General features: G+C 73.1%; 52 protein-coding genes and 1 tRNA gene (1 of these 53 only partly in view). 22 read left to right on the top strand and 31 right to left on the bottom strand.

Annotated features, from left to right (window positions below):
• Window positions 1-329: the 3' portion of a hypothetical protein gene (locus tag ACIP9D_RS31485; protein WP_350874496.1), read on the top strand. Its footprint begins 148 nt before the window's first position; 329 of the gene's 477 nt are visible here — the last part of the coding sequence; the start codon falls outside the window, past its left edge; the stop codon is at window positions 327-329.
• Here ACIP9D_RS31485 and ACIP9D_RS31480 read toward each other — a convergent pair.
• Window positions 326-532 carry a hypothetical protein gene (locus tag ACIP9D_RS31480; RefSeq protein WP_350874497.1) on the bottom strand — a complete coding sequence of 69 codons (207 nt, stop codon included), beginning with the start codon at window positions 530-532 and terminating at the stop codon, window positions 326-328. The two genes, ACIP9D_RS31485 and ACIP9D_RS31480, sit on opposite strands and share 4 nt — an antisense overlap.
• A gap of 126 nt (window positions 533-658) precedes the next feature.
• Between ACIP9D_RS31480 and ACIP9D_RS31475 the strand changes: the two genes are divergently transcribed.
• On the top strand, window positions 659-1312 hold the full coding sequence (locus ACIP9D_RS31475) for a hypothetical protein (RefSeq protein WP_350874498.1): 654 nt from the start codon (window positions 659-661) through the stop codon (window positions 1310-1312).
• Window positions 1313-1316: 4 nt separating this feature from the next.
• Here the strand turns inward: ACIP9D_RS31475 and ACIP9D_RS31470 are convergent, their stop codons facing one another.
• From ACIP9D_RS31470 to ACIP9D_RS31430, 9 genes are all read right to left on the bottom strand, one after another.
• The gene (locus ACIP9D_RS31470; RefSeq protein WP_350874521.1) at window positions 1317-1499 is read right to left on the bottom strand and encodes a hypothetical protein; all 183 of its coding nucleotides are present in this window, start codon (window positions 1497-1499) and stop codon (window positions 1317-1319) included.
• Between the two features lie 83 nt (window positions 1500-1582).
• Window positions 1583-1780: a hypothetical protein gene (locus tag ACIP9D_RS31465; protein ID WP_046570210.1), complete on the bottom strand. Its 198-nt coding sequence runs from the start codon at window positions 1778-1780 to the stop codon at window positions 1583-1585.
• Between the two features lie 90 nt (window positions 1781-1870).
• Complete coding sequence (gene selB, locus ACIP9D_RS31460; RefSeq protein ID WP_350874499.1) at window positions 1871-3634, bottom strand: selenocysteine-specific translation elongation factor; 1764 nt, start codon at window positions 3632-3634, stop codon at window positions 1871-1873.
• Window position 3635: 1 nt separating this feature from the next.
• Window positions 3636-4940 (bottom strand): L-seryl-tRNA(Sec) selenium transferase, encoded by a 1305-nt coding sequence (gene selA / locus ACIP9D_RS31455; RefSeq protein WP_350874500.1) that lies wholly within the window; start codon window positions 4938-4940, stop codon window positions 3636-3638.
• Between the two features lie 21 nt (window positions 4941-4961).
• A tRNA-Sec gene (locus tag ACIP9D_RS31450) sits at window positions 4962-5057 on the bottom strand.
• Between the two features lie 67 nt (window positions 5058-5124).
• Window positions 5125-6312, bottom strand: coding sequence for an NrfD/PsrC family molybdoenzyme membrane anchor subunit (gene nrfD / locus ACIP9D_RS31445; RefSeq protein WP_350874501.1), 1188 nt, complete (start codon window positions 6310-6312; stop codon window positions 5125-5127).
• On the bottom strand, window positions 6309-7436 hold the full coding sequence (locus ACIP9D_RS31440) for a 4Fe-4S dicluster domain-containing protein (RefSeq protein ID WP_350874519.1): 1128 nt from the start codon (window positions 7434-7436) through the stop codon (window positions 6309-6311). The genes nrfD and ACIP9D_RS31440 overlap by 4 nt, the downstream gene beginning before the upstream one ends.
• Window positions 7429-10701, bottom strand: coding sequence for a formate dehydrogenase (gene fdh, locus ACIP9D_RS31435; RefSeq protein ID WP_350874502.1), 3273 nt, complete (start codon window positions 10699-10701; stop codon window positions 7429-7431). Before fdh ends, ACIP9D_RS31440 begins: the two co-directional genes overlap by 8 nt.
• A 923-nt stretch (window positions 10702-11624) precedes the next feature.
• Entirely contained in the window at window positions 11625-12224 is a 600-nt protein-coding gene (locus ACIP9D_RS31430) for a hypothetical protein (RefSeq protein WP_400451368.1), read from the bottom strand.
• A 1082-nt stretch (window positions 12225-13306) separates the two neighbouring features.
• Between ACIP9D_RS31430 and ACIP9D_RS31425 the strand changes: the two genes are divergently transcribed.
• The gene (locus ACIP9D_RS31425) at window positions 13307-13648 is read left to right on the top strand and encodes a hypothetical protein (protein WP_350877201.1); all 342 of its coding nucleotides are present in this window, start codon (window positions 13307-13309) and stop codon (window positions 13646-13648) included.
• Window positions 13645-14304, top strand: coding sequence for a nucleotidyl transferase AbiEii/AbiGii toxin family protein (locus ACIP9D_RS31420; RefSeq protein ID WP_350877203.1), 660 nt, complete (start codon window positions 13645-13647; stop codon window positions 14302-14304). The genes ACIP9D_RS31425 and ACIP9D_RS31420 overlap by 4 nt, the downstream gene beginning before the upstream one ends.
• A gap of 234 nt (window positions 14305-14538) precedes the next feature.
• On the opposite strand, the gene ACIP9D_RS31415 is transcribed toward ACIP9D_RS31420, so the two are convergent.
• Window positions 14539-15441, bottom strand: coding sequence for an SDR family oxidoreductase (locus ACIP9D_RS31415; RefSeq protein ID WP_350877204.1), 903 nt, complete (start codon window positions 15439-15441; stop codon window positions 14539-14541).
• A 208-nt stretch (window positions 15442-15649) separates the two neighbouring features.
• On the opposite strand from ACIP9D_RS31415, the gene ACIP9D_RS31410 reads away from it, so the two are divergent.
• Window positions 15650-17440, top strand: coding sequence for a 5'-nucleotidase C-terminal domain-containing protein (locus ACIP9D_RS31410; protein WP_350877206.1), 1791 nt, complete (start codon window positions 15650-15652; stop codon window positions 17438-17440).
• A gap of 73 nt (window positions 17441-17513) precedes the next feature.
• On the opposite strand, the gene ACIP9D_RS31405 is transcribed toward ACIP9D_RS31410, so the two are convergent.
• Together ACIP9D_RS31405 and ACIP9D_RS31400 are read right to left on the bottom strand one after the other, a co-directional pair.
• On the bottom strand, window positions 17514-17702 hold the full coding sequence (locus tag ACIP9D_RS31405; RefSeq protein WP_350877208.1) for a hypothetical protein: 189 nt from the start codon (window positions 17700-17702) through the stop codon (window positions 17514-17516).
• Window positions 17703-18121: 419 nt separating this feature from the next.
• A complete protein-coding gene (locus ACIP9D_RS31400) occupies window positions 18122-19282 on the bottom strand; it encodes a geranylgeranyl reductase family protein (protein ID WP_350877210.1) in 1161 nt (386 codons plus the stop codon).
• Between the two features lie 145 nt (window positions 19283-19427).
• Here ACIP9D_RS31400 and ACIP9D_RS31395 point away from each other — a divergent pair, with 145 nt between their 5' ends.
• Together ACIP9D_RS31395 and ACIP9D_RS31390 are read left to right on the top strand one after the other, a co-directional pair.
• The gene (locus tag ACIP9D_RS31395; RefSeq protein ID WP_350877212.1) at window positions 19428-19664 is read left to right on the top strand and encodes a hypothetical protein; all 237 of its coding nucleotides are present in this window, start codon (window positions 19428-19430) and stop codon (window positions 19662-19664) included.
• An 85-nt stretch (window positions 19665-19749) separates the two neighbouring features.
• Window positions 19750-21195, top strand: a complete 1446-nt coding sequence (locus ACIP9D_RS31390; RefSeq protein WP_350877214.1) for an MFS transporter — start codon at window positions 19750-19752, stop codon at window positions 21193-21195.
• 634 nt (window positions 21196-21829) lie between these two features.
• Here ACIP9D_RS31390 and ACIP9D_RS31385 read toward each other — a convergent pair.
• The 3 genes from ACIP9D_RS31385 to ACIP9D_RS31375 form a co-directional block, all read right to left on the bottom strand.
• Window positions 21830-22429, bottom strand: coding sequence for a hypothetical protein (locus ACIP9D_RS31385; RefSeq protein ID WP_350877216.1), 600 nt, complete (start codon window positions 22427-22429; stop codon window positions 21830-21832).
• Between the two features lie 1228 nt (window positions 22430-23657).
• The gene (locus ACIP9D_RS31380) at window positions 23658-24365 is read right to left on the bottom strand and encodes a hypothetical protein (protein WP_350877218.1); all 708 of its coding nucleotides are present in this window, start codon (window positions 24363-24365) and stop codon (window positions 23658-23660) included.
• A 424-nt stretch (window positions 24366-24789) separates the two neighbouring features.
• Window positions 24790-25269: a VOC family protein gene (locus ACIP9D_RS31375; RefSeq protein ID WP_350877219.1), complete on the bottom strand. Its 480-nt coding sequence runs from the start codon at window positions 25267-25269 to the stop codon at window positions 24790-24792.
• 117 nt (window positions 25270-25386) lie between these two features.
• Here ACIP9D_RS31375 and ACIP9D_RS31370 point away from each other — a divergent pair, with 117 nt between their 5' ends.
• The 3 genes from ACIP9D_RS31370 to tsaA are packed head-to-tail and all read left to right on the top strand — an operon-like array spanning window position 25387 to window position 27625.
• On the top strand, window positions 25387-26259 hold the full coding sequence (locus ACIP9D_RS31370; protein ID WP_350877221.1) for an MEDS domain-containing protein: 873 nt from the start codon (window positions 25387-25389) through the stop codon (window positions 26257-26259).
• Window positions 26256-27212 carry a sensor histidine kinase gene (locus ACIP9D_RS31365; RefSeq protein WP_350877223.1) on the top strand — a complete coding sequence of 319 codons (957 nt, stop codon included), beginning with the start codon at window positions 26256-26258 and terminating at the stop codon, window positions 27210-27212. Before ACIP9D_RS31370 ends, ACIP9D_RS31365 begins: the two co-directional genes overlap by 4 nt.
• Window positions 27209-27625, top strand: coding sequence for a tRNA (N6-threonylcarbamoyladenosine(37)-N6)-methyltransferase TrmO (gene tsaA, locus ACIP9D_RS31360; RefSeq protein WP_350877225.1), 417 nt, complete (start codon window positions 27209-27211; stop codon window positions 27623-27625). The genes ACIP9D_RS31365 and tsaA overlap by 4 nt, the downstream gene beginning before the upstream one ends.
• A 99-nt stretch (window positions 27626-27724) precedes the next feature.
• On the opposite strand, the gene ACIP9D_RS31355 is transcribed toward tsaA, so the two are convergent.
• The 4 genes from ACIP9D_RS31355 to ACIP9D_RS31340 all read right to left on the bottom strand — a co-directional run bounded on the left by ACIP9D_RS31355 (window position 27725) and on the right by ACIP9D_RS31340 (window position 31998).
• Window positions 27725-28354 carry an MBL fold metallo-hydrolase gene (locus ACIP9D_RS31355; RefSeq protein ID WP_350877227.1) on the bottom strand — a complete coding sequence of 210 codons (630 nt, stop codon included), beginning with the start codon at window positions 28352-28354 and terminating at the stop codon, window positions 27725-27727.
• Window positions 28351-29439 (bottom strand): S-(hydroxymethyl)mycothiol dehydrogenase, encoded by a 1089-nt coding sequence (locus tag ACIP9D_RS31350; RefSeq protein WP_350877229.1) that lies wholly within the window; start codon window positions 29437-29439, stop codon window positions 28351-28353. The genes ACIP9D_RS31355 and ACIP9D_RS31350 overlap by 4 nt, the downstream gene beginning before the upstream one ends.
• Before the next feature lie 421 nt (window positions 29440-29860).
• Window positions 29861-31444: an MFS transporter gene (locus ACIP9D_RS31345; protein ID WP_350877231.1), complete on the bottom strand. Its 1584-nt coding sequence runs from the start codon at window positions 31442-31444 to the stop codon at window positions 29861-29863.
• On the bottom strand, window positions 31441-31998 hold the full coding sequence (locus ACIP9D_RS31340; protein ID WP_400451370.1) for a GntR family transcriptional regulator: 558 nt from the start codon (window positions 31996-31998) through the stop codon (window positions 31441-31443). The genes ACIP9D_RS31345 and ACIP9D_RS31340 overlap by 4 nt, the downstream gene beginning before the upstream one ends.
• A gap of 295 nt (window positions 31999-32293) precedes the next feature.
• On the opposite strand from ACIP9D_RS31340, the gene ACIP9D_RS31335 reads away from it, so the two are divergent.
• On the top strand, window positions 32294-33481 hold the full coding sequence (locus ACIP9D_RS31335) for a low temperature requirement protein A (RefSeq protein WP_350877233.1): 1188 nt from the start codon (window positions 32294-32296) through the stop codon (window positions 33479-33481).
• Window positions 33482-33545: 64 nt separating this feature from the next.
• The gene (locus ACIP9D_RS31330; protein WP_350877235.1) at window positions 33546-34997 is read left to right on the top strand and encodes a cryptochrome/photolyase family protein; all 1452 of its coding nucleotides are present in this window, start codon (window positions 33546-33548) and stop codon (window positions 34995-34997) included.
• 4 nt (window positions 34998-35001) lie between these two features.
• On the opposite strand, the gene ACIP9D_RS31325 is transcribed toward ACIP9D_RS31330, so the two are convergent.
• From ACIP9D_RS31325 to ACIP9D_RS31315, 3 genes are read right to left on the bottom strand one after another with little or no spacing between them, the layout of a single operon-like run.
• Window positions 35002-35934 (bottom strand): alpha/beta fold hydrolase, encoded by a 933-nt coding sequence (locus ACIP9D_RS31325; RefSeq protein ID WP_350877237.1) that lies wholly within the window; start codon window positions 35932-35934, stop codon window positions 35002-35004.
• A complete protein-coding gene (locus ACIP9D_RS31320; RefSeq protein WP_350877239.1) occupies window positions 35931-36965 on the bottom strand; it encodes an SDR family oxidoreductase in 1035 nt (344 codons plus the stop codon). The genes ACIP9D_RS31325 and ACIP9D_RS31320 overlap by 4 nt, the downstream gene beginning before the upstream one ends.
• A gap of 56 nt (window positions 36966-37021) precedes the next feature.
• On the bottom strand, window positions 37022-38530 hold the full coding sequence (locus ACIP9D_RS31315) for an NAD(P)/FAD-dependent oxidoreductase (RefSeq protein WP_350877241.1): 1509 nt from the start codon (window positions 38528-38530) through the stop codon (window positions 37022-37024).
• Window positions 38531-38642: 112 nt separating this feature from the next.
• Between ACIP9D_RS31315 and ACIP9D_RS31310 the strand changes: the two genes are divergently transcribed.
• Entirely contained in the window at window positions 38643-39314 is a 672-nt protein-coding gene (locus ACIP9D_RS31310; protein ID WP_350877243.1) for a TetR/AcrR family transcriptional regulator, read from the top strand.
• On the opposite strand, the gene ACIP9D_RS31305 is transcribed toward ACIP9D_RS31310, so the two are convergent.
• Window positions 39275-39772: a hypothetical protein gene (locus ACIP9D_RS31305; RefSeq protein ID WP_350877245.1), complete on the bottom strand. Its 498-nt coding sequence runs from the start codon at window positions 39770-39772 to the stop codon at window positions 39275-39277. The genes ACIP9D_RS31310 and ACIP9D_RS31305 overlap by 40 nt on opposite strands.
• Window positions 39772-40245, bottom strand: a complete 474-nt coding sequence (locus ACIP9D_RS31300) for a hypothetical protein (RefSeq protein WP_350877246.1) — start codon at window positions 40243-40245, stop codon at window positions 39772-39774. The genes ACIP9D_RS31305 and ACIP9D_RS31300 overlap by 1 nt, the downstream gene beginning before the upstream one ends.
• A 44-nt stretch (window positions 40246-40289) precedes the next feature.
• Between ACIP9D_RS31300 and ACIP9D_RS31295 the strand changes: the two genes are divergently transcribed.
• The 5 genes from ACIP9D_RS31295 to ACIP9D_RS31275 all read left to right on the top strand — a co-directional run bounded on the left by ACIP9D_RS31295 (window position 40290) and on the right by ACIP9D_RS31275 (window position 47405).
• On the top strand, window positions 40290-41267 hold the full coding sequence (locus ACIP9D_RS31295) for a WYL domain-containing protein (RefSeq protein WP_350877248.1): 978 nt from the start codon (window positions 40290-40292) through the stop codon (window positions 41265-41267).
• Window positions 41268-41354: 87 nt separating this feature from the next.
• Window positions 41355-41981, top strand: a complete 627-nt coding sequence (locus ACIP9D_RS31290; protein ID WP_350877250.1) for an ATP-binding cassette domain-containing protein — start codon at window positions 41355-41357, stop codon at window positions 41979-41981.
• Window positions 41978-43249 (top strand): extracellular solute-binding protein, encoded by a 1272-nt coding sequence (locus ACIP9D_RS31285; protein WP_350877252.1) that lies wholly within the window; start codon window positions 41978-41980, stop codon window positions 43247-43249. Before ACIP9D_RS31290 ends, ACIP9D_RS31285 begins: the two co-directional genes overlap by 4 nt.
• Entirely contained in the window at window positions 43246-45021 is a 1776-nt protein-coding gene (locus tag ACIP9D_RS31280) for a hypothetical protein (RefSeq protein WP_350877254.1), read from the top strand. Before ACIP9D_RS31285 ends, ACIP9D_RS31280 begins: the two co-directional genes overlap by 4 nt.
• The gene (locus ACIP9D_RS31275) at window positions 45018-47405 is read left to right on the top strand and encodes a tetratricopeptide repeat protein (protein ID WP_350877256.1); all 2388 of its coding nucleotides are present in this window, start codon (window positions 45018-45020) and stop codon (window positions 47403-47405) included. The genes ACIP9D_RS31280 and ACIP9D_RS31275 overlap by 4 nt, the downstream gene beginning before the upstream one ends.
• Before the next feature lie 41 nt (window positions 47406-47446).
• Here the strand turns inward: ACIP9D_RS31275 and ACIP9D_RS31270 are convergent, their stop codons facing one another.
• The 3 genes from ACIP9D_RS31270 to ACIP9D_RS31260 are packed head-to-tail and all read right to left on the bottom strand — an operon-like array spanning window position 47447 to window position 49073.
• Window positions 47447-48244: an alpha/beta hydrolase gene (locus ACIP9D_RS31270; protein WP_350877258.1), complete on the bottom strand. Its 798-nt coding sequence runs from the start codon at window positions 48242-48244 to the stop codon at window positions 47447-47449.
• A gap of 11 nt (window positions 48245-48255) precedes the next feature.
• Window positions 48256-48717 (bottom strand): SRPBCC family protein, encoded by a 462-nt coding sequence (locus ACIP9D_RS31265; protein ID WP_350877260.1) that lies wholly within the window; start codon window positions 48715-48717, stop codon window positions 48256-48258.
• Window positions 48714-49073, bottom strand: coding sequence for a metalloregulator ArsR/SmtB family transcription factor (locus tag ACIP9D_RS31260; protein WP_350877262.1), 360 nt, complete (start codon window positions 49071-49073; stop codon window positions 48714-48716). The genes ACIP9D_RS31265 and ACIP9D_RS31260 overlap by 4 nt, the downstream gene beginning before the upstream one ends.
• Before the next feature lie 98 nt (window positions 49074-49171).
• Here ACIP9D_RS31260 and ACIP9D_RS31255 point away from each other — a divergent pair, with 98 nt between their 5' ends.
• Together ACIP9D_RS31255 and ACIP9D_RS31250 are read left to right on the top strand one after the other, a co-directional pair.
• A complete protein-coding gene (locus ACIP9D_RS31255; protein WP_350877264.1) occupies window positions 49172-49669 on the top strand; it encodes a GNAT family N-acetyltransferase in 498 nt (165 codons plus the stop codon).
• A 75-nt stretch (window positions 49670-49744) separates the two neighbouring features.
• On the top strand, window positions 49745-51166 hold the full coding sequence (locus ACIP9D_RS31250) for a hypothetical protein (RefSeq protein WP_350877266.1): 1422 nt from the start codon (window positions 49745-49747) through the stop codon (window positions 51164-51166).
• A 48-nt stretch (window positions 51167-51214) separates the two neighbouring features.
• Here the strand turns inward: ACIP9D_RS31250 and ACIP9D_RS31245 are convergent, their stop codons facing one another.
• From ACIP9D_RS31245 to ACIP9D_RS31235, 3 genes are read right to left on the bottom strand one after another with little or no spacing between them, the layout of a single operon-like run.
• The gene (locus tag ACIP9D_RS31245; protein WP_350877268.1) at window positions 51215-51967 is read right to left on the bottom strand and encodes an NAD(P)-binding domain-containing protein; all 753 of its coding nucleotides are present in this window, start codon (window positions 51965-51967) and stop codon (window positions 51215-51217) included.
• A gap of 15 nt (window positions 51968-51982) precedes the next feature.
• A complete protein-coding gene (locus tag ACIP9D_RS31240) occupies window positions 51983-53014 on the bottom strand; it encodes an LLM class flavin-dependent oxidoreductase (protein WP_350877270.1) in 1032 nt (343 codons plus the stop codon).
• On the bottom strand, window positions 53007-54056 hold the full coding sequence (locus ACIP9D_RS31235) for an LLM class flavin-dependent oxidoreductase (RefSeq protein WP_350877272.1): 1050 nt from the start codon (window positions 54054-54056) through the stop codon (window positions 53007-53009). The genes ACIP9D_RS31240 and ACIP9D_RS31235 overlap by 8 nt, the downstream gene beginning before the upstream one ends.
• A gap of 107 nt (window positions 54057-54163) precedes the next feature.
• Here ACIP9D_RS31235 and ACIP9D_RS31230 point away from each other — a divergent pair, with 107 nt between their 5' ends.
• Both ACIP9D_RS31230 and ACIP9D_RS31225 read left to right on the top strand, forming a co-directional pair.
• Window positions 54164-54655, top strand: a complete 492-nt coding sequence (locus tag ACIP9D_RS31230) for a MarR family transcriptional regulator (protein WP_350877274.1) — start codon at window positions 54164-54166, stop codon at window positions 54653-54655.
• 529 nt (window positions 54656-55184) lie between these two features.
• Window positions 55185-56328, top strand: a 1144-nt coding sequence (locus ACIP9D_RS31225) for a hypothetical protein (protein WP_400451367.1), incomplete at its 3' end; no start/stop codon positions are given.

Below are 56328 nucleotides of genomic sequence, written 5' to 3'. Positions count from 1 at the left end.
CGCACCTCGACCTGGGGCCCCCGGCGAAGGCGGCGAACCGCCGCTCCGGGCTGGGCGCCCTGCTGGGCTACGCCACCGGGATCGGCGTCGGTATCGGATTCGCGCTGCTCGCGCGCGGACGCCGGCAGCCGCTGGCGGCGGCCGGCGGTCTGTTGGGAGCCGGTGCGATGACGATGACCGACGGCTCACTGACGGTGCTGCGGGTCAGTGACCCGCGCACCTGGCGGCGTTCCGACTGGCTTGCTGACATCGTGCCGCACCTGGTGTACGGCGTGACGACCGCAGCCACCTGGAACCGGCTGCGGTCGCCCGTGAAGCGCCGGGGCTAGCCCGGGTCGCCGCTCTCGTCGTCGGCCAGCGGCTCGCCCGTGGGGCCGTACGGCGACGCCTGTCCCTTCGGCACCGGCCGGCCCGCGTCCCCCTTCGAGGAGCCACGGTTGAGTGGATGGCCGGTCGGCTTCGGGCCCTTGCTGTCCTGGCTCGTCGCGCCCTTGGCGTTGCGGCGCAACTCCTGCTGCTGCGGATTCACCATCGGTGTCTCCTTCCGGCTGGGCTGATCACGGGATCGACCGCCTCCGCAGTCGGTTACCCGCCGCCGTCGGCGGCATTCCGCCGGGCCGGCGGGGCTAGCCGAGCACCGGGCGGGTACACCCCGAGGATGGGTGACCAACGAGCGGTGGCGCGGGCCCTGCTGGACCGGCGGGGACGGACCTACGCCGAGGAGGCCGGCATCCAGCTCGCCGACCGGCCGGCTCCGCTGTACCAGCTACTCGTGCTGGCCACGCTGCTGAGCACGCGGATCCGGGCCTCGGTGGCGGTGGCCGCCGCGCGGGAGCTTTTCGCGGCCGGCTACAAGACCGCGCAGGCGATGGAGAAGGCGAGCTGGCAGCAACGCATCGACGCGCTCGGCCGCGGCCACTACCGCCGCTACGACGAGCGGACCTCCACCATGCTCGGCACCGGCGCCCGGCTCTGCCTGGACCGCTGGCACGGCGACCTGCGCCGGCTGCACCTCGAGGCGGGCGGCGAGCCGGCCGGGCTGCGCAAGCGGCTCACCGAGTTTCCCGGCATCGGCCCGACTGGCGCGGACATCTTCCTGCGCGAGGCGCAGTCGGTCTGGACGGACCTGCGCCCGTTCGCGGACCGGCGGGCCCTGGCCGGCGCGAAGCGGCTCGGCCTGCCCGGTTCGCCGGACCGGCTGGCGGGCCTGGTCGGTGGCGCCGAGTTCGGGCGGCTCGCCTCGGCCCTGGTCCGGGTGGCCCTCGGTGAGGAGTCCGCCGGCGAGGTCACCCGCGTCGCGGCCGCCCGCTGACCCGCTACTTCGCCGGCTGGCCGGGCTTGGTCAGGTGCCACACCAGCAGCGACGCGAGCAGGGCCAGCAGCACCAGCCCGCCGGTGAGCCCACGACCCTCGTCGGGGTCCCGGCCGGTGGTCCCGAAATAGATCACCGCGAGCCCGGCGAGCACCGTCAGAAACGTCCGAAGACCTCGGTCCTTCACGTACCGGACGGTACGAGCGGGCAGCGGCGACGGTGGTGGTTTTCGGGCAGATTCCCCCGTCCGGGGTGACCCGGGGCGTCGCGTCAGTCGGTCTCCAGGTCGTCCAGCGAGATGGCGTGTGTCATCAGCCAACGAGCCAGCGCCGACATCCCGAACAGCCAGAGCGGGGCCGACTCGGTGGTGCCGTTGGTGGCGAAGATGGCGAAGCGCAGGTCGGGCGCCCGGTACGCCTCGATCCGCCACCGGTGCTGCCGGTCGCGCCAGACCGCAGAAGGGTCCATGCCGTCACGGTAGGTGACGGCAGCGTGGCGACGGCGCCCTTCGGCAGCGCGGGCCGCCATCCACCGGCACACCAGCCGGCCCTGGTCGGCTCAGGGGGCGGCGGTGACCACGACCCGGGCGTCGTCGGGCAAGCGCCGGGTGAGGCCGCGCCGGTCCAGCAGCTCCAGCAGCGGCACCGCCACCCGGCGGGTGGTGTCCAACGCCTGCCGGGCCGCGGAGAGGGTGAACGGCTGGGGCAGCCCGGCCAACACCCGGACCGCGTCATTCGCGGCGTCCGGCAGCAACACCACGTTCTCCGCCAACCGCAGCAACGCCCCCGCCCGGACCGCCGCGCCGATCTCCCGGGGTCCCAGCCCCAGATCGGCCAGGTGGTCGGCCTCGGGCGCCCGGAACGGGCGGTCGCCGTACTCCTCGCGGATGCGCTGCACGGCTCGAGCCACCGGTGCGGGCAGCGCGTCGCCGCTCGTCGCGGTGACCCGGCCGCCGTGCACCCGCAGCGGCGGCCGGACCAGCGCCTCGACCAGCGCCCGGTCCGGCAGGGCGAGGCGCTGCCGCAGCGTCTCCACGGGCGCGCCGGGCTCCAGCGGGTGCTCCCGGGCGTGCCGGGCGACCTCGTCGACCAGCCGGGCGGCGAGCTGCCGCCAGTGCTCCGGATCGGCCAGCCAGTCACCGGCCACCGGGCGGGCGTCGACCGGGACGCCCATCCGGGTCAGCTCGACGGCACGGGCCAGCTGTCGGCGGCGCAGCTCCCCCGCCAGGTCGGGACGACCGTCCAGCCCGGCCAGCACCGTCGCGCGGGCCGCCGCCGCGCCCCGGCGGGCCAGCGGCGGTGGCGCCACGTCGAGCACGGTCACGCCGCCGGCGACGTGGTGGCGACCGGGGTCGCGCAGCAGCGCCCGGTCGCCGACGAGCAGCGGCAACGCCCGGGCCAGCCGCAGCCGGACGGTGTCCGGCCCGAGCGGGCGGACCCGCGCCGGCACCGCGGCCGAGCCGACGTGCAGGGTGAGAGTGGCCGGCAGGTCCGCCGCCGGGTCACCGGCGACCCGGACGTCCACCAGGTCGGTGCGGTGGAACCGGTCCGGGCTGAGCAGCGCGTCACCGCGGGTCAACCGGTCCCGTGCGGTGCCGCGCAGGTTCACCGCGACCCGGGCCACCGCGGTCACCTCGGACCGGGCCACGCCGAGCGACTGCAGGCCGCGTACCCGCACGGTTTCGCCGGTGCCGGCCAGCTCCAACTCGTCGCCGACCCGCAGCCGGCCCGCGCCGAGCGTGCCGGTGACCACGGTGCCGCTGCCCCGGATGGTGAAGCTGCGGTCCACCCAGAGCCGCACCGGGGCGACCGGGGCCGGCGCCGGCTGCCGCGCGGCGAGCCGGTCCAGCGCCGCGCGCAGCTCCGGTAGCCCTGCGCCGGTCACCGCGCTGACCGCGACCGCCTCCACCGCGCCGAGGGAGGTGGCGGCGATCTCCTTGCGGGCCCGCGCGGTCGCCGGACCGGGATCGGCCAGGTCCGCGCGGGTCACCGCTAGCAGGCCGTACGAGACGCCGAGCGCGTCCAGGGCGGCCAGGTGCTCGGCGGACTGCGGCATCCAGCCCTCGTCGGCGGCGACCACGACCAGTGCCGCCGGCACCGGGCCCACCCCGGCGAGCATGTTCGGCACGAACCGCTCGTGCCCGGGGACGTCGACGAAGGCGACCGTGCCGCCGGAGGGCAGCGAGGTCCAGGCGAAACCGAGGTCGATGGTCATGCCCCGGCGGCGCTCCTCGGCCCACCGGTCGGGTTCCATCCCGGTCAACGCCCGGACCAGGGTGGACTTGCCGTGGTCGACGTGCCCCGCGGTCGCGACGACCCACACGTCAGTCGTCCCCTGGCACGGCCAGCACCGCCGCGCGTACCGTCTCGTCGGCCTCCGGTGGCACGCACCGCAGGTCCAACAGCAGCCGCCCGCGCACCACCCGGCCGAGCACCGGCGTCTCGCCGGTGCGCAGCGGCGCCGCGTACCGCTCGGGCAGACTCAACGCCCACGAGTCCAGTTCCAGCCCGGGGGCGCCACCACCGCCGACCACCGCCACCGCCGGCACCACCTCGGCCTTGCGGCCGTCGGCGCCGAGCCGGTCGCGCAGCCGTTCGGTACGCGCCCGCAGCGCGCCGGCGTCGGCGTGCAGGGCCACCCACGTCGGGTTCTCCGGCCGATGCAGGGTGGCGGCGAGCGCGGCGAGGGTGAGCTTGTCCACCCGCAACGCCCGGGCCAGGGGGTGCCGGCGCAGCCGCTCGACCAGCTCGGCGCTGCCGAGCAGCAGTCCGGCCTGCGGACCGCCGAGTAGCTTGTCACCGCTCGCGGTGACCAGGTGCGCGCCGGCGCGCAGGGTGCTGGCGGCGTCGGGCTCGTCGGGTAGCAGCGGATCGGCGGTCAGCAGCCCGGATCCGATGTCGACGACGACCGGCACGTCGAGGGTGGCCAGTTCCCGTACCGCCACGGCGGAGGTGAAGCCGGTGACTCGGAAGTTCGACGGGTGCACCTTGAGCAGGAAGGCGGTGTCCGGGCCGACCGCCGCGGCGTAGTCGGCCAGCGTGGTCCGGTTGGTGGCGCCCACCTCACGCAGCCGCGCGCCGGTGCTCTCCAGCAGGTCCGGCAGGCGGAAGCCGTCGCCGATCTCGACCAGTTCGCCGCGGCTGACCACGATCTCCCGGCCGGCGGCGAGCGCGGTCGCGGCGAGTACCAGCGCCGCGGCGCCGTTGTTGACCACGTGCACGGCGGCGGCGTCGGGAACGGCGGCGGCCAACGCGTCGATGGTGTCCCGGCCCCGACGGGCCCGGCGCCCGGTGGCCAGGTCCAGCTCGACGTCGGTGTGCCCGGCGGCGGCGAGCAGCGCGCTGACCGCGGGGCCGGACAGCGCCGCGCGGCCCAGATTGGTGTGCAGCACGACGCCGGTGGCGTTGAGCACCGGCCTGGGGGCCGGCGCCGGCAGGGTCGCCATGGCGGCGTCCGGTACCTCGTCGGGCGCTATCTCACCGCGCCGGGCGCGGTCCTGGGCGTACGCCACGGCGGCCTTGACCCGGCTCCGGCCGAGGGTGTGCACGGCAGCGGCCAGCCTGGGGTCGGCGAGCAGCACATCGGTGCGGGGTACGCGGCGACGCGGGTCGACCTGCCCGTCACGCATCGCGTCATCTCCCACTGCGGTTGGCGGAGACGGACGGGAATCGAACCCGCCTGGCCCGGGTCCCGGACCACACCGGTTTTGAAGACCGGGAGGGGCACCAGCCGCCTGAACGCCTCCATCGAGCATTTGACCACAGCGCCGCGGCGTGCGCGCGGGGAGGTCGAAAACCTCTCGGACCCTGCGGTCAGTCGGTGGTCGCGTCCCGGCGGTTCGCCCGCTCCCGCTGCGGCACCACCGTGTACTTCGGATCGCGGGCCGAGGCGACACCGGCGTAGAAGACGCCGAACCGGGTGGCCACCGAGGCGGCGAGCAGAGCGGCGCCGGAGAGCCCGGAGAGCACCCGGCTGCGCCGGCCGATCAGCGCGCCGGCCACCCCGGCCGCGGTGAGCGTGCGGCCCAGCCGCAGCATCCGGCCCGGCCGGCCGGTGCGGTAGGGCTCGCTGAGCAGACCGAGTCGGGTCTCCACCCGATGCGCGCCGGTGAGCTCCAGGGCCGCGCCGGCCACCGCCATCCGCCGGGCCGGGCCCGCCTGGGCGGGCGGCGCGGCGATCAGCCCGACGCCGGCGCCGCTGGCCAGCGCGCTGCCCGCGAAGATGATCGGCAGTTCGGGGTACGCCTCATGCCAGGACGGCACGGCGGTGTCCGCGAGCAGCACGCCGGTGTACGTGGCCAGCGCCGGCGCGGTCACCGCGGCGGCCAGCCCGGCCGCGTGCCCCAACGGCGGCAGCAGTCGGCGTGCGACGCCGGGCAGTCCGCGCTCGGGCAGCCAGGGCGCGGCCTCGGTGATCGCGGCCAGGCCGGCGACCGGCCCGTACGCGGTGAGGATCCAGGTGCCCACCGACATCGGCGAGGTCGGCTTCGCCACCCGCAGCATGTGGTGGAACCGCGCCGGCCGGCCCAGGTCCTTGATCAGGAAGACGGCGCTGGCGCTGACCGCGGCGAGCGCGGTGACCCGGCCGGCCTTGCGCAGCGCCGGCCGGCCGGTGAGCTGCCCGCCGGCGGCGAGCAGCGACGAACCGGCCGCGAGCCCGCCGGTGAAGAGGTACGCGGCGATGTCCCACTTCCACACCGGCGCCTTGAGGATCGGCCGGCCGTAGTAGGAGGTGAACTCGGCCTCGGGAACCTTCAGCTCCTCGCCGCCTCCGCGACGTCTGCGGCGCCGTTCGCCGCGCCCCGTCCGATCCGGCCTGGACGCCGTACCGGCTGCGTCACGGCCGGGGCCGACGCTGAGCGCGTTGGCCGGCGCACCGGCCGGCGGCTCAGCGGGGTGGTCACTCGACGCGCGATCGCCACCGGCGGCGGTCAGGTCGGCGTCGAGGCGTTCGCGGAACCGGCGGAAGCGGTCGCCGACCGGCGAGGAGTCGGCACTCACGAGGAACCTCCGACGAACGCGGCGACGGCGGCCGCCGCCATGGCGAGCGCGGCGAGGCCGGCGCGTTTCCACATTTTCGGCAGGTCACGGGTGGTCACGACCGGATCCGGGGGCAGACCGTACACCTCCGGCTCGTCCAACAGCAGGAAGAACGCCCCGTCACCACCCACACCATCGTTCGGATCATGACCGTACAGACGTGCCTCCGACACCCCCCGCCCATGCAACGTCGCCACCCGCGCCGCCGCCCGACCCCGCAGCTCCTCCAACGGCCCGTACTGAATCGACTCCGTCGGACACGCCTGCGCACACGCCGGCGTCATGCCCGCGCCGAGCCGGTCGTAGCAGAGTGTGCACTTCCACGCCCGACCGTCATCCTTACGCTGGTCGATCACCCCGTACGGGCAGGCGGAGATGCAGTAGCCACAGCCGTTGCAGATGTCCTCCTGCACCACGACCGTCCCGAACTCGGTACGGAACAGCGAGCCGGTCGGGCAGACGTCCAGACACGCCGCGTGGGTGCAGTGCTTACACACGTCCGACATCATCAACCAGCGGAAATCGGTGCGTTGCTCCGCGCCGGTGCCCCGGCCCGGCGGCTGCGCCCCCGGCATCCCCAGGAACTGCGGCGCCTGGCCACCGTCGCCCGCCACCGCTCCAGCCTGGTCCGGCCGCTCTCCGGCGGCGACCGGGGCGCCGAGCACGTCGGCACGGCCGCCGGTCATCCGGGCGGCGGCCCACGGTGCGCCCGTCGGCAACGCCGGGTCCGTGCCGGTTTCGTTGCCGGTGCCGGCCGCGACGGCGGCCGACACCGCGCTGACCGGCTCTCCGGTCGGCGTACCCGCGAACGGCGGGCTGCGGTGCCCGGCCGGGCGAGGCTGCTCGATGAACGCCACATGCCGCCACGAGTTCGCGGTCAACGCGCCGGTGTTGTCGTACGACATGCCGAGCAGGTCCAGCCCGGAGCCGGGTACCCCGTTCCACTCCTTGCAGGCCACCTCGCACGCCTTGCAGCCGATGCAGACGCTGGTGTCGGTGAAGAACCCCATCCGGGGTGGCGCGGACGTCCAACCGGCATCCGGCGCCGGGTCCAACGGCCCGTACAGGCTGTTCGGGTCAGGAATCATCGCGCCCCTCCCCGTCGAGGTCGCTGGTGACCACCGGGACGTTCCGGCCCGGCGTGATGCCGGCCCGTCGCTGATACTCGGCCACCAGGTCGAGCAGGGCCGGCCCGGTGGGACGGCGGCCCGGCCGGATGTCGCAGGTGCCGACCTTGCTCTCCTGGATCAGCACGTTCGGGTCCAGGGTGATCCCGAACAGATCATTGGCGGAGTCGCCGGTGACCAGACCCTCGAAGCCGAAGTGGTAGGGCAGCCAGATCTGGTGGATGATCCGGCCCTCCACCCGCAGCGGGGTGAGCCGGTCGGTGACCAGCACCTTCGCCTCGATCACCGCCCGGCCGCTGACCAGGTGCGCCCAACCCAGGTGGTCCAACCCCACCTCGACGGCCAGCTCCGGCGAGACCTCCACGAACATCTCCGGCTGCAACTCCGCCAGCGGCCGCACGGTACGGCTCATCCCGCCGGCCGTGTGGTGTTCGGTGAGCCGGCTGACCGTGAAGACGTACGGGAAGACCTGATTGTGCTCCTCCGGCGGGCTCGGGTTCACCGAGTTCGCCGGGTGCGGATACACCTTGCGGGTCGGGTTGGCCTGCTGCCGGTAGAGCGGGTTGCGCACCGGCGACTCGGCCGGCTCGTAGTGCGTCGGCAGCGGCCCGTCCAGGACCCCGCTCGGCGCGTAGAGCCAGCCCTTCCCGTCGCCCTGCATGATGAACGGATCATCACCGGCGATGCCCTCCGTGCCGGACGCGCCCGCCGGGGGCCGATACGACGGTGGCTTGGTCTTTTCGAAGTCCGGCACGTCGTAGCCGGTCCACTCGCCCTTCTCCGGATCCCACCAGACGTACTTCTTGCGCTCGCTCCACGGCCTGCCGTCCGGGTCGGCGGAGGCGCGGTTGTAGAGGATCCGCCGGTTCGCCGGCCAGGCCCAACCCCACTCGGCAGCCACCCAGTCCTGCTCGTGGCGCGACTTGCGCCGGGCGGCCTGGTTCACGCCGTCGGCGTACACCCCGGTGTAGATCCAGCAGCCGATCGCGGTGGAGCCGTCCGCGCGGGCCTCGGCGAACGTGGACAGTGGACGGCCGGTCGCCACGTCGTACCCGTTGATCTCGCGCAGCACCGACTCGGCGCTCGGCTCGGCGTGCGGGCCGTGCGTGGGGTAGTCCCAGGTGAGGTCGAGCAGCGCCCGGTCCCGGGGCAGCTCCGAGCCGGCCAGCTTCTCCCGAAGCTTCCGGCCCAGGTGATAGAAGAACCACAGCTCGGAGCGGGCTTCGCCCGGTGGCTCGACGGCCTTCTCCCGCCACTGCAACAGCCGCTGGGTCTGGGTGAAGGTGCCCTCCTTCTCCACGTGCGAGGCCGCCGGCAGGAAGAACACCTCGGTGCGGCACTGCTCGGGCACGATCTCGCCGGTCTCGGTCTCCGGGCCGTTCTGCCAGAACGTGGCGCTCTCGATCATGAACAGGTCGCGGACGACCAACCAGTCCAGGTTCGCCATGCCCAGCCGCTGCGCGCGGCCGTGCGCGGAGCCGACGGCCGGGTTCTGACCGAGCAGGAAGTAGCCCTTGACCTTTCCGTCGATCATGTTGAGCACCTGCTGGTAGGTGCCGTGGTCGCCGGTCATCCGGGGCATGTAGCCGTAGCAGTAGTCGTTCTCGGCGGTGGCCGCGTCGCCCCAGTACGCCTTGAGCAGGTTCACCCCGTAGGCGCGGGCGTTGCCCCAGAAGCCCTTCTGGCCCGGATGCCGGATGCTGTCCACCCACTCGTCGAAGGTCGGGTGGTCGGCGTGGTGCGGCATCGGCAGATAACCCGGCAACAGATTGAACAGCGTCGGGATGTCCGTGGAGCCCTGGATGCTCGCGTGCCCCCGCAGCGCCATGACCCCGCCGCCCGGGCGGCCCATGTTGCCCAGCAGCAGCTGGATGATCGCGCCGGTACGGATGTACTGCACACCGACGCTGTGCTGCGTCCAGCCCACCGAGTAGATCAGCATGCCGGTGCGCTCCCGGCCCGAATTTCGCGTCCAGGCCTCGGCCAGCTCGAGGAACTTCTCCTGCGGAATGCCGCAGACCCGCTCCACCATCTCCGGCGTGTAGCGGGCGAAGTGTCGCTTCAGGATCTGGTAGACGCAGCGCGGATGCTGCAACGTCTCGTCCCGCCGGGTCTGCCCGCCCACCTCCGCGCCATGCGACTCGTGCCGCAGGCCGGCGGCGGTGTCCCGCTCCTTGGCGGTGTGCCCGCTGCCGGAAGAGCCCTCATGCCCCTCGTACTGCCAGCTGTCCTGCACGTAGCTGCCGGTCGCCGGGTCGAAGCCGGAGAAGAAGCCGTCGCCGTCCTCGGTGTCGGTGAACTGCTCGCTGACGATCGTGGCGGCGTTCGTGTAGGAGAGCACGTACTCCCGGAAGTCCAGCTCGTTCTCCAGGATGTAGCGGACCACCCCACCCAGCAGGGCGATGTCGCTGCCCGCCCGGATCGGCAGGTACGCATCGGCCACCGCGCTAGTGCGAGTGAAGCGTGGGTCGACATGGAACACCTTCGCGCCGCGCCGCTTGGCCTCCATCACCCACTGGAAGCCCACCGGATGCGCCTCGGCCATGTTCGAACCCTGGATGACGATGACGTCAGCGTTGGCGATGTCCTGCTGGAAGTCCGTCGCACCGCCACGACCGAAGCTGGCCCCCAGACCGGGGACGGTGGCGGAGTGTCAAATACGCGCCTGGTTCTCGATCTGCAACGCCCCCATCGCGGTGAACAACTTCTTGATGAGGTAGTTCTCCTCGTTGTCCAGCGTCGCCCCACCCAGACTGGAGATCCCCAGCGTCCGGTTGAGTGGCCGTCCCTCGCTGTCGACGTCCTCCCAGGTCTGCTCGCGGGCGGCGAGGATCCGGTCGGCGATCATGTCGACCGCGGTGTCGAGCTCGAGGTCCTCCCACTGCGTCGAGAACGGCCGCCGGTAGCGGACCTTCGTCTGGCGCAACGGGCTGGTCACCAGACTCTTGCTCGCGGCGCCCTTCGGACAGAGCCGACCACGGGAGATCGGACTGTCCGGATCCCCCTCGATCTGACTGACCTGCCCGTCCTTGACGAACACCCGCTGACCACAACCCACGGCGCAGTAGGGGCACACCGACCGCGCCATCGAATCCGCGGTCTCGGTACGCGCCGTCAACTCCGCCGACCGAGCCGACTGGGCGGCGGCACCCCGACCCAACGGGTCGGTGCCGGTGAGCTGCCGGTAGACCGGCCAGCCCTCGATGAAGGTACGCAGACCCATCCGCGAACCTCCCTCCCCAGGGTCGACGTCGACCCCAAGAACATAAGCCAGCCGGCACGGTCCCGCGACCCGGGGAGACCCCGGCTTCACACCCGAACGCGTTGCGGCGAGGCGGGGCCGTGCGTGGCGGGGCGCGGTGCGGCGCGGTGCGCGGTGGGAAGCCTGCGGTGCGCGGTGCGGCGCGTGCGGTGCGCGGCGCGGTGGGGCGCGCGGCGGCGCGCGGCGCGGGACGCGGGGGTTGGCGAGGGGGCGGGCAGGCCACGGCTTGAGGGGTGGGGCGTAGACAGCGTCGCCCCCGGCCTGGTGGCCGGGGGCGACGCTGGGGTGTCGGTGTGCTGGTCGCCTCGCGGCGAGTGGCACGAACGCGGCTCCAGCCGAACGGTAGTCCGCGACGGCAATTATCAAGTGAGGCCCGGGGACACAGGACACACCGACACCCCACACAACCTACCCACGTCCCTGGGCATTCCCACCCCTCAGAACCAGATCCACGGCCTGCTCCCTCGCCGGCTCCAGCAAAGCGGTGGGCACCCGGCGGTGACCGTCCGCCGCCGCGGCACCGGCCATGTACTCCGACGCGTCGCCGGAGCCTGACCTGTCCGCCGCCGCGTCGCCGGGGTGGCCTGTTCACCGACGTGGCCACCCAGGTCGCCTACCGGCGCGCGTCGCGGTCGGGATACACCACCGGCGAGGGGCGAGCCGCACCCGGGCCAGCATGTCGCGCAGCCCCTGGCTCGCCGGCGCACTGGAGATCTTGGACAGTTTCCGTTCGCGGCTGACGGTAACTGTCCAAGATTGGCGCCGAAGATGCCGGTGGCCGGCGCCCCCCGGGTGGGGTGCCGGCCATGGGGATCGGGATAGGCCGCTGGCCGGCACCCGATACGGGTGCCGGCCAGCGGTCAGGTGATGTGATCTGTGCTGTGTCAGCTGTTCCAGTGCTGGGCGACGAGGTCGGCGGCCTGCTGCTCCCACTGGGCGTAGGCGTCCGGGTAGGCCGACACCTGCACCGTCTGCGCGGCGTCGGTCAGCGGCATGTCCTGCCACCCGTCGACCTGCTTGAGACCCTTCTGGAACGCCATCGTCGAGTAGACGGGGTCGGTGATCTGCTCCGGGGTGCCCCAACCACTGGAGGGGCGCTGCTGGAACAGACCCAGCGAGTCGTGGTCGTTGGCGTCGCCGAGGTGGCCGAGGTTCTCCAGCTTCGACTCCTGCAGGCTGGTGGCGATCGAGATGACCGCGGCCCGCTCGTCCAGACCCGACTTCTTCGTCGCCGCGATGATCGCCTTGACGTTGGTGGTCTGCTCGTCGTTGAGGTCGATACGCGACTGGGTGCCCTGGGTGCCGTGCGGGATCAGCTTGGCGGTGTCCACACCCGGCTTGTCGACCTGCACCACCGCTACGGCGGTGGGCTTGGCGTCCACGACCGGCGCGGCGGCGTGGGCGGCCACGGGGCCGGCGAAGATCCCACCGGCGAAAGCCAGACCAGCAACACTCAGAACGCTCTTACGCATGATCGTGTTCATCGGGAAGCTCCAATTCGGGGGTAGACACCCACACCACCGACGGGGGTCGGCATACGTGCGCGGGTGTGCGGCACCTCGACAAGGCGCTCGTGGATCAAGGGGGAAAGTCTTCCGGCCGGGCCACACGTCAGGGGCTCATCGACCAAGGGGATCCGACGCGGGGGGCTTACGGCGTCGGGTCCAGATGTAACGACCGGCGGCCCACCATCATTCCGGGGTCGGCTCGTCGGCCGGGTCCAGGTGTAACGGCCAGGGGGCGGCCGTCATTCCGGGGTTGGCTCGTCGGCCGGGACCAGATCTAACGACCGGCTGCCCGCCGTCATTCCGCGGGCCAGGCCACCGTCCGCGACCGGATCGACCGGCCGACCGAACGGGCTGCTACCTCGGCCGTCGGGGGTATTCAACGACGCCCGGCCGCCCGCCATTCCGGCCCCGGGATGCCCCCGGTCACACCCCAAACCACCCATACGCGCCCGGCCGGGAATTGAGCGCCACGGCTTCCCCACCCTGAACCGGACACTCGCCCCATGCCACGCCGGCCGGCACCAGCCCGGTCGGGCACCGCATGAAACGGACAATCGCCCCAAACCACATGGGTGAAACGCGGCCCCTAGATCAGCAGCCCGGCACACAAGGGCCTCATCGACCGCCAACTGACAACCGGCGGACCAGTGGCCGACGGCGAACGGCCTACTGAGGCACGCAGGGTCGCAGACGCTTCACGGCAGCCCTCGACGGCCGAGTGATCGGCTCGGGATCGCTGATGTCGGTTGCAAACCGAGCGAACCGGTTACCGCCGCATCACCGACCACGAGACCATCAAGGGCGAAAACCTCCTGATCCACTCCAGTTCGCCGACATGGCGGTATCCGCGCGGGAGGGACACCGCCATGTCGGCGAAACGGAGTGGATCACCCCCGTGCCCGCCGGGACCGTCGAGCACGGGGGCCTTGAGCAGGACCCCGCGGAGCCGGGACGGCGGCCGGCTCTCCAGTCCTGGTCGGGCGGGGCTGGACGGGCCGGTCGCGGACGGCGTGCGGTGGCAATACCCCATAAAGCGACGGTGGGGTTACCCTGACACCATGCAGGGCGTCTCCCCCACCGCGTCCGGCGTGGCCTTCCTGGCCCGCCCGGGCCGCCCTGCCGTGGTCACCCGGACGCTCGTCGAGTTGGCCGGCCCCACCCGCGGCGTCGTGGAGCTGCCGGTACGGCTGATGTGGAACGCGGAGCGCACGTTCGACCTGGGCGACCCCGACCAGCTGCTCTGGCTCTACGAGAACGTGCTGCGCGAGACCACCCGTGCCGAGGACCTTCGCTCGCTGATCAACGGGCGGACGCTGCGCCGGGTGTGGCGGCTGCTCAACCTTCCCCGCGGCGTACGGCAGGCGTGGGAGAGCCGCCACCACCCGCTGCGTACCGCGTGACGACCGCGCACCTGCACGAGTTCTATCGCGAGGTGGCCCGGGTGGCGCTCTCCGCGGCCGGTCCGCACCGGTTCGTGTTGGGCGGTGGGGTGGCCTGGGCCGCGCACGGGCTGGTGGCCCGACCGACCGAGGACGTGGACCTCTTCGCCGACGTGGAGGGGGCGGCGGCCGCCGCCGCCACCGGGGTGCGTACGGCGCTGGAGCGGGCCGGGTTCGAGGTCGCCGACGCCGACCCGGACGGCGACCTCGCCGACCTCTTCGAGGGGTATGAGCGGGACATGAAGGACTTCGTGGTGAGCCGGGACGGGCGGCAGATCCGGCTTAGTCTGGCCCGCCTCGACCGGCACCGCAGCCCGGTGGTGATGGACCTCGGTCCGGTGATGGACGTCCGCGACCTGGTCGCCAACAAGATCGCGGCACTAATCAACCGGCGCGAGGTGCGCGACTACATCGACGTCGCGGCCGCCCTTGAGCACTACGACGTGGCGGAGCTGCTGGAGCTGGCCCGGCAGGTCGACCCGGCACTCGACCCGGAGGACGTTCGGGCGGCCGGCCGCTACCTGGACCGGGTACCGGCCCAACGGTTCGCCCGCTACGGCCTGGACGCGGCCGCTGTCGCCCAGGTTCGCGCCCGCCTCACTGCTTGGCCCCGCTGACGCAGCTCCGCACCCGCCTCACCGCACCGGCCCCACTGACGCAGGCCCGTATCCGCCTCGGCTCGGGCCTCGTTGGCACAGGGCCACGTCCCGCCGCACGGGCCAGGCCCCGCTGACGCAGCTCCGCGCCGCGGCCGTCCCCGCCCACCCGGGCCGCCCACCCGGCTCGGCCCGGCGGGTGGCGGACGACGGGCGGGACGGCCCGGGATCGGACGCACGGGTTCTGGCGAGTGTTCAGGTGATCGGCCGACCACCGGTCACGCCGAGCACCTCCCCGGTCACGAAACTCGACTCCTGGGAGGCGAAGAAGACGTACGCGGGGGCCAGTTCGGCCGGCTGCCCGGGCCGGCCGATCGGGGAGTTCGCACCGAACGACTCCACCGCCTCCTCGGGCATGGTCGCCGGGATCAGCGGCGTCCACACCGCGCCCGGCGCGACCGAGTTGACCCGGATGCCCTGCTCGGCCAGGTCGGCGGCGAGAGCCTTGGTGAAGTTCGCGATGCCGGCCTTGGTGATCGCGTAGTCCAACAACTGCGGGGACGGCTCGAACGCCTGGATGGACGAAGTGTTGATGATCACCGAACCGTCCGGCAGGTGCGGAACCCCCGCCTTGCACAGCCAGAACATCGCGTACAGATTGGTCTTCATCACCCGGTCGAACTGCTCGGTGCTGATCCCGGCGATGCCCTTCTCCTGAGACATCTGGTAGGCCGCGTTGTTCACCAGGATGTCCAGACCGCCAAGGTCGGCGACCGCCCGTCCGACCAACTCCTGGCAGTGCCGCTCGTCGGTGATGTCGCCGCGGACCGCGACGCCCCGACGGCCGGCCTCCTCGATCAGCCGGACCGTGTCCCGGGCGTCGGCGTCCTCCTCCTCGCCGAGGTAGGAGATGAGCACGTCGGCGCCCTCCCGGGCGAAGGCGATGGCGACGGCCCGGCCAATGCCGGAGTCACCGCCTGTGATCAACGCGCGCTTGCCGGAGAGCCGGCCGCTGCCCCGGTACGACTCCTCGCCGTGGTCCGGCTTCGGGCGCATCCGCGCGGTCGCGCCGGGCGCCGTCTGCTGCTGCTTCGGTTGCCCCGACTGCTGGCCGTACTGGCTGGTCGGGTCCTGCTGGGCGTACTGGTCCTCACTCACCGACGTCTCCTCGGGTGCCTGCCGGATCCGGTCCCCGTTGGCCCTACCCCGGCCCGCCGGGCGGAAACGACGGCCCGGGTGTCACATCCTGGCCGGGCGCGGCGCTGGTGGTGTGGAACACCGCGGGCCGCTGTGGCAGGAGTGACAGCTGCTCGTTATGGTGCGCTCGGCGCCCACGAGCGCGTCCACCCCCATGGAAAGGCACGTCATGACCTCTCCCTCCGGTCCGTCGCGACGCCAGGTCCTCGCCGCCGCGGCCGCCGCGGCGACGGCCCCGCTGATCGTCGCGGCGCCCGCCGAGGCGGCCGGCGCGGCACACACGCGCACCTGGGATCTCACCCTCCTGGGTACGTCGGACACCCACGGCAACGTCTACAACTGGGACTACTACCGCGACGCCGAGTACGACGACAGCAAGCAGAACGACGTCGGCGTCGCGAAGCTGGCCACCCTGGTCAACCAGATCCGTGCCGAGCGGCGCGGCAAGGCCACGCTGGTGCTCGACGCCGGCGACACCATCCAGGGCACTCCGCTGGCGACCTACTACGCCAAGCAGGAGCCGATCACCGCGACCGGCGCGAAGCACCCGATGGCCCGGGCGATGAACGTCATCGACTACGACGCGGTGACGCTGGGCAACCACGAGTTCAACTACGGTCTGCCGCTGCTGGACCTGTGGATCCGGCAGCTCGGCTTCCCGGCCCTGGCTGCGAACGCGATCAACGCGAAGACCGGCAAGCCGGCGTTCCTGCCGTACGTCATCAAGAAGGTCTCCCTCGGCTTCGCCGCGCCGACCCTGCGGGTCGGCATCCTCGGCCTGACCAACCCCGGTGTGGCCATCTGGGACAAGGGCAACGTCGAGGGCAAGCTCCGCTTCGACGACATGATCGCCACCGCGGCGAAGTGGGTGCCGATCATGCGCGCCCGGGGCGCGGACATCGTGCTGATCTCGGCGCACGGCGGCGACAGCGGCACCTCCAGCTACGGCCCGGAGCTGCCGAACGAGAACCCGGTGGCGCTGATCGCACAGCAGGTGCCGGGCATCGACGCGATCCTCTTCGGTCACGCCCACAACGAGGTCGTCGAGAAGTTCGTGACCAACGAGCGCACGGGCGAGCAGGTGCTGCTCTCCGAGCCGTCGAAGTGGGGTCAGCGCCTCACCCGGATGGACTTCACGCTCGCCCGCAAGCACGGCCGGTGGGCGATCACCAAGAAGTCCGCCACCATGCTGAACACCAACACCGTGGTCGAGGACCCGAAGGTCCTCGCCGCCGTGCGGGCGCAGCACGAGAAGACCATCGCGTACGTCAACCAGGTCGTGGCGCAGGCCACCGTCGAGATGTCCACCGTCGAGTCGCGGTACAAGGACACCCCGATCCTGGACTTCATCAACCACGTCCAGGCCGAGACGGTCAGCAAGGCGCTCGCCGGCACGCAGTACGCAAGCCTGCCGGTGCTGTCGCAGGCCTCGCCGTTCAGCCGCACCGCGGTCTTCCCCGCCGGCGACGTGAAGATCCGCGACGTGGCGGGGCTCTACGTCTTCGACAACACCCTCGAAGCCGTGGTGCTCAACGGCGCCGAGGTGCGCGCGTACCTGGAGTACTCGGCGAAGTACTTCCGCACCCTCGCTCCCGGCGCCCCGGTCGACCCGGAGCAGATCAGCGACTCCACGGTGCCGGACTACAACTACGACGTCATTTCCGGCCTGGACTACGACATCGACATCTCCAAGCCGGTGGGCCAGCGGATCACCCGGCTGGTGCTGGCCGGCACGGACACCCCGGTGGCGGACGACGCGCAGTTCGTGATCGCGGTCAACAACTACCGGCGTAGCGGCGGCGGGAACTTCCCCGGCATCGTCAAGACCCAGGTCTACAACGAGCAGCAGGAGATCCGCCAGCTGCTGATCGACTGGGCGCAGGCGAAGGGAACGATCGACCCGGCCGACTTCTTCCAGTCGAACTGGAAGCTGGTGCGCGAGGGCGTGCCGGTCTTCTGACCGATCCGGATCGGACGGGCCGCGGGCGTCACGCCCGCGGCCCGTCCGCGTCAGCGCGCCGGGCGTCGTCGGGTCAGGCGCCGTGCCGCAGGTCCCAGCGCGCCGGGTCGTCGTCGGCCGGCCGACCTCGGCCCGGGTCGGTCTCGGTCAACGCGACCAGCTCCTCCGGGCGGACCGCGGCGGGCAGCTCGCCGAACCGGACGTGCCGCAGGAAGGCGTAGTCGTCGTCGGTGAACGGCGGTACGGAGTGCGCGTCAGTCATCTGCGGCCTCCTTCGACGAACCCATTCTCTGCCGCCGAGGCAGGCCGTCGCCATCCCTTGCGTCGAGAGCTTCTCGTGGTGTATCCCCCGCGGCCCGGGACCCACGTCACCGCGCGTAAGGCATCCTAGGATCCTGGGTGGAACGGTGAGGATCCTGTCCGGGGGCTGCTCGCCCTTCGGGGGGAGGCAATCACCACCGCTCACGGCGACAGACAGTCGATCATGCACATGTGGTGCCCAGTAACTGGCGTTACGCCCCTTTGATGAGGCACCACAACTGCATGATCGCCGCGGGGGCGGGCGGGTTACCAGCGGGATACGCGGGTGGCGAGCACGATGAGGGCCGCGCGGGCAGGTCGGCAGGTCGCGGGCCACAGCGCGGTGGGCAGGTCGGCAGGTCGCGGGCCACGGCGCGGTGGTCAGGTCGGCAGTTCGGCCGCCGAGCCGCGCCGGCGCGGCGCCGGAAGCCGATTGAGCAGTGCCAGGGCCGCCCGCACCGGCGCCCGGGACAGCGTCTCGTCGAAGCTCACGCTGCCCTGACAGAAGCGCACGAACATCCGCCAGCCCGGCGGGGTCGCCACCAGCGCGTGGAAGAGCTCCGGGCGACGCTCGAAGAGATCCAGCAGCCGGTAACCGGCCCGCATCGACGGCAGCAACCGCGCCGCGACCGCCCGCTCATACCCGGCCAGGTCGCCGTCGGCGACCGCCGCGCCGGCCAACGCGCCCGAGCGCAGGGCGAAGCTGATCCCCTCCCGGCTCCATGGCTCGAGCAGACCGGCGGCGTCGCCGGCGACCAGCACCCGGTCGCGGCGCAGCGGCGAATCGTCGGCCCGGCACCGGGTGAGGTGACCCGAGTCGTGCGCGGCCGGCGCATCAGCCAGGCCGAGCCGGTCGACGAACCGACGCAGGTACTCCCGGGTGCGCTCCCCCGAACCCCGGGCCGCGATCACGCCCACGGTGAGCCGGTCACCCTTCGGAAACACCCAGGCGTACGACCCGGGCAGCGGACCCCAGTCCAGCAGCAGCCGGCCCCGCCACAACTCCTGCTGCTCCGGCGGCACCTCCAACTCCAACTCCAGGCCCAGGTCGACCTGCCGGTACTCGACACCCACGTGCCGGGCGGTCACCCCGGACGAGCCGTCCGCCCCGATCACCGTACGAGCCCGCACGGTCGTACCGTCGGCCAGCCGCAGGCGTACGCCGTCCGCATCCTGCTCGATTGCGCGCACGGTGGCCTGCTCGCGGACCTCGACCCCGGCGGCGACCGCGGCGGCGCGCAGCCGGTCGTCGAACTCCTCCCGGCGGACCATGGTCACCAGCGGCTCGGAGTGCCGGCGGGTGAACTCGCGTCGCCCGTCCCAGGTGAAGGTGACCCGGTCGACCCGGTCGTGCGCGGGTACCTCGATCCGATCGTGCACCTCGGCCAGCGACGTGCCGATCAGCCCGCCCCCACAGGTCTTGTAACGCGGGTGAGCGGCCCGCTCGACGACCAGCGTGCGTACGCCCGCGCGGGCGGCGGCGTACGCGGCGGAGAGCCCGGCGGGGCCGCCGCCCACCACGGCGAGATCCCAGACGATCACGGGTGCAGCCTAGGGCACCGGCGCTCCACCGGGCCCGGCGGCGCGCTCCGCGCACCGCCCGATCGGGTGGGCATCTTCGGTGACGCAGGGGGTAACCGGCGCAGCGCAACCGCCTGCTCAGGGCGGACAGGCAGAGGAGGGAACCATGCAGCAGGAGCAACTGTCGGACGTCGAGCAACGGGTCTACCAGGCGGTCACGACGCTCGAGGCCCGCGGTCAGGTGCCCTACCCCGACCTGATCGCCGAGGAGTCCGGTCTCACCAGTGACCAGGTACACGCGCCACTGCACCTGCTCACCGAGAAGAACCTGCTGCACCGGGAGGACTCGCCGATGGCCGGGCTCGACTTCGGGCCCCGATTCTGCGCCCGCCAGATGGCGTGACCCGCGGGACCACCCGCGACGATTCGCCCCCCGGTGACCGGGGTAGCGGTCAGGAATGCATGATCGACGGTCAACGGGGGGCGCGATGAGCGCGGCGGACACGCCGCAGCAGGCCGACATCGACCCGGCCGAGAACCGGCGGCGCTGGCAGGCCCTCGGGGTCGGCCTGGTCGCCGCGTTCATGACGCTGCTGGACGTCAGCATCGTCAACGTGGCCGTGCCGTCCCTGGACCGGGCGCTGCACGCCTCCCCCAGCGACCTGCAGTGGGTCCTCTCCGGGTACGCGCTGACCTTCGGTCTCGCGCTGGTCCCAGCCGGACGCTTCGGCGACGCCCGCGGCCGGCGCAACGCGTTCGTCTTCGGCATCGCGCTCTTCACCGTGACCAGCGCGCTGGCCGGTCTCGCCCCCTCCCCCACCTGGCTGGTGTTCGCGCGGCTGCTGCAGGGCGCCGCCGCGGGCATCGTCAATCCGCAGGTCACCGGCGTCATCCAGCAGCTGTTCCGGGGGCCGGAGCGGGCCCGCCCGTTCGCGCTGCTCGGCGCCACCATCGGCATCTCCACCGCGGTCGGCCCGCTGCTCGGCGGGCTGCTGATCGCGCTCGGCGGTGAGGAACACGGCTGGCGGTACGTCTTCTTCGTCAACGTGCCCGTCGGCATCATCGCGGTGATCCTCGGCTGGCGGCTGCTCCCCGGCAAGCAGAAGGAGCAGGCGGATCGACACCGGCTCGACCCGGTCGGCGTGTTGCTGCTCGGCCTCGGCGTGGTGCTGGTGCTGCTGCCGCTGGTGCAGCAGCAGCAGTGGCACACCCCGTGGAAGTGGGTGCTGATCCCCGCCGGTCTGCTGGTGCTGCTGGCCTTCGCCCTCTGGGAGCGCCGGTACGCCCGGCAGCAACAGCCCCTCTTCGACCTGCGGCTGTTCGGGTTCCGGTCGTACGCCCTGGGCTCGCTGATCGCGCTGATCTACTTCGGCGGGTTCACCGCGATCTTCTTCATCTTCACGCTGTTCCTGCAGAACGGGCACGGCTACAGCCCGCTCATCGCCGGCCTGGCCATCACGCCGTTCGCGCTCGGTTCGGCCGCGTCCTCGGCGATCGGTGGCCGGTTCATCAACCGGCTGGGCCGTCCGCTGGTCGCCGCCGGACTGCTCGCGGTGGTCATCGGCCTCGCCGGTACGGCGCTGGCCCTGCGGCAGTTCCCGGACGCGCCCGCACCCTGGGTGGCCGCCGGTCCCCTGCTGCTCGCCGGGCTCGGCAGCGGCCTGGTGATCGCGCCGAACCAGACCCTCACTCTCTCCCAGGTGCCCGTCGGGCAGGCGGGCAGCGGGGCGGGCATGCTCCAGACCGGTCAGCGGATCGGCGCGGCCGCCGGCATCGCCGCCGTCGGCTCGGTCTTCTTCACCAGGCTCGCGAGCAGTCACGGCAACTGGACGACCGCGTTCGAGTACTCCCTGGTCGTGGCCACCGTGATCATCGCGATGGCCCTGATCGCCGCGGTGGTCGACATCGCCCTGGGCCGGAGGCACCACCACTGATTGGTCGGGCGGCCCGACCACCGATGTCGTGCCGGCGGCTCTACCGCCGGTGGCGCACCACCCCGGGCCACTCGTGTCGGGGTGACGCCCACCTTGATGACCGCGATGCCACCAGAGAGCTTCACCAGCCGCTGACTCCGCCGCCGCATGTCACTTGGCCGCGGTGGCGGCGCGTTCGCCGAGGCCGCGCCAGCGGTGGATCTTGGACACTTATTGTCAGCTGCTGACGGCAACTGTCCAAGATCCGTGCCCGCAGGATGCTCGCCGTTCGTGGCGCGGGGTTTGTCGACGGCGGCAGACGACACCGACCGGCATCCAGTTGGAGTACCGGCCATCGTGGTCACGACGCTCCGCTGGCCGGCACTCGGTTGGGGTGCCGGCCGAAAGTGCGCCGCTGGTGGCAACCGCTCGGGGTATCGGCCGAAAGTGCGGCCGGTGGCCGGCATCCTCGGGTGGGGTGCCGGCCGAAGTACGCCGATGGCCGGCGCCCTCGGGTGGGATGCCGGCCGAAGTGTTCGGGGATATGCCGCTGGCCGGCACCCCGTGTCGGGGCCGGCCATGGGGATCGGGATAGGCCGCTGGCCGGCACCCGTGTCAGGGTGCCGGCCAGCGGTCAGATGATGCGGTGTGCTTGTCAGCTGTTCCAGTGCTGGGCGACGAGGTCGGCGGCCTGCTGCTCCCACTGGGCGTAGGCGTCCGGGTAAGCCGACACCTGCACCGTCTGCGCGGCCTCGGTCAGCGGCATGTCCTGCCACCCGTCGACCTGCTTGAGACCCTTCTGGAACGCCATCGTCGAGTAGACCGGGTCGGTGATCTGCTCCGGGGTGCCCCAACCACTGGACGGGCGCTGCTGGAACAGACCCAGCGAGTCATGGTCGTTGGCGTCGCCGAGGTGGCCCAGGTTCTCCAGCTTCGACTCCTGCAGGCTCGTCGCGATCGAGATGACCGCCGCCCGCTCGTCCAGACCCGACTTCTTCGTCGCGGCGATGATCGCCTTGACGTTCTTGGTCTGCTCGTCGTTGAGGTCGATGTGCGACTGGGTGCCCTGGGTGCCGTGCGGGATCAGCTTGGCGGTGTCCACACCCGGCTTGTCCGCCTGCACCACCGCTACGGCGGTGGGCTTGGCGTCCACGGCCGGCGCGGCGGCGTGGGCGGCGACGGGGCCGGCGAAGATCCCACCGCCGAAAGCCAGACCAGCAACACTCAGAACGCTCTTACGCATGATCGTGTTCATCAGGGAAGCTCCAATTCGGGGGTAGACACCCACACCACCGACGGGGGTCGGCATACGTGCGCGGGTGTGCGGCACCTCGACAAGGCGCTCGTGAATCAAGGGGGAAAGTCTTCCGGCCGGGCCACACGTCAGGGGCTCATCGACCAAGGGGATCCGACGCGGGGGGCTTACGGCGTCGGGTCCAGGTGTAACGACCGGCGGCCCACCATCATTCCGGGGGCGGCTCGTCGGCCAGGTCCAGGTGTAACGACCGGCTGCCCGCCGTCATTCCGGGGGGGGGCCACCGTCGGCGACCGGATGAACCGGCCGGCGGGCGGGGCTGCTACCTCGGCCGTCGGGGGTATTCAACGACGCCGGGCCGCCCACCATTCCGGCCCCGGGATGCCCCCGGTCACACCCCAAACCACCCACACCCACCCAGCCGACCGGCATCGGCGCAGACACGGACGGATCGGACCGGACAATCACCCCAAACGCGCCGGCAAGCAAGCGTCTGGACCTGCACAACAGCCCGCCACCTACGCCACTCGCCCCGGCCGCAACAACGGCAAACGACCCCACCCAGCGGGAAGGCTGTTGAGCCGGCGCGGAGCTGATGCTGAGTTGTGTGGGGGCCGCGGCAGCCGGCCGGCAAGGCCCAATCAAGACCATCAGCGGCGGCTCGACGGGCGGTGGCATGGATACTGCCTGCCATCCGGCCAGCCGGACAATCGGCGTACCAGCGAACCGGCCGCCCACGACGACGGAAACCGCCAACGGCCAACTGATCGACTCGAGATCGGTGAAGTCGGGGCGTCGGGGCCCAGGGACACCCAGACTTCACAGAACCCGAGTCCACCAACCCGACGACCCGCCTGGTCCACTCCAGTTCGCCGACATGGCGCTATCTGCACGGGAGGGACACCGCCATGTCGGCGAACTGGCGAAGCCCGCCCGCCACCTCCCGGACCTGGTCGGTCTGATCGACGTCAGGTCGCCGACCCGACGGTATCCGCGCGGCGGGAAACCGGTGAATCGGGCGGAGGCGGCGCTTGGCCCGCTTGGCGCGGGGGCCACGCCTGGCCACCGCGCCGCGCCTTGCCCACTTCGCTCGGAGGCCGCCCCAGCCAAGCGCGCCGCGCTTGGCCCGGTGTGCGGACGTGGTGCGGTCGGGCGGGAGTGGACCAACCCGCGCAGACGACACCGGCCGGCCCCGTAACGGGGCCGGCCGGTGTCGAGGTTCAGGACGTCACCAGAGCTGCTGGACGACGTCCGCCGCCTGCTCCTCCCACTGCGCGTAGGCGTACGGGAACGCCGAGACCTGGACGGTCTGCGCGGCGGCGGTCAGCGGCAGGTCCTGCCAGCCGCCGACGTTCTTCAGGGCGTTGAAGAACGCGGTGGCGCTGTAGTCGGGGTCGGTGATCTGGTCGGGCGTTCCCCAACCGGACGACGGGCGCTGCTGGAACAGGCCCTGCGAGTCGTGGTCGTTGTACGCGCCGAGGTGGCCGAGGTTGTACAGCTTCGACTCCTGCAGCGACGTGGCGACACCGACCACCGCGCCCCGCTCCCCCACGCCGGACTTCTTGGCCGCCTCGACGATGGCCTTGGCGTTGGCGAGCTGTGCGTCATCCAGCGGGATGCGCGACTGGGCGCCCTCGACCCCGTGCGGGATCAGCTTGTCCCGGCTCGGCTTGCCGGCTTGCGGCTTGCCGCTGCTGGAACCGGTGGTCAGGCCGGACTCGACCGGGGTGCCCTGGTTGTCCGCGTTGGCCTTGCCGGTGGCGAGGTCGATGGCGGCGACGGCACCCTCGTGGGGCCCGGAGGTGATCGGGGCGGCGACCGCGGTCGGCCCGAATGCCAGGCCGCCGAGGGCGGCCACGCCCACCACGCTCAGTGCGGTCTTGCGGTAAGAGTCCTTCGCGATGGCCGGGAGCCATCGAGTGAAGTCGACCTTCACGATGGTTGCCTCTCGATCGTGCGAAGCGCTCCGGGATGAGCACTCCTCGGGGGATGTCCGCACCGGTAATGGGTTTGGGGTCGGGCGGTACGGGGGACACAACCAGCCAGGCGTGTCGGTCATTCCGGAAATGCCAGGGCCCGGCCGAGTTGCGGTCCCGGTCACCGCCGGGAACCGGACGATCGCGCCGGACGGCGGGTAAGCGGGCACGCCGAACCGGCCGTACGCCCCAGACCGGCCTGGACCGGGCACGTGGGGGCCGGCGCGTGTTGTGCGGACGACAGGGGCATGGGCCGCCCACCACCCGGCGGACCTGCCAGACTCGCCGAACCCGGCATCATGGCCCCAGCACGGATCCGAGCGCGGAGGTGTCGATGAATCGACTGACCTGGATCAGCGAGCCGGCGTGAGCTGCTCGCGGATCTCAGTCGGTCGCGCCGGCGCCCTCGGTGCCGAAGCCGTCCAGGGCGGCCCGCTCGTCCTGGCTGCGCAGCTCCTCGAAGACCGTGATGTGCAGGTCCGCCGGGGCGTCGAGGCGGGCGTTGAGCGACTGCCAGGGGGTGACGGTCGGCGGCGCGACCTGCTCCGCGCCCGCGGCGACCAGCCGTTCGGTGGCCGCCCGGGCGTCGTCCACCTCGAACGCCACCCTGATCCGGGGCGCGACCTGCCGGCCCACCTCGACCTCGTCGATCATCCGCTTCTGCGCCGGGTTGGCGATCTCCAAGGTGGCCCGGCCGGCGACCAGGATCATCACCCGCGCGCCGCCGTCGCCGGTGAACGCTGCCTCCTCGGGCAGGCCCAGCGCGTCGCGGAAGAAGGCGACGGCCGCCTGGTAATCCTCGGCCTCCACCACCAGGCGGAGCTGACGGACGACGGGCGGCCGGTCGGCCGCGTCACTGGTCATGCCGACGGAGCCTACCGCCCATCTGAAGCCTGCCCGCCCGGCAACGGGCATACCAGGGCATCGGGCCCGGCAGGGGCGAGAGCTAGAGTGAGGCGGCGTCGACCGGAAGGCGATGAGGTGACTGCTGTGGGAGTGGTCGACCAGGTACGCCTCGGCGATCACGCCTGCTGGACGTACGACGAGCGGACCGAGGGCCTCGACGCCGTCGGCCGGTTCGTCACCGCCGGCCTGCGCCTCGGCCATCGGATCCTCTGCTTCCTCGACGCGCTGACTCCCGACGCCGTGCTCGCCGACCTCGCCGCCCGCGGCGTGCCGACCGGCAGCGCGCTCGCCGACGGCCGGCTGCGGCTGATCCCGGCCGGCGGCAGCCACCGCCCGCAGGGTGGGTGGGACCGACCCCGGATGGTCGCGGCCATCGCCGCGGAGACGGCCCGGGCCGGGCACCCCGGGTACGCCGCGCTGCGGCTGGTCGCCGACATGGCCTGGGCGCTCCGCGCCGGCACCCCGGTGGCGGAATTGCAACGGTACGAGTCCCAGGTGGACGCCCTCGTTTCGGGCGGGCGGGTTGCCGCGCTCTGCCTCTACGACCGGCGGGTCTGCTCCGACGAGCAGATCCGTGCGGTCGCCGCGGCGCACACCGCGACGGCGGGTCCGGACGCCGGCCGACGTCGGACGCCGCTGCTGCGGGCGTACCGGACGACGGATCCGTGTGGGCTGCGCCTGGTCGGTGAGGTCGACCGCAGCAACGGTGACGCGTTCAGCGCCATGCTCAGCGACGTCGCCGGCTGCGCACCGTCGGGGCGACCGGCGGTGCTGGACGTCTCGGAGTTGGCCTTCGCCGACGTACGCGCCGCATACGCCCTGCTGGACCTCGGTGCGGTACCGCCGAGCGACCGGGTGCGGCTCGTCGGATGTCGACCGGCGTTGCGGCGGCTGCTCGACCTGGTCGGGCAGGGCTCGGGTATGGAAACCGTGGGCGACCCGGCATGACGATGCTGGACACGACCGGATGGCCGACGGACGGTCTCGCCCACGAAGGGTTCTTCTACGGAGATCAGCGGCACCTGCTCGACGGGATGCTGCCGTTCATCGCGGAGGGCCTCGCCCGCGGGGAACCCGTGCTGGTCGCCCTGCCCACGGTCAACCTGGCGCTGGTCCGCGACGCGGTGGGCGAGGCCCCCGGTCTGCACTGGACCGACATGGGCGAGGCCGGGCGCAACCCCGGCGCGATCCTGCCGTGGGTGCTCCAGGCGTTCGTCGACCGGCACCCGGGCCGGCGGACCCGCATCGTCGGCGAGTCGGTGTGGTCCGGGCGCAGCGACGCCGAGTACGGGGCGTGCGCGCAGCACGAGGCGTTGGTCAACGCGGCCCTCGCCGAACGCGGCGTGAGCCTGCTCTGCCCGTACGACGCCGGCCGGTTGGCCGAGGCGGTGCTCGCTGACGCCTGCGCGACGCATCCGGTGATCGTGGGCCCCCAGGGGCGTCGGCCGAGCGTCGGCTTCGCACCGTCCGATGTGCTCGTCCGCTACAACCAACCGCTGCCCGCGCCGGCGCACCCGGTGGCGGCATTGGACTACGCCCTCGACACGCTGCCCGAGGTGCGCCGGTTCGTGACCGGGTACGCGGAGACCGCCGGCCTGGACGCGGGCCGGGTGGTCGACCTGCAGATCGCGGTGACCGAGTTGGCCGCGAACAGCATCACGCACGCCGCTGGCGGCGGCACGCTGCTCGTGTGGTGCACCGACGACGACCTGGTCTGCGAGGTGCGCGACGACGGTTGGCTCGCCGATCCGCTGGTGGGCCGGTTGGCACCCGCCCCGGACGGCGTGGGCGGGCGCGGGCTGGTGATCGTGCACGCGCTCTGCGACCTGGTCCTGCTGCACAGCACGGCGGCCGGCACGATGGTCCGCCTGCACATGCGCCGCTGGAGGGGGCAACGTTGATTGAGATCGACTACCTGCTGCGGCCGGTCGGCCGGGTCGAGTCGCCGCTGACCGACGCGGCGAGGGCACCGAAGCAGGGCGACGAGGGCGCTCCGGACGCGTGGCTGGTCTTCGAGCCGGAGTTCGCGCCGGCCGTACGGGATCTGCGACCGGGCACCGACGTGCTGGTGCTGACCTGGTTCGACCGCGCCAGCCGCGACGTCCTGACGGTGCACCCGCGTGGCGACGCGTCGCGCCCGGAGACCGGGGTGTTCGCCACCCGGTCGCCGCACCGGCCCAACCCCATCGGCCTGCACCGGGTACGGCTGCTGTCGGTCGACGGCCTGCGGATCAGGGTGGCCCACCTGGAGGCGCTGGACGGGACGCCGGTGCTGGACGTCAAGCCGGTGCTCGGCGGCCCGCACGAACGCTGACCGGCGAACCGCACGAGCCGACGGACCGCGCGAACGTCGACGGACCGCGCGGACGTCGACCGGCGGCCCGGCCGGCCCGTGGGCCGGCCGGGAACGGGGTCAGTGACCGCGGGCGATCCACTCGTCGAGGTGCGGCGCCTCGGCGCCGATGGTGGTGTCGTCGCCGTGCCCCGTATGTACCACCGTTTCCGACGGCAGGGTGAGCAACCGGGTACGGATCGACTCGACGATGGTGTCGAAGTTGCTGTAGGAGCGGCCGGTGGCGCCCGGGCCGCCGGCGAAGAGCGTGTCACCGGTGAACACCGCGCCCAGCGCCGGCACGTGGAAGCTGCACGCGCCGGGGCTGTGCCCCGGGGTGTGCAGCACCCGCAGCGCCACGCCGGCCACCTCGACGGTCGTCCCGTCGCGCAGCTCCCCGTCCGGTGACACGTCCGGGTGCACCAGGTCCCAGAGCACCCGGTCGTCCGGGTGCAGCAGGACGGGCGCGCCGGTGGCGCGGGCCAGCGCCGGGGCGACCCGGACGTGGTCGTCGTGGGCGTGGGTGGCGACGATCGCCGAGACCCGCCGCTGCCCCACCACGCGCAGGATGGCGTCCACGTCGTGCGGCGCGTCCAGGACGACGCACTCGGTGTCGTCGCCGACCACCCAGACGTTGTTGTCCACCTCGAAGGTCTGCCCGTCGAGGGAGAAGGTGCCGGAGGTGACGGCGTGGTCGATCCGGACCGTCACGGGAAGACCACCACCGAGCGGAGCACGTCGCCGTGGTGCATCCGTGTGAACGCCTGCTCGACCTGGTCGAGCGCGATCTCCTCGGTGACGAACGCGTCGAGGTCGAGGCGGCCCTGCAGGTAGAGCTCGGTCAGCATCGGGAAGTCACGGCTGGGCAGACAGTCGCCGTACCAGCTGGACTTGAGCGCGCCACCGCGGCCGAACACGTCCAGCAGCGGCACCTCGAGGGTCATCTCCGGCGTGGGCACCCCGACCAGCACGACGGTGCCGGCCAGGTCGCGGGCATAGAACGCCTGCTTCCAGGTCTCCGGGCGGCCCACCGCGTCGATCACCACGTCGGCGCCGAAGCCGCCGGTGGCCGCCCGGATCGCCTCGACCGGGTCGTCCTCCGAGGCGTTGACGGTGTGCGTGGCGCCGAACCTGCGGGCCCAGTCCAGCTTGCGCGAGTCGGTGTCCACGGCGACGATCGTCGTCGCGCCGGCCAGCGCCGCGCCGGCGACCGCGGCGTCACCGACGCCGCCGCAGCCGATCACCGCGACCGAGTCGCCCCGGGTCACGCCGCCGGTGTTCATCGCCGCGCCGAGCCCGGCCATCACCCCGCAGCCGAGCAGCCCCACCGCCGCGGGTCGGGCGGCCGGGTCCACCTTGGTGCACTGGCCCGCGTGCACCAGCGTCTTCTCGGCGAAGGCGCCGATGCCCAGCGCCGGTGCCAGCTCGGTGCCGTCGGTGAGGGTCATCTTCTGGGCCGCGTTGTGGGTGGCGAAGCAGTACCAGGGGCGGCCGCGCCGGCAGGCCCGACAGACGCCGCAGACCGCGCGCCAGTTGAGGATGACGAAGTCGCCGGGCGCGACGCCGGTGACTCCGTCGCCGACCTCTTCGACGATGCCGGCGGCCTCGTGCCCGAGCAGGAACGGGTAGTCGTCGTTGATGCCGCCTTCGCGGTAGTGCAGGTCGGTGTGGCAGACCCCGCACGACTGGATCCGGACGATCGCCTCACCCGGCCCCGGGTCGGGCACGACGATCGTGGTGACCTCGACCGGTGCGCCCTTGCTGCGGGAGATGACTCCCCGGACCTCCTGGCTCACGGTTGCCCTCCTGTCTCTGCGGTGATGACCGGACGCTCGCACGCCCGGTGCGCCAAGAGGGCACCCGGCCGCGTCGGCGGTCGACCTTCCGGCGAACCTACCGTGATCGACCCGGGCGGCACAGTCGGCGCGGCGGCGGGTTATCCCGCCCACCGACGGGTAGGCGGGGGCACGATCTGGCCGCACAGCAGGAGTGATCATGAATCTGGCGCACGTACCGCTGCGGGTGACCGTCGGCGCCTTCTTCCTCAACTCGGGGCTGAGCAAGCGGAACCTGGAGGGCGAGGCCGCGCAGGGAATGCACGGCATGGCCACCGGGGCCATCCCGCAGCTGCGACAGCTCGACCCGAACCGCTTCGCCAAGCTGCTCTCGTACAGCGAGGTCGCGCTGGGCGCCGCACTGGTCGTCCCGTTCGTCCCGTCAGCGCTGGTGGGGCTCGGGCTGACCGCCTTCGGCGCCGGGCTGATGCAGCTCTACCTCAAGACACCCGGCCTGCGTGAGCCGGGCAGCCTGCGGCCGACCCAGCAGGGCGTGCCGATCGCCAAGGACGTCTGGCTGGTCGGTGCCGGCCTGACGCTGCTGCTGGACAGCCTCACCCACCGCCGGCACCACCTCCGGCACCACCGACACGCCCACCGCAGCCACCGCTGACGAGTCCGCCGACGCCACCACCGGCGTGCCCGCCGCGGCCGCTCGAGCCAGGTCGGCCGGGTGGGTGGAGCGGCTCGGGGTGCCGGCGGCGAGCTGCCGACGGGCCGCGTTGCGGTAGCGGAGCACCTGGATCGCGCCGAGCGTCCAGAGCGCGTACTGCACGGCGAAGGCCCAGCGGAACGCGTTCAGATCGGGTGCGCCGCGCCCGGCCGGGGTCGACAGGTCGAGCACCACGCCCACGGCGAGCACCAGCGCGATCGAGGCGACGAAGCCACCGACGTTGACGATGCCGGTGGCGCTGCCGATCCGGCTCGCCGGGTTGAACGTGCGGGCGTAGTCGAAGCCGATGATCGACGCCGGGCCGTTGACGGCGAGCACCAGTACCAGCAGCACCAGCAGCCACCGCGGGGCCGGGCCGGGCCAGGTGAGCACCACGGCCCAGACCGCGGCGGTGGCCGCGACCACGGTGAAGACCAGCACCGAGCGGCGGAACGGGTGCCGGGCGCAGAGGTGCGCGAGGAGCGGGCCGACCAGCAGCCCGGCCACGGTCATCAGGGTGAGCAGGTACGCCGCCGAGGTGGGTCGCAGCCCCTGGCCCTGGACCAGGAACGGGAAGCCCCAGAGCAACGCGAAGACCGCACCGGAGAACTGGGTGACGAAGTGCGTCCAGAGCCCCAGCCGGGTGCCCGGCTGCGTCCAGGCGGTGGCCAGCTCCCGGCGCACGTCGGCGAATCGGGGCGGCGGCCCGGCCAGGGTCTCCCGGTGCGGGGTGTCGCGTACGGCGACGAGCACCAGGAGCACGACCGTCGCGCCGAGCGCCGCGGCGACCAGGAACGCCGGGGTCCAGCCGACGTGGTGCAGCAGGGCCACCAGCGGTACGGTGCCGAGGACCGCACCGAGCTGGCCGAGCGTGCCGGTGAGCTGCACGATGAGCGGGTTGATCCGGCCGGGGAACCAGAACGCCACGATCCGCAGCACGCTGATGAAGGTCATCGCGTCGCCGAGCCCGACCAGGATCCGCGCCGCCACGGCCAGCCGTACGTCGGTGGCGAGGGCGAAGCAGAGCTGACCGGCGACCATGAGCAGGCCGCCGGCGACCAGCAGTCGGCGCGAGCCGAAGCGGTCGATCAGCACCCCGACCGGTATCTGCATCGCCGCGTACACGGCCAGCTGGGCGACGGAGAAGGTGGCGAGCGCGGCGGCGTTGATGTCGAACCGGTGCGCGGCGTCGACCCCGGTGACCCCGAGCGAGCTGCGGTGGAAGACCGCGGCCACGTACGCGCTCAGCGCGACGCCCCAGACGAGCGCGGCGGAGCGGCGGGCGGTGACCGGCGGGGTGGTGCGCACGCTCACCGCAACGTCCGCAGCACGGTCGCCGAGTTGTCGATGTGCGCGACCACGGCCTCGAGCCAGCGCCCGGGATCGTCCTCGTCGAGCGCGGCGAGCTGTGCGGCGTGCTCGGTCAGCGCCACGTCGGCCCAGCCGGGAGAGAGGCGGACGCTGGTCTCACCCATCCGCAGCTGCCGGTCGCGCAGCCGCTGGTACAGCTCGGCCAGGATCTCGTTGCCGGCGGCGTCCACCACTGTGGCGTGGAAGGCCCGGTCGGCGGCCATCAGCGCGGTGACGTCCCCGGCGGCGTGCGCGGCGCGCATCTCGGCCAGCCGGCGACCGAGGTCGGCCTTCAGCTCGGCCCGGCGCGGCCAGACTCGCTCGGCGGCGTGCCGCTCGACCAGCCGGCGAGCCTCGATCACGTCGGTGATCTCCCGGGCGGAGACCGGCCGGATCAGGGCCCCCCGCTTCGGGTAGAGCTTGACCAGCCCTTCGGTCTCCAGCCGGAGCAGCGCCTCGCGCACCGGGGTGCGGGAGACTCCGGTCGCCTCGGCGATCTCCCCCTCGCTGACCAGCAGCCCGCCCGGGTAGACCTGCTCGAGGATCGACCGCTTGAGGTGGCGGTAGGCGCGCTCGGCCGCCGAGGGCGGCGGAGGCGGCGGTCGACCTGGCCGGCGCGGAGGGATGCGTCATGTATCTATGATGCGACCGGGCTGCTGGCGACCGTGGCCGTGGTCGCCGGAACGTGGCCTCGGCCACCGGAGCGCCGCGTCGCAGAACACGTCGGACCCGTGCGACCGGTGACCGGAGTCGGGCCGCCGAGCCGGCTGGCTATCGTGTGGGCGACCCGGCTGTCCGCCCGAGGAGCACCTGTTGACCCAGACCCGAGCCGTGCGCCCGTGGTACCGCCGGATGACCGCGCGGCAGCGGGACGAGCCGCACCGCGCCGCCACCCCCTTGGAGCTCTTCTTCGACCTGTGTTTCGTGGTGGCCGTGGCGCAGGCGGCCGGGAGCCTGCACCACGACGTGTCGGAGAATCACATCGGCCACGCGGTGACCAGCTATCTGATGGTGTTCTTCGCGATCTGGTGGTCGTGGATGAACTTCACCTGGTTCGCCTCCGCGTACGACACCGACGACGACGTCTACCGGCTGACCACCCTCGTGCAGATCGTCGGCGCCCTGATCATCGCGGCGGGAGTGCCGCGCGCCTTCACCGAGGGCGACTTCACCACCATCACCTACGGGTACGTGGTGATGCGCCTGGCCGCGGTGGTGCACTGGTCCCGCGCGGCGGCCAGCGACCCGATGCACCGCGGGGCCGCGATCCGGTACGCGATCGGGGTCAGCGTGGTGCAGGTCGGTTGGCTGCTGCGGCTCGCCCTGCCCGAGGACTGGCGGCTGGCGTCCTTCGTGCTGCTGGCCCTGGCCGACCTGCTGGTCCCGGTCTTCGCCGAGCGGCCCGGGATGACCCCCTGGCATCCGCGGCACATCGTCGAACGGTACGGCCTGTTCACCCTGATCGTGCTCGGCGAGACGGTGCTGGCCGTCTCGATCGCGATCCAGGACGGGTTGGACGCCGGATCGCACGGCCTCTGGCTCCTGGCCGCGGCCGGCGTGGTGATCGTGTTCGCGCTCTGGTGGGTCTACTTCGACCGGCCGGTCGAGTTGTCGACCCGGCTTCGCGACTCGCTCACCTGGGGGTACGGCCACTACCTGATCTTCGCGTCGGTCGCCGCGGCCGGGGCGGGCCTGGCGGTGGCGGTCGACCACGAGCGGCACATGTCGCACGTCTCGCAGACCACCGTCGGGTACGCCGTAGCCGTGCCGGTCGCGGTGTACCTGGTCGTCGTCTGGGCGCTGCACATACGCCGGCAGCAGCGCGGACCGGTCGTCGCGGCGTTCCCGGTGACCGCCGCGTTGGCGCTGGTCGCGCCGCTCGGTCCGGCGCCGGTGCAGGTGGTGGCGGCGCTCCTGCTCGCCCTGGTGACGGTCACCGTGCTCGTTCGGCGGTTGGAGAACACACCGGCGGCCGACGACGCGAGCCCGGACGCGGCCTGACTTCGACGCTCCGGGCTCGGCCGCCTACCGCGCGCGACCGCCGGGCAGTGGGCAGAATTGGACCATGTCTCCCCGCCGATGGCTGTTGGCCGATCAACTCGGCCCGCACTTCCTCGACGATTCCGACCAGCCGGTGCTGCTCATCGAGGCGCGGGAGCTGTTCCGCCGGCGGCCCATGCACCGGCAGAAGGCCCACCTGATCCTCTCCGCGCTGCGCCACCGCGCGGCCGAGTTGGGTGACCGGGCCGTGCTGCTGCGCACGGGCACCTTCCGGGAGGCGCTCGACCAGCTCAGCGGGCCGGTCGAGGTCTGCCATCCGCACTCCCGGGCCGGCCTGCGCTTCGCGCGTTCGGTGCCGGGCCTGGCGATACTGCCGCCACGCGGCTTCGTCACCAGCCAGGCGGACTTCGCAACCTGGGCCGACCAGCGCCGGCGCGGCCCCCTGCGGATGGTCGACTTCTACCGGCACGCGCTGCGCCGACACGGGGTGCTCGCCACGTCGGCCGGCGGCGCCCCGGCGCGGCGGCGGCCCCGCTCCGCCGCCGCGCAGCCGCTGCCACCACCCCCGCCGGTCGTCGAGGACGAGATCGACGCCCAGGTGCGCCGCGACCTGGACCGCTGGGCGGCCGACGGGGTCCGGTTCGTGGGCCGCGACGGCCCCCGGCGGCATCCGGCCACGCACGCCGAGGCCGAGACCCGGCTGACCCACTTCCTGGCGCACCGGCTGCCGGAGTACGACCGGTACGCCGACGTGATGAGCGTGCACGACCCGTTGCTGGCGCACAGCGCGCTCTCCTCGTCGTTCAACCTCGGTCTGCTCGACCCGGCGCCGGCGGTGCGGGCGGCCGAGCAGGCGTGGCGCGACGGGACGGCTCCCCGCGCGGCGGTGGAGCCGTTCATCCGGGGGCTGCTGGGCTGGCGCGAGTTCCTGTGGCAGCTCTACTGGTACCTCGAGCCCGGGTTCCGGGGGGCCGGCTGGCTGGCCGCGACCGAGCCGCTGCCGCAGTGGTTCGCCGAGCTGGACGCGGACGCGGTTGAGGCGCGCTGCCTCGCCGACGTGCTGGCCGCGGTCCGCGACGGCGGGTGGACCCACCACGTGCCCCGACTGCTGGTGCTCGGCAATTACGCGCTGCAACGCGGCTGGCGCCCCACCGAGCTGGCCGACTGGTTCCGGCGCTCGTTCGTCGACGGCACCGACTGGGTGATGAACGCGACCGTGGTCGGGATGAGCCAGTACGCCGACCTGGCCAGGGTGGACACCCGTCCGTACGCGGTGGACGGCAGTGACATCGACGAGATCAGCGACTACTGCACCGGCTGTCGGTACGTCCCCGAGCGGGCGCTCGGCGATCTCGCCTGCCCGTACACCGGCGGCTTCGAGACCTTTCTCTACCGCAACCGGGAGCGGCTGGTCGGCGATCCGCGGCTCGCCGCCGAGCTGGCCCGCCGCGACGACCCGGAGCACCGCGAGGCGGTGCTGGCGCAGGAGGAGAAGCGGGGCAGCACCCCGCCCTGACCGGTCAGCCGGCCTCCGGCGCCGGGCGGCGGCGCTCGGCGGCGCGGGGGTCCTCGATCGTCGCGGTGACGACTGCCGCCCCGGCGTCTGAGCTGGCGGGCGCCGCCCAGAAGTCGAGCAGCAGCCGGTGCAGCTCCTCGGCCCGCTCGATCTGCGGCATGTGCCCGCAGTCGCGGAACAGGTGGGTCCGGGCCCGGGGCAGCCGGGTCCGGGCGGCCTCGAGGTGGGCCGCCGGCAGGATCAGGTCCCGGTCGCCCCAGACCACCAGCGTCGGCACCGCCAGGGCGGCCAGCTGGGTCAGCAGCTCCTCCCGCCACTGCGGGCGGACGCCGCGCAAGCCGCCCAGGCTCCGGACGGTCTCGAGCATCACCCGCGCGGTGTACGGCTGGCGGGCCACCTCCAGGGCGTACGCGATGCGCTCGGCGGTGGCGAACGCCGGGTCGTGGAAGAGCGCGCGTTCGACCCGGCGGGCGGCGGCCCGGCTGGGACGCAGCATCATCCGGCCCAACGGGCGCAGCGCGAGCAGCCGCAGCGCGAGGGTCACCTCTTGACCGAAGCCGGCGCTGTTGACCAGCGCGAGGCTGGCCACCCGGGCCGGCTCGGTGACGGCGAGCCGCATGGCGACCGCACCGCCGAGGGAGTTGCCGACCAGGTGTGCGGGGCGGTCGACGCCGACCACGTCGAGGTAGCGGCCGACGAAGCGGGCCAGCGCCGGCAGGGTGTGCGGCTCGGCCATCGGCAGCGACCCGCCGTACCCCGGCAGGTCGACGCTGTGCACCCGGAACCGCTCGGCGAGGCGCTCGTGCTGGTCGGTGAAGTCCCGCAGGGTGCGGCCGACCCCGTGCAGCAGCAGGACCGGCGGGCCGTCGCCGTCGATGCGGTGGCGCACCCGGCGGCCGCCGACGGTGACGTGCCGGGGGCCCTGCGCCGCGCTCATGCCGGCTCCCCGGCGGTTTCGGTCGCCGACACCTCGGCGGCCCGTGGTGCGGGCACGGCACCCACCGGCCGGTGCGCGACCGGCGGTGGCGAGGCGGGCGGGACGAGCGCGGGTGGTGAGGCGGGCGGGACGAGCGCGGGGGGCGGCGTCGCGGCGGGCCGCTCGCGCTCGACCGGGGTCGGCGTCGCGGCACGCGAGGCCGCCTCGCCCCGGCGCAGTCCGAGGGCCAGGACCCGGTGGTACGAGGCGGGCGCCACCCGGGCGAGCAGATCCGGCAGCCTCGCCGACCAGCCGATCAGTACCCGGCCGCGGCGGCGGGCCACCCCGCGCAGGATCACCTCGGCGGCCCTGGCGGGCGCGATGGTCAGCAGCTTCTCGAACTGCCGCCGACCCTGCTCGTACTCGTCGCGGTCGACGCCGCTGCCGACCCGGGCGTTTGCCGCGATCCGGGTGTCGATCCCGCCGGGGTGCACCGAGGTGACCCCGATCCCGTGCTCGGCCAGCTCGGGGCGAAGCGCCTCGGTGAGGCCCCGGACGGCGAACTTGCTCGCCGAGTAGGCGCTCTGCCCGGCGGGCGCGATCAGGCCGAAGAGGCTGGAGATGTTGACCAGGTGCCCGCCGGTCTCCTCCTTGAGCGCGGGCAGCAGCGCGTGGGTCAGCTGTGCGACGGCCCGGAAGTTGATCTCGACCACCCAGCTGAACTCCTCGAAGGTGACCTGGTCGAACCGGCCACCGAGGGCCACCCCGGCGTTGTTGATCAGCAGCCGGATCCGGGGGTGCCGCTGCCGGATCTCCGCCGCCACCCGCGCGGTCGCGGCCGGGTCGGCCAGGTCGACCAGGTAGGTGCTGAGCTGCCGGTCGGGGTAGCCGGCGGCCAGCGCGGCGACCACCGCGTCGAGCCGCTCGGCGTCCCGGTCGAGCAGGACCAGGTGGCTGCCGCGCCGCGCCAGCGCGTGTGCCAGCGCCTCGCCGATCCCGCTGGCGGCGCCGGTGACCACGGCCGTGCCGTCGGCGAAGTCGAAGGTACGCACGGGTTGCTCCTCTGCTGCTCGGTTCAGGCAACGGCCGCACCGTCCATGCAGGACGGTCAGCCTACCGGGGTGCCGGTGGGCCGCTCCGGTGTGGCGGGCCGGTCGACGACGCCGGCCCGGGAGAACCGCACGCCGGCGTCGGCAAGCCGGCCGTGCCGCATCAGCAGCACGTCGCGGGGGTAGTTCTGGTGGAGCCGCCATGGCGCGGCGGCTCCCTGCTTGGGCAACGCGTCCAGGCTACGCAGGACGTAGCCCGCGCGGAGGTCGATCAGCGGCACCCGGTCGTCGCCGGGCGGTGGCAACGGGGTGACGATCTGCTGCCCGGTGCGGTCGAGGTGGCGCAGCAGCCGGCAGACGTAGGTGGCGACCAGGTCGGCCTTCAACGTCCAGGAGGCGTTGGTGTAGCCGATGGTCATGGCCAGGTTCGGCACGCCGGAGAGCATCATCCCCTTGTAGGCAACCGTGCCGGCCAGGTCGACCTCGGCGCCGTCCACGGTGAGCGTCATCCCGCCGAGGGCGAGCAGGTTGAGGCCGGTCGCGGTGACCACGACGTCGGCGGGCAGCTCCTCGCCGGAGGCCAGTCGGACGCCGTGCTCGGTGAACGTGTCGATGGTGTCGGTGACCACCGAGGCCCGGCCGTCCTGCACAGCGGCGAAGAGGTCGCCGTCGGGCACGATGCAGAGCCGCTGGTCCCACGGGTCGTAGCGGGGCGAGAAGTGTCGGTCGAGGTCGTAGCCGACCGGCAGCCGGCCCCGGGCGGCTCGGCGCAGCAGCCTCTTCATCAGCCCGGGCGCGCGCCGGCTGAGCTGGAAGTTGGCGGTGGCGAGCAGGACGTTCTTCCACCGCACCACCGGGTAGGCAGCCTTCGCCGGCAGCCAGCGACGCAACGCGTCGGCGAGCGCGTCGCGCGCGGGCAGCGGCAGGATGTACGTGGGTGAGCGCTGCAGCATCGTCACGTGGGCGGCCCGCTCGGCCATGGCGGGCACCAGGGTGACGGCGGTGGCGCCACTGCCGATGACCACCACCCGCTTGCCGGTGTGGTCGAGGTCGGCCGGCCAGTGCTGCGGGTGCACCAGCCGCCCGGCGTACCGGTCGACGCCCGGGAAGTCCGGGGTGTAGCCGGCGTCGTAGCGGTAGTAGCCGGCGCAGACATAGAGAAAGGCGCAGGTCAGCTCGACGGTTTCGGCGGTGTCGTCGCGGTGGGCGTGCACCGTCCAGCGGGCCGTGGCGCTGTCCCACTCGGCGCGCAGCACCCGGTGCCGGAAGCGGATGTGGCGCTGCACGTCGTACTCGCGGGCGGTCTGCTGGACGTAGGCGCGGATCGCGTCGCCGTCGGCGATCGCCTTCGGGTCGGTCCAGGGCTTGAAGGAGTAGCCGAGGGTGAACATGTCCGAGTCGGACCGCACGCCGGGATAGCGGAACAGGTCCCAGGTGCCGCCGATGGCGTCCCGGGCCTCCAGCACGGCGTACGTCTTGCCGGGGCAGCTGCGCCGCAGGTGGCAGGCGGCGCCGACGCCGGACAGCCCGGCGCCAACGATGATCACATCGACGTGGTCGGAGGCCATGGCACCTCCCGGTGGGTGGCGGTGGACCGGACCTTATCCACCACCGTCGAGGCCAGTCAACACCCTGTCGAGTCTCTCGACAGGGTGTTGAGGCCCGGTAGGATCGGCGGTCATGACGAGCGTGCGTGCCGCCGCCGCAGCCGCGACTCCGCGCGGGCGGCGAGCCGCCCGGTCCGCCGGTGACCACCGCGAGCTGGCGATTCTGGCCACCGCGGAGCGGTTGCTGGAACGGCGGGCGTTCGCCGACATCTCCATCGACGACCTGGCCCGCGGCGCGGGCATCTCGCGCCCCACCTTCTACTTCTACTTCGCCTCCAAGGACGCGGTGCTGCTCACCCTGCTGGACCGGGTCACCGAGGAGGCCGACGCCGCCGCCGGCGACGTGCTGGACCGGCTCGCCGAGGATCCCCGGGCCCGCTGGCGGGAGCTGATCAGCCGGTTCCACGACACGTTCCGCGCGCACAAGGCGGTCACCCTGGCCTGCGCCCAGGTGCGGGGCACCAACGCCGAGGTCCGCCAGCTCTGGGCGGCGGTGCTGGAGCGCTGGGTGCGCAGCGCCGAAACGGCCATCGAGGCCGAGCGGCGGCGCGGGGCGGCCCCGGGCGGATCACCCGCCCGGGACCTGGCGATCGCGCTGAACTCGATGAACGAGCGGGTCATGTACGCGACGTTCGCCGCCGACGAGCCCGCCCTGGCCGAGCCCGACGTGGTGGACGTGCTGCTCGACGTCTGGCTGTCCACGATCTACCGCACCACCACTCCCCCAGGCTCCGCCGGCAGCTGATCGGCGGACGCGCGGGTGAACTCCATGATCCAGTTGGTCTCCCAGCTGTCTCCGCCGTCGGTGGAGAACGCCTGCTCCCAGCGGGCCGAGGTCGCGGTGATCTCCGACCAGATGAACCGGCAGCGGATCGGGCGGCCCTCGTCGACGTCGTCGGCGTAGAAGGTGCCGACCCCGTCGACGAAGCGGCCGACCAACGCCGGCATCTCCACCACCCCGTTGGCGCTGTTCATCCAGTAGATGGACCACTCGCCGCGGGCCGCGTTGAAGGTCCGCACGGTCGCGCCGGAGAAGTCCTTGGTCGGGAAGGTGATCTCGTCGAAGTTGCCCGCGCCGGCAAAGAAGCTACGAGCGACCTTCACGCTCGGGAACTCGTCCCACTCGTCGCTGCCGGCGTGCCGCTTCTTCAGCCGCCGGTTGGCGATGTTCCAGGTGCCGACGAGGAAGTCGAAGTCGCCCATCAGCGGCCCACCAGCCCTTCGGCGTGGGCGTCGACGAGGTACGCCTCGACGTCCGGCCGCTCCGGCGCGAGCACGTGCCGGATCCAGGCGGCCCGCTCGTGCTCCAGCACGCTCAGCTCCCAGACGCAGCCCACCCCCGGCCTGTTCAGCGGGACGAAGTTGGTCGGGTCCTCGTCGGGGCAGTCCAGTGCCGGCTGGCCGGCCACCGCGACGCCCACCTCGACCGCGTTGTCCCAGGTCCAGCTGTACGCCAGCAGGTAGGCGCCGGTGTCCGCGCCCCGGTGCAACACCACCCAGCCGGCCGGCGGGGTGCCGTCGGGCTCCGGGAGCAGGCTCGGCAGCACGTCGTACGCCGCCTTCTCCACCTCCGGCTCGATCGGCCGCTCCGGCTGGTCGATGTGGTAGCGCTTGAGCTGTCGCCCGGCGACCGTGGTCGGCCCCGGCGTCCGCAGGTGCTTGTCGCGAAATGCCATGCCGGGACGGTAACGGCACTTCCCTGACAACTACTGTCAGCAGAATGCGGGCCAGTCGACTCCTCTCCGTCCTGCTGCTGCTCCAGGCGCACGGCCGGATGACCGCCACCCAGCTCGCCGAGCGGCTGGAGGTGTCCACCCGGACCATCTACCGGGACGTGGAGTCGCTGCACGCCAGCGGCATCCCGCTCTACGGGGAGGCCGGGCACGCCGGCGGCTACCAGCTGCTCGACGGGTGGCGGACCCGGCTGACCGGGCTGACCACCGAGGAGGCGGACCGGCTCTTCCTGGCCGGCCTGCCCGGGCCGGCCGACGAACTGGGCGACGGCGCGGTGGTGGCCGCGCTCCAGCTCAAGCTGCACGCCGCGCTGCCACCGCCGCTGCGCGAGCGGGCCGCCCTGCTCCAACAGCGGTTCCATCTGGACACCGCCGGCTGGTTCGCCGACGGCGACGCCTCGGCACACCTGTCGCCCGCGGCCGACGCGGTGTGGCGGCAGCGCCGGATCGAGGTCCGCTACCGCAGCTGGGCCGGGGAGGTCACCCGCGTGCTCGACCCGTACGGACTGGTGCTCAAGGGCGGCCGTTGGTACGTGGTGGCGGGTCGACCGGGGCGGGACGAGCCGGCCACCTACCGGGTCAACCAGATCCTCGCGCTGACCACCCTGGACGAGGGGTTCGACCGGCCGGCCGACTTCGACCTGTCGAGCTGGTGGCGGGGGCACGTGCAGCAGTTCCGGGCCCGGCTGCATCGCGACGAGGCGACCGTACGGCTCTCCCCGGCCGGCCGGGTCCGGCTGCGGGAGGTGGCCAGCGACGTGGTGGTGGCAGCCGTGGAGGGCAGCGCCGGGCCACCGGACGAGGCCGGCTGGGTCACCGCCGCGCTGCCGATCGAGTCGCTCACTCACGCGCACGGCGAGCTGCTGCGCCTCGGCGCCGAGGTGCAGGTGCTCGCGCCGGCGGCGCTGCGGGACCGGCTGGCGGCCACGGCGGCGGCGCTGGCCCGCCTCTACCACGCCGGCTGAGCCGCTTCTCCACTGTGGAGCCGTGCCGGGGACATCGATTGTCGGCGTGATGTGCCACCCTGGGACGGGTCGACGAGGTCACCGGAGGTGAGGGTCACGTTACGGCTGCGCGCACTGGTCGCCGTCCCCGGCACCGGGCCGGTCACCGTCGAGGTACCCGCCGGGCACACCGCGGCCCTGGTGGCGCCGCCCCGGGTCGGCACCGCGGTCGCCCGGGTGCTGGCCGGGCTCGCCGCGCCCCTCGCCGGGCGGATCCTGGTCGGCGAACGGGACGTGACCGCCCTGCCGCCGCCGCGCCGCCAGATCGGCTACGTCCCGGCCGGCGGCGCGCTGCTGCCGCAGCTGACCGTGCGTCGCAACATCGAGTACGGCCAGCGCAAGCGGGAACGGGTACGCGAGGTGGCCGACGACTGGGCGGCGACCGTCATCGACCGGTTGGAGCTGGCGCCGACCCTCGCCCTGCTGCCGCACCTGCTCTCCGACGCCCAGCGGTTCCGGGTGGCGCTGGCCCGCGCCGCCGCCTGCCTGCCCGAGGTGCTGGTGGTCGACCTGCCCGCCGGGATGGCCGGTGGCGGCCGGTTGAGCGATCTCGTCCCCCGGCTCTCGCCGCCGGACGCACCCGGGGTCGCCGTGCTGATCTGCACCGCCGACCCGGCCACCCTGCAGGAGATCCCCGATCGGGTCGAGCTGGTCACCGAGGCGGTGGGGCGATGAGGGGCGGGCTGCGCCGCCGCACGCTGCTGCGCGCCGCGGTCGCCGGCACCGCCACGGCCGTCGCCGGCTGCTCCGGCGGGGAGCGGGCGGTGCAGGTCGCGGTGGTCTGGAGCGGCACCGAGCTGGAGCGGTTCCGCGAGGTGGTGGCCGGCTATCCCGCGTCGGTGCAGGTGGTCAGCGCCGGCAACGACATCGACGCGTTCCTGCGCGCCCGGCACCTCGCCGGCACCAGTCCCGACGTGGCGATCCTGCCCCGGCCCGGCCTGGTCACCGAATACGCCGAGCGGGGCTGGTTGAGCCCACTGACGCCGGCCGCGGGCTACGCCGTCCCCGGCGACCTGGGCGACCTGCTCACCGTCGACGGCCAGCGGGTCGGCGTCTGGGTGAAGGCGGCACACAAGTCCCTCTTCTGGCACCTGCCCTCGGTGCTGCCCCAACCACCGACCAGTTGGGACGAGCTGGTGGCGCTGACCCGCCGCCTCGGTGCGCGGGCCCGGCGCGGCCTCGGCCCGGCGCCGCTGGCGATCGGCGCGGCCGACGGCTGGGTGCTCACCGACTGGTTCGAGAACGTGCTGGCGGACGTGGCACCCGACGGCTACGACGCCCTCGCCGGCCCGGACGCCGACTGGCAGGGCGCACCGGTGCGCGACGCCCTCGACCGGCTCGCCGAGATCTGGAGCGTCGACGGCGCCTTTCCCGGCGGCGCCCGCCGCGCCCTGCTCACCCAGTACGAGGAGTCCGTGATCCAGGTGGTGCGCGCACGCCGGGCGGCGATGGTCTTCGAGGGTGACTTCGTCGACGACGTGGTCCACCGGTTCCAGCGCGACTCGGCCGGGCCGTCGACGTTCCGGTTCCCCGGCACCCAGCCCGGCGGCGGCCCGCTCATTGTGGGCGGCGACGTCGCGGTGGCCTTCGCCGGCGCGGACGCCGGGGTGGAGCTGGTGCGCTGGCTGACCGACGCCGTCGCGTTCCGGCCCTGGCTGCGCGCCGGCGGCTACCTGTCACCGAACATCACCGTCCCGCTGGACGGCTACGCCGATCCGGTCCGCCGCCGGCTGGCCGCCGAGATGCGCACCGCCGACACCCCCCGTTTCGACCTCTCCGACCGGCTTCCCGGGCCGTTCACCGGCTCCGACGGCGTCGGCATCTGGCGGATGATGCAGGATTTCTTCGCCGACGTGACCAGTGGGGTGCCGGCCGCCGAGGCCGTCCGCCGGGCCACCGGCCAGCTCGCCGCCGCGGCCCGCAGCGCGGGCGGTGGCCGGTGACCAGGGCGCCGGTCCTCGGCGAGCTGGCCGTCCTCGACGACGTCGGGCCGCCGCGGCGCGGTCGTGCCTACCCGGCGGCGGGCGCCACGTCGGCGCTGCTGCTGCCCGCCGCGCTGCTCCTCGGTGGGCTGGTGCTCTGGCCGGTGCTGCGCACCGTGCACGCCAGCGTCACCACCGACGGCCGGTGGGTGGGTGCGGCGCACTTCCGGGCCGCCCTGGACGCACCGGACACCGCCGCGGTGGTCGGTCGCACGGTGCTCTGGGCGCTGCTGGTGCCCGCCGTGGTGACCGGGCTGGGCTACCTGCTCGCCGCCGCGTCCCGCCGCTCCCAGGAGGGCGGCCTGGTCCGGCTGATCCTGGTCGTGCCGATCGCGCTGCCCCTGGTGGTCACCGGGGTCACCTTCCGCCTGATGTACGACCCGGACCCGACCCGTGGGCTGGCCACCCTGCTCGCCGCGCGGTTGACCGGGCGCTCCGCCGAGGACGCCCCGCAGCTGCTCGGCCCGGGCCTGGTCACCGTGGCGCTGATGTCGGCCTTCGTCTGGGCCTGGGTGGGGCTGGCCGTGCTGGTGTTCCGCGCCGCGCTGGACCGCGTGCCGCCGAGCCTCGCCGACGCGGTACGCGCCTACGGCGGCCGCCGCCGGCACGTGCTCTGGGACGCCCAGTGGCGACCGCTGCTGCTGCGTACCTTCGCGGTGGTCTTCGCCCTGGTGGCGGTCGGCACCAGCCGGACCTTCGACCTGATCCTGGTGATGGCGCCCGGCTCGGTGCGCGACGAGGCGGCGGTGCTGGCCCTGCGGGTCTGGCAGACCTCCGGCGGCACCACCACCGGCGAGGGGGCGGCACTCGGCGTGGTCTGGCTGGTGGCGGTGGCCGCGGGCATGCTGGTGGCGGCGCTCTTCGTCCGGCAGGCGTGGCCGCCGCCGCGACCCGCCGAGCCCGAGCCGGAGGAGGCGCAGCCGACGAGCGCCCCGCCGCCGCGGCTGTTCCGGCTGATCGCCGCGGGCGCGGCGGTGGCCTGGCTGATCCCGCTCGGGGTGCTGGTCGCGACGTCGCTGCACAGCCCGGTCGACGCCGCGGCCGAGGACTGGTGGTCGGCACCGCTCAGCCTGGACTCCTACCGCGACGTGCTCGGCGGTTCGGAGCTGTGGCGGGCGCTGACGTTCACGCTGGTGCTGGCCACCGTGGTCACCGCCGCCGTGCTGGTCGTCGCGCTGCTCGCCGCATACCCGCTGGCCTGGCTGACCGGGCCGGCGGCGCAGGCGACCGGCCTGCTGCTGATGGCCGCCAGCATCGTCCCGGTGCAGGTCATCGCGGGGCCGGTCAACGAGGTGCTCGGGGTGGTGCTCTCCTCCGGCACCGCCCGCGGGCTGGTGCTGGTGCACCTGGCGCTGGGCGTGCCGTTCGCGGTGCTGGTGCTGCGCAACGCCTTCGCCGACCTGCCGGCGGAGCAGGTCCGTGGCGCGCGGCTGGGCGGGCGGCACTGGTGGGGCACGCTGCGCCGGCTGGCCCGCCACAACCGGCCGGCGATCGTCGCGGTCTCCGTGCTGGAGTTCGTGCAGGTCTGGAACGACCTGGTGGTCGGGCTGCTGTTCAGCGGCCCCGACGCGGTGCCGCTGGGGCTCTTCCTGGCCGGGCAGACCCGCGGCTTCGTGGCCAACAGCGGCGCGCTCGCCACCGGCTCGGTGATCGCCTCGGTGCTGCCGGTGCTGCTGGTGGTGCTCGCCCGCCGGCATCTCGTCGCCGGTCTGGTCGCGGGGGGCGTCCGGTGACCGGCCCGACCGGCGCCGGGCGTCCACCCCGTTGGCCGGTGCTGGTCGCGGTCGGCACGCTGGTCAGCGGGGTGGCCGCGAACCTGGCCAGCAACCTGCTCTCCGAGCTGGCCAGCAGCGTGCTCGGGCCGGCGAGCATCGCGGTGGCGATCAGCGGCGCGATCGGCTGGCTGGTGTTCGAGATGCGCCGACGGCGGGCCGGCCGGCAGGTCGCCGCCGAGCCGACGGAGATCGTCGCCGAGCCGACCAGCGGCGCCCCGACGCTGCCCTACCCGGCCGGCTTCACCGGCCGGGCTGAGCACGTGGAGTCGATCGTCGCGTTGCTGGCCCGGGAGCACGCGGTGGCCGTGCTGGGCCGGCGCGGGGTGGGCACCTCGGCCTGCGCGGTGCAGGCGGCCAACCTGTGCCGGGAGAACTTCCCGGACGGGCAGTACTACCTCGACCTGCGCCGTGCCGGCCGGCCCCGTTCGGCGCGGCAGGTGCTCACCGCGCTGGCGAGGATCCTGGGCACCCCGCCGCCGGCGTCCGGCCGGGCGGACGCGCTCGCCGAGGCCGCCGACGCGCTGCGCCGGCAGCTCGACGGTCGCAAGATCCTGCTGGTGCTGGACAACGTGGACACACCCGCGCAGGTGCGGCCGCTGCTGCCGCCGACCGCGCGCACCTGCCGGCTGCTGCTCGCCGGCGGCCCCGCGCTGACCGGTCTCGAGGGCGTGGTGGCGCACTGGATCGCCGAGCCCGGACCGACGGAGGCGGTCGAACTCTTCGCCGCCGCCGGGCAGGCCGCGCCGGCCGCCCGGGCCCGCCGGGCCGACCCGCGCACCGACCCGGCGGTGCGGTCCATCGTGGACCTCTGCGGGCGGCAGCCGCGGACGGTCCGCGCGCTGGGCTACCGCACCGCGCAGCACGGCTGGCGCCCCACCGACGTGCTCGACGCGCTGCGCCGAGCGGTCGAGACACCCCCGCACCAGCGGGTCAGCGTCTCCCCCGCGGCCCGGTTGGTCACCGAGCGCGACACGGCGTACCGGGCGCTGTCGATCGAGGCGCGGCGGCTGTACCGGTTGATGTCGCTCAGCCCGGCGCCGGTGGACCGGCCGACCATCGCGGCGCTGGCCCGGCGGCGGCCCGACCGGGTGGCGGCGCTCCTCGACGAGCTGGCCGCGGCGGCGTTCGTGGTCGGCGCGCCCGGCGACCGCTACGAGATCCGGCCGCTGCTGGCCGGCTACGCCCGGCTGCATCTGCGCGACGCCGAGCCGGCCCGCCGGCGGGTGGCCGCCCAGGCCCGGCTCACCCGGCACCTGGCCCGCCAGGCCGAGCGGCACGCGGCCAACCTCGCCGCGATCGGGTCACCGCCGGACCGGGAGTGGTCGCTGCCGCTGGACGACGACCCCTACGGCTGGTTCGACCTGCACCAGGAGCTGCTCCTGGCGGTGGTGCGGGTGCCGGCCGGCGCGGCGGAGACCCTGCCCCGGCGGGTGCGTCGCTGGTGGTTCCAGCTGGCCGTGGCGCTGTGCGGGTGGCTGGCGCACGCCGAACGGCTGCAGGAGTGGGAGCAGGTGTGCCGCACGGTGCTCGCCACCCCGACCGCCGACGACCGGCCGGAGATCGCCGGCTGGGCGCACAACGAGCTGGGCGTGCTGCGCCGGCGCCGGCACGACCCGCAGGGCGCCGCCGCCGCGCTGACCCTGGCGGTGGCCGAACGCGGCCGGCGCGGCACCGCGCAGGCACGGATGAACCTCGGCCTGGCCCTGCTCGACCTCGGCCAACTCGACGACGCGGTGGAGCACCTGGAGCTGTCCCGGCGGCACCGCTCCGGCGCCGACCGGGCCGGGCATGCGCTGACCGACCTGGGATTGGGCGCGGCCCGGCTGGCCCGGGGAGAGCTGGACAGCGCCCACCACCACCTGGTGCGGGCGGCGAACACGTTCCGCTCGCTCGGCGACGCCCGGGGCTACGCCGCGGCACTGACCAATCTGGTGCTGGTGCACGCCAGCGTCGGCGAACACCTCGACGCGGCGCAGGCATGGCGGGCCGCGCTACGCGAGTACGAGTCGGTGAGCGATCCGACCAGCCGGGCGGCCGCCCTGCTCAACGCCGGCGCCACCCTGCTGGCCACCAGCCCGACGCAGGCGCGGCAGGCCTACGAGATGCTCGCCGAGAGCCGCCGGCTGCGCGAAGGCGGCCGGCCGAGCGCGGGGCTGGGCCGGACCCAGCTCTACCTGGGCGACGCGGCGGCCGCCCTGGACGACCCGGACGAGGCACATCGCCACTGGGTGGACGCGGCGGCGATCTGCGAGGAGGTCGGCGACGCCGAGGGGCAGGCGGCGGCCGACACGCGGCTGGCACCCGACGAGCCGGCGACGGTCCAGACCCCGGTCGAAGCCTGAGCAGGCCCGTAGGCCCGGGAGTCCGTGTGGATGGTCGGGCGCTACGGCCTGTCGGCGGTGAAGAAGGCGGTCAGCGCCGGGGCGAGGGCGTCGGGTGAGACGTCGTGCGTCTGCCCGCCGAGGGTGCGGTACAGGGCGACGGGCAGCGCCGCGGCGGTGACCTCGGCGGCCCGCTGGAGGAGCTGTGGGCTCGCGTCGCCGGCGAGGACCAGGGTGGGGACGGTGAACCTCGCCGCGAGGTCGCGAGGCACGTGGCTGTCGCCGAGGACAGCGTCGTCATAGCCGAGCGTCGGGGCGATCGCCTCGAACGCGGCCCAGTGCGGCCGGGCCCGCATGCCGGCGATCACCTGCGGCGGGACCCCGACGTGCGTCATGAACAGGGCGACCGCATCGCCGTGGCGACCCGCGGCGAGCAGTTCGTGCAGGTGCTGGGCGTACTCCTTCAGCCGGGTGGCGTTCTCGCCGTCGGCTTCGGCGAGGAACGGCGGCTCGTAGAGCGCGAGCCGGGTGACCCCGGGTCCGGCGGCGGCGGTGGCCAGGGCGAGCGCGGCACCGGAGGAGATGCCGTAGACGTACGCCTGGCCGCCGGCCGCCGCGATGACGGCCTGGAGGTCCTCGACCTCCCGGAGCGCCGCGTAGGGCGGGGTGTCCCCGCTCTCGCCCCGGCCGCGCCGGTCGTAGGTGTGCACGGTGAACCGGGAGGCCAGCGCGGCGGCGAGCGGCCGCATCGGGCCGCCCGCGCGGTGACACAGGGCGCCGTCGACGAGGACGACAGCCGGGCCGTCGCCGGTGCGTTCGTAGCCGATGGCGGTGCCGTCGGCGGAGGTGACCACGGGCATCGAGCTGCTCCTCACTCCGGCTGGGTGGGCTCGACGTCGAGGCTGGCCAGGTAGGCGGCGAACCGGTCGAGGCTGGTGCTGAAGCCGGCCTGCGCCTCGGCGCTCAGGTAGGCGGCGGGCACGTTTGTCTGGTGGGTGATCACTTCGGTCCGCCCGTCGCCCAAAGCGACGAAGGTGACCTCGGTGCGCATGCCGCCCTCGACGTCGGACTCGATCCAGACCAGCCGCTCCGGTCGCTGGATCTCGGCGTAGACGGCCCGCATCCGGTAGGTGCTGCCGTCGGCGTCGTTGACCATCGTGGTCTCGAAGGCCCCGCCGGGGCGCAGCTCGACGACGATGCCGTCGAGCGGCGTGCTGGTGCCGGCCGGGCCCCAGAAGTGGGTCAGGTGCTCCGGTCGGGTCATGCAGTCGAAGAGCAGCTCCGGGGAGCCGTGGTGCACCCGCCGGTAGGTCACTTCGCCGGTCTCGGTCATGGTGTCGTCTCCTCGTGGTGACGCGGGTCGGCGCGCAGCGCGGACAGGTGCTCTGCGAGGCGGTCGTGCCGGTCGGCCCACATCTGGCGGTGCCGGGCCATCCAGTCGGCGGCGACCTCCAGGTGGTCCGGCTCCAGCACACACGGGCGGGACTGCGCCGCCCGCCCGCGCGAGATCAGACCGGCCCGCTCCAGCACCTTGAGGTGCTTGGAGACCGCCTGCTGGCTCATCGCGAACGGCTCGGCGAGCTGGTTGACCGAGGCCGCTCCGCCGGCCAGGCGCTCCAGGATCGCCCGCCGGGTGGGGTCGGCGAGCGCGGCGAAGACCAGGCTCAGTTCGTCCTCGACAACAGGCATGCCCCGACCCTATCCACAACCATTCGTTTGCACAACCATGTGGTTGTGATTGGCCCCGTCGATCGTCCGCCGGCCCGCCGGCCGGGATGATGATCGGCGTGGACACCGTGACGATCCGGGACCGAAACCCGGCCGACCTGCTACGATGCGTCGAGCTGCTCGCCGAGGTGCACCGCCTCGACGGCTATCCGCTGAACTGGCCGACCGATCCGCAGCGATGGTTGAGCCCGCCCGACCTCCAGCACGCGTGGGTCGCAGAGGTCGGTGGCGCGGGTCCGGTCGGCCACATCGCCGTGCACGGCGCCACCGCGCCACCGCAGCCGGCCCCCGCCGAGGTCGGCCGGCTGTTCGTCGCGCCCGCCGTACGCGGGCACGGCGTCGCCGGCGCGCTGCTGCGACGGGCCCGGCGCTGGGCCACCGACCGCGACCGCGAGCTGCTGCTGGAGGTCGTCGACCGCCCCGGCTCGGCAGCCGTCGCGCTCTACGAACGCACCGGTTGGCGCCACACCGGTACCAGCACGGCCGACTGGACCGCCCCGGACGGAAGCCCGGTGACCCTGCGGCACTACGCACTCCCCCGATCGCATCGGGCCTGAGAGAGCGCGTCGCCGCCCGGGCCCCGCGCCGTCAGCGATCGATCCGACGTTGCGGCGCGCGGTCACCATGGCGGGATGGACTTCGAGCTGACCGCCGCGGAGCAGGCGGTGTGGCGGGCCTTCCCCCGACGGGCCCTGGTGGACCTGACCAGCGCCGAGGACCGGGTGGTTCGAGCGTCCGTCATCCGCGCGCTGCTGCTCGGCGCGATGCCTCCGGAGGCGGGACAGTTGGCTGCCCTGACCCTGGTCGGCGCCGAGATCTCCGGCACGCTGGACCTGTCGTACGCCGAGATCCCGTACGCCGTCCGCCTGAGTCGCTGCACCTTCGGAGAACGCTTCGAAATGGTCGGTGCCCGGACCCGGGAACTGGACCTGGCCGGCTCCCAGCTCCGCGGCCTCTGGGCCGACAAGGCGTCCATCGAGGGCAACCTTCGGTTGGCCGGAGTCCGATGTGTGGGCGGCGTCCGCCTCGTGGCCGCCCGGATCGACGGCGCGCTCGTACTGGACGGGGCTCAGATCGCCGGAGCGCCGGCGGTGGAGGGCAGCCTCCTCTCCGTCGGCCACGACATCCGGGGCCTGCGCCTGCGCTGCGAGGGAGAGGTTCAGCTCAACAGCGCCGACATCCGCGGTTCGGTGCGGCTGCACGGCGCCACCATCACCAACCCCGACGGCCGAGCCATGGCGGCGGTCGGCATGGTGGTCGGCGGGACCCTCAGCTGCTGCGACGGGTTCAGCGCCCAGGGGCGGATCAACATTTCCTTCGCCCGCGTCGACAAGCAGGTCTGCTTCGAACACGCTCGGCTGCACGCCACCACGGGTGTCGGACTCAACTGCCGGCAACTGCAGACCACCGAACTGGTGCTCGCCACCGGCGAACCGATCGAGCGTCCGGTCGACCTACGGCACGCGCGGATCGGTGTGCTCCGCGACGACGAACCGCTCGGCTGGCCGACGAAGCTGCGTCTCGACGGATTCAGCTACGACACGATCGTGTCGACGGCTGACGTGCGGCAGCGACTGGGCTGGCTCGACCGCGACGACGACGGGTACGCGCCCCAGGCCTACGAACAGCTGGCGGCGATGTACCGGCGTCGGGGCGAGGAGGACAGCGCTCGGACGGTGCTGTTGCGTGGGCAGCGGCGCCGACGGGCCCTGCAGTCGCGACCGATCCAGCTCTGGGGCTACCTGCAGGACGTCACGGTCGGCTACGGCTACCGACCTGCCCTGGCCGCCATGTGGCTGCTGGCGCTCTTCCTCGTGGGCACCGTGGCGTTCACCACCCAGCAGCCGGTGCCGTTGGACCCGGCGAGCCCGCTGCACTTCCGTGCTCCCGTCTACACACTCGACCTTCTGCTGCCGCTCGTCGACCTGCATCAGGAGACAGCCTTCGAACCGGTGGGGACGACCGTGTGGCTCGCGTACGGGCTGATCGCCTTCGGTTGGATCCTGGTCACCACCATCGCCGCCGGCACAACCCGCGTCCTGCGCCGCGGCTAGGCCGGCCGGCCGGGAAGGCTGGCGATGGCCTGCCGGACTCGGCGTCTCTCAGGACGGGCCCACCAGCGCCGTGGTGTCCGAACCGTCCGTCGTCCGTCCCGGCGTGCCGGCACGCGCCCGGGCGACGATGCGCCCACGCTCCGATTCCGGGAAGCGGTCGAGTCTGGCGCGGACCTCGTCGGCGTTCTCGTCGGCGCCGAAGAGCTCGGTGCCCGGTTCGAAGCGGACGCCTTCGGCGAGGGCGCCGGCGATGACCGGATCGAAGCCGAGCGCGTCCACGAGGGAGGCGACGGCGGCACGATCGGCGGGGTCGTCGCCGGCGATCGCGACCGCCGTGCGTGCGCCGTCGCCGGCGGGCCGGGCCTTGTCCTCGATGTCGTGGTAGCCCACGTGGTTGAACGCCTTGACGACCCGGGCGCCGGAAAGGAACGCCTGGACGATCTCGCTCGAGGAGGTGCGCGGATCGGTGAGGTCGTCCCGGATGCCGTCGATCTCCCACCAGTAGTTCATGGCGTCCACGACGAGCTTGCCGCGTAGCGCGTCCGCCGGGATGGTGCGGTACCTGCCCAGCGGCAGGGCGAGGACGACGATGTCGGCGCGGGCCGCGGCGTCGGCGGCGGTGGTGGCGACCGCGCCGGGAGTGAGCACCTCGACGGTGAGCGCGATCTTGGCAGTGTCGCCGGAGCCGGCGATGAGCACCCGGTAACCGGCGGCCAGGGCGAGCCTGGCGAGAACGGTGCCCAGCTTGCCGGCACCGAGGATGCCGATGGTCTGGCCGCCGTTCTGGGTGGCGTCGTTCATGTCTGTTCCGATCGTTCAGTTGGCGAGGATGTCGCGAACCATGGGGATCACCTTCGTGCCGTAGAGCTCGACGGCCCGCAGGCGGGCGGATACCGGCTGAGCGCCCGCGGTGTAGATGAGGTCGAACCGGCCGACGCCGAGGGCGCCGACGGTGCGGGCGATCTTGCGGGCGACGGTCTCCGGCGAGCCGATGTAGAGGGAGCCGTGCTCGATGTCGGCGTCGAACTCGGCCCGGCGGATCGGCGGCCAGCCGCGCAGGGCACCGATCCGGTCCCGGATGACCCGGTAGTGCGGCCAGAACACCTCCTTGGCCTCCTCGTCGGTGTCGGCGATGAAGCCCGGCGAGTGCATCCCGACCGGATACGCGGTCGTGCCGAACTGCTCCGCGGCACGCCGGTACAGGTCGATGTAGGGCGCGAAGCGCGTGGGCGCGCCGCCGATGATGGCGAGCATGAGCGGCAGGCCGTGGCGCGCGGTGCGTACCACCGACTGCGGCGAACCGCCGACGCCCACCCAGGTGGTGAGGCGCCCCGACTCGGTCTTCGGAAAGACGTCGGCGTCGACCAGCGGTGCGCGCAGGGTGCCGCTCCAGGTGACCGGACGCTCGTCGAGCAGCTTCACGAAGAGGTCGAGCTTCTCCTCGAACAGCGTGCCGTAGTCGCTGAGGTCGTAGCCGAAGAGCGGGAAGGACTCGGTGAACGAGCCACGGCCGAGGATGACCTCGGCCCGGCCGTTCGACAACGCGTCGACCGTGGCGAAGCGCTGGAACACCCGGACCGGGTCGTCCGAGCTCAGCACGGTCACCCCGGAGCCGAGCCGGATGCGCGAGGTACGCGTGGCGATGCCGGCAAGAACGGTCTCCGGGGTCGACACCGAGTACTCCGGTCGATGGTGCTCGCCGACGGCGAGGGCGTCGACGCCGAGCTCGTCGGCCAACACCGCCTCGTCGACGACCTGCCGGATCGCGGCGGCGTAGGAGACCGGCGTACCCGAGTCGTCCTGCGGCACGTCGCCGAAGGTGTCGAGGCCGAACAGGAGGTCAGACATGGGTGGGCTCCTTGCTGAGTAGTTCCCGCACCCGCGGGGCGACCTCTCGGCCGAGCAGCTCGATGGAGCGGGCGCGGGCCTGACGGGGCAGGTGCATGACGTCGTACTTGAGGTCGAAGCGGCTGAGCCGCAGGTCGCGAGCCATCGTGGCGATCTTCCGGGCGACCGTCTCGGGCGACCCGACGAAGAGTGCCCCGGAGTCGAGCTCGGCCGCGTACCGTTCCCGGGTCGGCCGATAGAAGCCGCGCTCCCGGGCGAGCTGCGTCACCACCGGCTGCCAGTACCGCCACCAGGTCTCGACGGCCTCCTCGTCGGTGTCGGCGACGAGACCGAGTGAGTGCTGTCCGACCGGCTTCGTGGCGTGCCCGTGCTGTTCGAGCGCGCGGTGGTAGAGGTCGACGTGGCCGGCGAACCGTTGTGGGCGCCCGCCGATGATCGCGAGCATGAGCGGAAGTCCGTAGCGGGCGGCGCGGATCACCGAGTTCGGGCTGCCGCCCACGCCGATCCAGGTCGGGATGCCGCCCGGGCCCATCCGGGGGTGCGGACGCTGCTCGGTCAGCGGGCTGCGGACGGTGCCCGACCAGGTCACCGACTCCTCTCGCTGCAGCCGCATGAACAGGTCGAGCTTCTCCTCGAACAGCTGCTCGTAGTCGGCCAGGTCGTAGCCGAACAGCGGGAACGACTCGGTCGCCGAGGCCCGGCCGAGGATGAGCTGCGCGCGGCCGTTCGACACCGCGTCGAGGGTCGAGAACTCGTGGTAGAGCCGGACCGGGTCGTTCGTGCTGAGCACCGTGACCGAGGTGCCGAGCCGGATTCGCTCGGTGGCCGTCGCGATCGCCGAGAGCAGCACGGGCGTGGCCGAGTCGTTGAAGCCGTCACGGTAGTGCTCGCCGACGCTGAACACGTCGAGCCCGACCGACTCGGCCAGCCGGGCCTCCTCGACGATCAGCCGTACCGTCTCGGCATCGCTCAGGACGCGGCCGCCGTCGGTGGCCACTTCCCCGAATGTGTTGAGGCCCAGTTCGAAGCCTTCGGTTGTCATGGTCTCCTCCTGCTCCGGTCCTCGGCGGACTGCCACTCGGGGATCGCAACGTTGATTGACTCGTCAATTATTTCCACGATATGATTGACACGTCAATTGGAGGACGGATGACGGAGAACACACCCCAGCGGCGCAGCGGACGCCAGCTGCCGACCGCGGAGCAGCTGCGGATCTGGCGCGACTTCATCGAGACGGCGGACGCACTCAGGTCCGAGCTCACCTCACGGCTGCAGACCGAGTCGGCGCTGTCGCCCGGCGACTACGCGGTCCTGCTCGCCCTCAGCGAGGCCGACGGATCACGGATGCGCTCCTCCGAGCTCGCGGCCGGCATCGGCTGGCAACGCAGTCGGCTCTCCCATCACCTCGGCCGGATGGAGCGGCGCGGGCTCATCCGCCGGGAGGAGTCCGCCGCCGACAACCGGGGCGCCGAGGTCGTGCTCACCCCGACCGGCGCCGAGGCGTTCCGAGGCGCCACGTACCCGCATCTGCGCGCCATCCGCGAACTCTTCGTCGACGCGCTCACACCGGACCAACTCGCCGCCGCGGGCGAGGTCGCCGTGGCGCTGCGCGCGCACCTCGGCCCGTCCGGCAAAGTGTGACGACCCCCGGATGAGGCACGCCTCGCAACGGGCTGGACGCGGAGGCCGACGTCCCACGCGGTCAGGTCCCGGGGCGCACGTGCTACAGAAAGTGGCTGCTCAAGACGGCAGGAGCGGACGCATGAAGGTGCGCTCGTACCGCACGACGCAGCCCGAGTCGTCGCGGATGCTGTCAGCCGCGACGAACTCCGGGTCATTGCCGAAACGTGCGCGGTAACGCTCGTAGGCTGCCAGGGTGTGCCACTGCTGACTGTTTGGCTAAGCGATCCTACGTGGGCTGTCCGGTCGTTGGCGGTCGTGTTCGCTGGCCGGGTCTGGGGGGTTCGGTCCCGTATGGTGAGGCATCGATTGTTGGTGGGTGTGGGTGGGGCGTGGGGTTGTGGCGGGTTCGGTGTTGACGTCGACTGCGACGTGCACCGCGTATCGGGCGGTGTGCGGCGGTAAGCCCGACGCGCCCGGAGTTCAATCGCCGGTGGCGGGCCGGGTGCTGGCCGGCCGGGTGGGGTGGCTGGCGGACCTGGTGCGGTGCATGGCCGATCGGGTGATCGCCGCACATTGGTCGGACGTGGATCTTGCGGTGCTTGCTGGTGGGGTTGGGCCTGATGGGAGGCGTCTGCCGGCGAGTGGGTGGATGGCGTTGCGGCGGCTGGGTTGGGGTGTCGTGGCGGCGGCGGGTGTGGTGGTGTCGGACCGGGTTCGTCGCATCGCCGAGGAGGAAGCGGCCCGGGCTCTGCGTCTGGGATGTCACCGTCGCGCGGTGGTTGCCGCGCTGCTGGCCACCTGGCCGGCAGACCCGTCGGCTCGTACCGGTGAGGAGTGGTCGGCGTTGCGGGCGGCGTTACCTGAGGGCTGCGATAACGCGACGATCCGCAACCGCACCCGACAGATCCGCGCCTACGTCGGGGTGCATGGGCGGCTGCCCGCGGACGTGTGTGAGTTGGAGGGTCCGCCGGTTGTGGCGCGGCAGGTGAGCCTAGCGGCGGCGGACCGGCAACAGGTCGTCGTCGACCGGGGCGACGAGCGGAGGGTGCGGGTGTGGTCGCAGCTTCCGGTGTGCGCGTCGCCGGCCTCCTACCGTGACTGGGTGTGGCATGCCGTCGAGGTGGTCCTGCCGCCCACTGTGCCCGCGGGGGTGAAGGTGTGCAGCCCGACGCTGCGGCCCCGCGACGGCAAAGTCCGGGTCGACCTGCCCTGGCAGACCCCCCACACCCCGCCACCCTTGCACGGCCACAGGCGTGCGCTGGGTGTCGACTGGGGTGTGAACACCCTGCTGACCGCCACCGTGGCCGACCTCGACCAGGACGGCGTTGTGGTGGATGGGCGGCCGTTGCGGTTCGACGCGACCGGTGTGTCGGCGAAACTGGTGCGACTACGCCGCCACCGCGAACACCTCCGCACCAAGGTCGAGCACCTGACCCGGCTGGCCGAGGGCGGCCCCGCCCATGTCCCCGCCGATCCGGCTTTGACGGGCAAGCTCGCCCGGCTGGAGGTCGAGCATGAGGCGGTGTGTGCCCGGATCCGGCATCTCAACAAGGCGCTTGCGTGGTCGGCGGCGCGGTGGCTGCTCGACCACGCCACGGGCCTGTCAAGATTTCTGTGTAAGTTGATCTATGGGTTGTCAGGTCAGGTAGGGGCCGAGGCGGTCGGGGTAGGCCAGGGCGAGGGCGCCGAGG

It is taken from the genome of Micromonospora sp. NPDC093243 (assembly GCF_044753725.1).
Lineage (GTDB): Bacteria > Actinomycetota > Actinomycetes > Mycobacteriales > Micromonosporaceae > Micromonospora.
This window is presented reverse-complemented; position numbering and strand designations above follow the sequence as displayed.

Coding starts and splice junctions, on each gene's coding strand:
- ACIP9D_RS31480 (WP_350874497.1), bottom strand. CDS start 532: ATGGTGAATCCGCAGCAGCAGGAGTTGCGCCGCAACGCCAAGGGCGCG.
- ACIP9D_RS31475 (WP_350874498.1), top strand. CDS start 659: ATGGGTGACCAACGAGCGGTGGCGCGGGCCCTGCTGGACCGGCGGGGA.
- ACIP9D_RS31465 (WP_046570210.1), bottom strand. CDS start 1,780: ATGGACCCTTCTGCGGTCTGGCGCGACCGGCAGCACCGGTGGCGGATC.
- selA (WP_350874500.1), bottom strand. CDS start 4,940: ATGCGTGACGGGCAGGTCGACCCGCGTCGCCGCGTACCCCGCACCGAT.
- ACIP9D_RS31430 (WP_400451368.1), bottom strand. CDS start 12,224: ATGAACACGATCATGCGTAAGAGCGTTCTGAGTGTTGCTGGTCTGGCT.
- ACIP9D_RS31425 (WP_350877201.1), top strand. CDS start 13,307: ATGCAGGGCGTCTCCCCCACCGCGTCCGGCGTGGCCTTCCTGGCCCGC.
- ACIP9D_RS31410 (WP_350877206.1), top strand. CDS start 15,650: ATGACCTCTCCCTCCGGTCCGTCGCGACGCCAGGTCCTCGCCGCCGCG.
- ACIP9D_RS31405 (WP_350877208.1), bottom strand. CDS start 17,702: ATGACTGACGCGCACTCCGTACCGCCGTTCACCGACGACGACTACGCC.
- ACIP9D_RS31395 (WP_350877212.1), top strand. CDS start 19,428: ATGCAGCAGGAGCAACTGTCGGACGTCGAGCAACGGGTCTACCAGGCG.
- ACIP9D_RS31390 (WP_350877214.1), top strand. CDS start 19,750: ATGAGCGCGGCGGACACGCCGCAGCAGGCCGACATCGACCCGGCCGAG.
- ACIP9D_RS31385 (WP_350877216.1), bottom strand. CDS start 22,429: ATGAACACGATCATGCGTAAGAGCGTTCTGAGTGTTGCTGGTCTGGCT.
- ACIP9D_RS31375 (WP_350877219.1), bottom strand. CDS start 25,269: ATGACCAGTGACGCGGCCGACCGGCCGCCCGTCGTCCGTCAGCTCCGC.
- ACIP9D_RS31365 (WP_350877223.1), top strand. CDS start 26,256: ATGACGATGCTGGACACGACCGGATGGCCGACGGACGGTCTCGCCCAC.
- ACIP9D_RS31330 (WP_350877235.1), top strand. CDS start 33,546: ATGTCTCCCCGCCGATGGCTGTTGGCCGATCAACTCGGCCCGCACTTC.
- ACIP9D_RS31325 (WP_350877237.1), bottom strand. CDS start 35,934: ATGAGCGCGGCGCAGGGCCCCCGGCACGTCACCGTCGGCGGCCGCCGG.
- ACIP9D_RS31315 (WP_350877241.1), bottom strand. CDS start 38,530: ATGGCCTCCGACCACGTCGATGTGATCATCGTTGGCGCCGGGCTGTCC.
- ACIP9D_RS31310 (WP_350877243.1), top strand. CDS start 38,643: ATGACGAGCGTGCGTGCCGCCGCCGCAGCCGCGACTCCGCGCGGGCGG.
- ACIP9D_RS31305 (WP_350877245.1), bottom strand. CDS start 39,772: ATGGGCGACTTCGACTTCCTCGTCGGCACCTGGAACATCGCCAACCGG.
- ACIP9D_RS31300 (WP_350877246.1), bottom strand. CDS start 40,245: ATGGCATTTCGCGACAAGCACCTGCGGACGCCGGGGCCGACCACGGTC.
- ACIP9D_RS31295 (WP_350877248.1), top strand. CDS start 40,290: ATGCGGGCCAGTCGACTCCTCTCCGTCCTGCTGCTGCTCCAGGCGCAC.
- ACIP9D_RS31285 (WP_350877252.1), top strand. CDS start 41,978: ATGAGGGGCGGGCTGCGCCGCCGCACGCTGCTGCGCGCCGCGGTCGCC.
- ACIP9D_RS31270 (WP_350877258.1), bottom strand. CDS start 48,244: ATGCCCGTGGTCACCTCCGCCGACGGCACCGCCATCGGCTACGAACGC.
- ACIP9D_RS31265 (WP_350877260.1), bottom strand. CDS start 48,717: ATGACCGAGACCGGCGAAGTGACCTACCGGCGGGTGCACCACGGCTCC.
- ACIP9D_RS31260 (WP_350877262.1), bottom strand. CDS start 49,073: ATGCCTGTTGTCGAGGACGAACTGAGCCTGGTCTTCGCCGCGCTCGCC.
- ACIP9D_RS31250 (WP_350877266.1), top strand. CDS start 49,745: ATGGACTTCGAGCTGACCGCCGCGGAGCAGGCGGTGTGGCGGGCCTTC.
- ACIP9D_RS31245 (WP_350877268.1), bottom strand. CDS start 51,967: ATGAACGACGCCACCCAGAACGGCGGCCAGACCATCGGCATCCTCGGT.
- ACIP9D_RS31240 (WP_350877270.1), bottom strand. CDS start 53,014: ATGTCTGACCTCCTGTTCGGCCTCGACACCTTCGGCGACGTGCCGCAG.
- ACIP9D_RS31235 (WP_350877272.1), bottom strand. CDS start 54,056: ATGACAACCGAAGGCTTCGAACTGGGCCTCAACACATTCGGGGAAGTG.
- ACIP9D_RS31230 (WP_350877274.1), top strand. CDS start 54,164: ATGACGGAGAACACACCCCAGCGGCGCAGCGGACGCCAGCTGCCGACC.